This window comes from Nonomuraea sp. NPDC004186, assembly GCF_053603495.1.
Genome location: NZ_JBSGFQ010000001.1, coordinates 1 through 57,157 on the forward strand (window position 1 = coordinate 1; position 57,157 = coordinate 57,157).

At 70.6% G+C, this 57,157-nt stretch carries 49 protein-coding genes and 1 pseudogene (1 of these 50 cut by a window edge); 22 read left to right on the forward strand and 28 right to left on the reverse strand.

Annotated elements, in window-relative coordinates; all coding sequences use genetic code 11:
- From ACWEPL_RS00005 to ACWEPL_RS00030, 6 genes and pseudogenes are all read right to left on the reverse strand, one after another.
- Positions 1-1,057 (reverse strand): annotated as a pseudogene (locus ACWEPL_RS00005) (prolyl oligopeptidase family serine peptidase); the annotation flags it as partial.
- Complete coding sequence (locus ACWEPL_RS00010) at positions 1,054-2,763, reverse strand: ATP-binding cassette domain-containing protein (protein WP_452434381.1); 1,710 nt, start codon at positions 2,761-2,763, stop codon at positions 1,054-1,056. The gene ACWEPL_RS00010 and the pseudogene ACWEPL_RS00005, both read right to left, overlap by 4 nt.
- Positions 2,760-4,421, reverse strand: a complete 1,662-nt coding sequence (locus tag ACWEPL_RS00015; RefSeq protein WP_452434382.1) for an ABC transporter ATP-binding protein — start codon at positions 4,419-4,421, stop codon at positions 2,760-2,762. The genes ACWEPL_RS00010 and ACWEPL_RS00015 overlap by 4 nt, the downstream gene beginning before the upstream one ends.
- A gap of 76 nt (positions 4,422-4,497) precedes the next feature.
- The gene (locus ACWEPL_RS00020) at positions 4,498-4,629 is read right to left on the reverse strand and encodes a SapB/AmfS family lanthipeptide (RefSeq protein ID WP_103955008.1); all 132 of its coding nucleotides are present in this window, start codon (positions 4,627-4,629) and stop codon (positions 4,498-4,500) included.
- Positions 4,630-4,632: 3 nt separating this feature from the next.
- Entirely contained in the window at positions 4,633-7,146 is a 2,514-nt protein-coding gene (gene lanKC, locus ACWEPL_RS00025) for a class III lanthionine synthetase LanKC (protein WP_452434384.1), read from the reverse strand.
- A gap of 125 nt (positions 7,147-7,271) precedes the next feature.
- Positions 7,272-8,393, reverse strand: a complete 1,122-nt coding sequence (locus ACWEPL_RS00030) for a sensor histidine kinase (RefSeq protein WP_363965279.1) — start codon at positions 8,391-8,393, stop codon at positions 7,272-7,274.
- A 237-nt stretch (positions 8,394-8,630) separates the two neighbouring features.
- Here ACWEPL_RS00030 and ACWEPL_RS00035 point away from each other — a divergent pair, with 237 nt between their 5' ends.
- Complete coding sequence (locus ACWEPL_RS00035; protein ID WP_363965281.1) at positions 8,631-9,599, forward strand: aldo/keto reductase; 969 nt, start codon at positions 8,631-8,633, stop codon at positions 9,597-9,599.
- A 39-nt stretch (positions 9,600-9,638) separates the two neighbouring features.
- Complete coding sequence (polX, locus tag ACWEPL_RS00040) at positions 9,639-11,318, forward strand: DNA polymerase/3'-5' exonuclease PolX (protein ID WP_363965283.1); 1,680 nt, start codon at positions 9,639-9,641, stop codon at positions 11,316-11,318.
- Positions 11,319-11,569: 251 nt separating this feature from the next.
- On the opposite strand, the gene ACWEPL_RS00045 is transcribed toward polX, so the two are convergent.
- The 3 genes from ACWEPL_RS00045 to ACWEPL_RS00055 form a co-directional block, all read right to left on the reverse strand.
- The gene (locus ACWEPL_RS00045) at positions 11,570-12,610 is read right to left on the reverse strand and encodes a PP2C family protein-serine/threonine phosphatase (RefSeq protein WP_452434386.1); all 1,041 of its coding nucleotides are present in this window, start codon (positions 12,608-12,610) and stop codon (positions 11,570-11,572) included.
- A 230-nt stretch (positions 12,611-12,840) separates the two neighbouring features.
- Positions 12,841-13,461, reverse strand: coding sequence for an L-threonylcarbamoyladenylate synthase (locus tag ACWEPL_RS00050; protein WP_363965286.1), 621 nt, complete (start codon positions 13,459-13,461; stop codon positions 12,841-12,843).
- Between the two features lie 335 nt (positions 13,462-13,796).
- Positions 13,797-14,363, reverse strand: coding sequence for a nucleoside deaminase (locus tag ACWEPL_RS00055; RefSeq protein WP_452434387.1), 567 nt, complete (start codon positions 14,361-14,363; stop codon positions 13,797-13,799).
- A 150-nt stretch (positions 14,364-14,513) separates the two neighbouring features.
- On the opposite strand from ACWEPL_RS00055, the gene ACWEPL_RS00060 reads away from it, so the two are divergent.
- The 4 genes from ACWEPL_RS00060 (at position 14,514) to ACWEPL_RS00075 (ending at position 20,178) form a co-directional block, all read left to right on the forward strand.
- The gene (locus ACWEPL_RS00060) at positions 14,514-15,446 is read left to right on the forward strand and encodes an antibiotic biosynthesis monooxygenase (protein WP_452434388.1); all 933 of its coding nucleotides are present in this window, start codon (positions 14,514-14,516) and stop codon (positions 15,444-15,446) included.
- A gap of 114 nt (positions 15,447-15,560) precedes the next feature.
- Positions 15,561-16,673: a serine hydrolase domain-containing protein gene (locus ACWEPL_RS00065; protein ID WP_452434389.1), complete on the forward strand. Its 1,113-nt coding sequence runs from the start codon at positions 15,561-15,563 to the stop codon at positions 16,671-16,673.
- 716 nt (positions 16,674-17,389) lie between these two features.
- Entirely contained in the window at positions 17,390-18,436 is a 1,047-nt protein-coding gene (locus ACWEPL_RS00070; protein WP_452434390.1) for a sulfite oxidase, read from the forward strand.
- A 143-nt stretch (positions 18,437-18,579) separates the two neighbouring features.
- On the forward strand, positions 18,580-20,178 hold the full coding sequence (locus ACWEPL_RS00075) for a wax ester/triacylglycerol synthase domain-containing protein (protein ID WP_452434392.1): 1,599 nt from the start codon (positions 18,580-18,582) through the stop codon (positions 20,176-20,178).
- On the opposite strand, the gene ACWEPL_RS00080 is transcribed toward ACWEPL_RS00075, so the two are convergent.
- On the reverse strand, positions 20,116-20,661 hold the full coding sequence (locus ACWEPL_RS00080) for a TetR/AcrR family transcriptional regulator (RefSeq protein WP_350722143.1): 546 nt from the start codon (positions 20,659-20,661) through the stop codon (positions 20,116-20,118). The genes ACWEPL_RS00075 and ACWEPL_RS00080 overlap by 63 nt on opposite strands.
- A gap of 126 nt (positions 20,662-20,787) precedes the next feature.
- Between ACWEPL_RS00080 and ACWEPL_RS00085 the strand changes: the two genes are divergently transcribed.
- A complete protein-coding gene (locus ACWEPL_RS00085; protein WP_452434394.1) occupies positions 20,788-21,717 on the forward strand; it encodes an aldo/keto reductase in 930 nt (309 codons plus the stop codon).
- Between the two features lie 25 nt (positions 21,718-21,742).
- On the opposite strand, the gene ACWEPL_RS00090 is transcribed toward ACWEPL_RS00085, so the two are convergent.
- Positions 21,743-22,753 (reverse strand): polyprenyl synthetase family protein, encoded by a 1,011-nt coding sequence (locus tag ACWEPL_RS00090; RefSeq protein WP_452434396.1) that lies wholly within the window; start codon positions 22,751-22,753, stop codon positions 21,743-21,745.
- A gap of 297 nt (positions 22,754-23,050) precedes the next feature.
- Between ACWEPL_RS00090 and ACWEPL_RS00095 the strand changes: the two genes are divergently transcribed.
- Complete coding sequence (locus tag ACWEPL_RS00095; protein WP_452434398.1) at positions 23,051-24,412, forward strand: cytochrome P450; 1,362 nt, start codon at positions 23,051-23,053, stop codon at positions 24,410-24,412.
- 11 nt (positions 24,413-24,423) lie between these two features.
- Positions 24,424-25,947, forward strand: a complete 1,524-nt coding sequence (locus tag ACWEPL_RS00100) for a prenyltransferase/squalene oxidase repeat-containing protein (RefSeq protein ID WP_363965300.1) — start codon at positions 24,424-24,426, stop codon at positions 25,945-25,947.
- Positions 25,948-25,964: 17 nt separating this feature from the next.
- On the opposite strand, the gene ACWEPL_RS00105 is transcribed toward ACWEPL_RS00100, so the two are convergent.
- Complete coding sequence (locus ACWEPL_RS00105; RefSeq protein WP_452434400.1) at positions 25,965-26,846, reverse strand: terpene synthase family protein; 882 nt, start codon at positions 26,844-26,846, stop codon at positions 25,965-25,967.
- A gap of 560 nt (positions 26,847-27,406) precedes the next feature.
- Here ACWEPL_RS00105 and ACWEPL_RS00110 point away from each other — a divergent pair.
- Genes ACWEPL_RS00110 through ACWEPL_RS00125 form a run of 4 tightly spaced genes read left to right on the forward strand, consistent with a single transcriptional unit; the run spans position 27,407 to position 31,110 of the window.
- Positions 27,407-29,752: a nitrate- and nitrite sensing domain-containing protein gene (locus ACWEPL_RS00110; RefSeq protein WP_452434402.1), complete on the forward strand. Its 2,346-nt coding sequence runs from the start codon at positions 27,407-27,409 to the stop codon at positions 29,750-29,752.
- Complete coding sequence (locus ACWEPL_RS00115; RefSeq protein WP_185077532.1) at positions 29,749-30,168, forward strand: roadblock/LC7 domain-containing protein; 420 nt, start codon at positions 29,749-29,751, stop codon at positions 30,166-30,168. Before ACWEPL_RS00110 ends, ACWEPL_RS00115 begins: the two co-directional genes overlap by 4 nt.
- A complete protein-coding gene (locus ACWEPL_RS00120) occupies positions 30,165-30,542 on the forward strand; it encodes a DUF742 domain-containing protein (protein ID WP_185077533.1) in 378 nt (125 codons plus the stop codon). The genes ACWEPL_RS00115 and ACWEPL_RS00120 overlap by 4 nt, the downstream gene beginning before the upstream one ends.
- On the forward strand, positions 30,523-31,110 hold the full coding sequence (locus tag ACWEPL_RS00125; protein WP_350722156.1) for a GTP-binding protein: 588 nt from the start codon (positions 30,523-30,525) through the stop codon (positions 31,108-31,110). The genes ACWEPL_RS00120 and ACWEPL_RS00125 overlap by 20 nt, the downstream gene beginning before the upstream one ends.
- A 44-nt stretch (positions 31,111-31,154) precedes the next feature.
- On the opposite strand, the gene pip is transcribed toward ACWEPL_RS00125, so the two are convergent.
- Together pip and ACWEPL_RS00135 are read right to left on the reverse strand one after the other, a co-directional pair.
- Positions 31,155-32,087: a prolyl aminopeptidase gene (pip, locus tag ACWEPL_RS00130; protein WP_363965307.1), complete on the reverse strand. Its 933-nt coding sequence runs from the start codon at positions 32,085-32,087 to the stop codon at positions 31,155-31,157.
- A 50-nt stretch (positions 32,088-32,137) separates the two neighbouring features.
- Complete coding sequence (locus ACWEPL_RS00135) at positions 32,138-32,677, reverse strand: dihydrofolate reductase family protein (RefSeq protein WP_363965309.1); 540 nt, start codon at positions 32,675-32,677, stop codon at positions 32,138-32,140.
- Between the two features lie 132 nt (positions 32,678-32,809).
- Here ACWEPL_RS00135 and ACWEPL_RS00140 point away from each other — a divergent pair, with 132 nt between their 5' ends.
- Both ACWEPL_RS00140 and ACWEPL_RS00145 read left to right on the forward strand, forming a co-directional pair.
- Positions 32,810-32,968 carry a hypothetical protein gene (locus tag ACWEPL_RS00140; protein WP_363965311.1) on the forward strand — a complete coding sequence of 53 codons (159 nt, stop codon included), beginning with the start codon at positions 32,810-32,812 and terminating at the stop codon, positions 32,966-32,968.
- A gap of 37 nt (positions 32,969-33,005) precedes the next feature.
- Complete coding sequence (locus tag ACWEPL_RS00145; RefSeq protein WP_452434664.1) at positions 33,006-33,470, forward strand: hypothetical protein; 465 nt, start codon at positions 33,006-33,008, stop codon at positions 33,468-33,470.
- On the opposite strand, the gene ACWEPL_RS00150 is transcribed toward ACWEPL_RS00145, so the two are convergent.
- Together ACWEPL_RS00150 and ACWEPL_RS00155 are read right to left on the reverse strand one after the other, a co-directional pair.
- A complete protein-coding gene (locus ACWEPL_RS00150) occupies positions 33,471-33,962 on the reverse strand; it encodes a hypothetical protein (protein ID WP_452434403.1) in 492 nt (163 codons plus the stop codon).
- Positions 33,959-34,264 (reverse strand): hypothetical protein, encoded by a 306-nt coding sequence (locus tag ACWEPL_RS00155; protein WP_363965315.1) that lies wholly within the window; start codon positions 34,262-34,264, stop codon positions 33,959-33,961. The genes ACWEPL_RS00150 and ACWEPL_RS00155 overlap by 4 nt, the downstream gene beginning before the upstream one ends.
- A 146-nt stretch (positions 34,265-34,410) precedes the next feature.
- Between ACWEPL_RS00155 and ACWEPL_RS00160 the strand changes: the two genes are divergently transcribed.
- Complete coding sequence (locus ACWEPL_RS00160) at positions 34,411-35,841, forward strand: hypothetical protein (protein WP_452434404.1); 1,431 nt, start codon at positions 34,411-34,413, stop codon at positions 35,839-35,841.
- On the opposite strand, the gene ACWEPL_RS00165 is transcribed toward ACWEPL_RS00160, so the two are convergent.
- The 3 genes from ACWEPL_RS00165 to ACWEPL_RS00175 form a co-directional block, all read right to left on the reverse strand.
- Positions 35,736-36,203, reverse strand: a complete 468-nt coding sequence (locus ACWEPL_RS00165; RefSeq protein WP_452434406.1) for a PPA1309 family protein — start codon at positions 36,201-36,203, stop codon at positions 35,736-35,738. The genes ACWEPL_RS00160 and ACWEPL_RS00165 overlap by 106 nt on opposite strands.
- 152 nt (positions 36,204-36,355) lie before the next feature.
- Positions 36,356-38,905, reverse strand: a complete 2,550-nt coding sequence (locus ACWEPL_RS00170) for a polysaccharide lyase family 8 super-sandwich domain-containing protein (protein WP_452434408.1) — start codon at positions 38,903-38,905, stop codon at positions 36,356-36,358.
- Positions 38,906-38,964: 59 nt separating this feature from the next.
- On the reverse strand, positions 38,965-40,185 hold the full coding sequence (locus ACWEPL_RS00175; protein ID WP_452434409.1) for a cytochrome P450 family protein: 1,221 nt from the start codon (positions 40,183-40,185) through the stop codon (positions 38,965-38,967).
- A gap of 439 nt (positions 40,186-40,624) precedes the next feature.
- On the opposite strand from ACWEPL_RS00175, the gene ACWEPL_RS00180 reads away from it, so the two are divergent.
- Positions 40,625-40,924: a hypothetical protein gene (locus tag ACWEPL_RS00180; RefSeq protein WP_452434410.1), complete on the forward strand. Its 300-nt coding sequence runs from the start codon at positions 40,625-40,627 to the stop codon at positions 40,922-40,924.
- 2 nt (positions 40,925-40,926) lie between these two features.
- Here the strand turns inward: ACWEPL_RS00180 and ACWEPL_RS00185 are convergent, their stop codons facing one another.
- Entirely contained in the window at positions 40,927-41,631 is a 705-nt protein-coding gene (locus ACWEPL_RS00185) for a TetR/AcrR family transcriptional regulator (protein WP_363965325.1), read from the reverse strand.
- Positions 41,632-41,725: 94 nt separating this feature from the next.
- Here ACWEPL_RS00185 and ACWEPL_RS00190 point away from each other — a divergent pair, with 94 nt between their 5' ends.
- The 3 genes from ACWEPL_RS00190 to ACWEPL_RS00200 are packed head-to-tail and all read left to right on the forward strand — an operon-like array spanning position 41,726 to position 44,259.
- Positions 41,726-43,132 carry an MFS transporter gene (locus ACWEPL_RS00190; RefSeq protein WP_363965327.1) on the forward strand — a complete coding sequence of 469 codons (1,407 nt, stop codon included), beginning with the start codon at positions 41,726-41,728 and terminating at the stop codon, positions 43,130-43,132.
- Positions 43,129-43,476, forward strand: a complete 348-nt coding sequence (locus ACWEPL_RS00195; RefSeq protein WP_363965329.1) for a nuclear transport factor 2 family protein — start codon at positions 43,129-43,131, stop codon at positions 43,474-43,476. Before ACWEPL_RS00190 ends, ACWEPL_RS00195 begins: the two co-directional genes overlap by 4 nt.
- A 57-nt stretch (positions 43,477-43,533) precedes the next feature.
- Positions 43,534-44,259, forward strand: coding sequence for a DUF998 domain-containing protein (locus ACWEPL_RS00200; protein WP_363965331.1), 726 nt, complete (start codon positions 43,534-43,536; stop codon positions 44,257-44,259).
- Here the strand turns inward: ACWEPL_RS00200 and ACWEPL_RS00205 are convergent.
- Positions 44,201-45,190, reverse strand: coding sequence for a hypothetical protein (locus ACWEPL_RS00205; protein ID WP_452434413.1), 990 nt, complete (start codon positions 45,188-45,190; stop codon positions 44,201-44,203). The genes ACWEPL_RS00200 and ACWEPL_RS00205 overlap by 59 nt on opposite strands.
- A 149-nt stretch (positions 45,191-45,339) precedes the next feature.
- Between ACWEPL_RS00205 and ACWEPL_RS00210 the strand changes: the two genes are divergently transcribed.
- On the forward strand, positions 45,340-46,833 hold the full coding sequence (locus ACWEPL_RS00210; RefSeq protein WP_363965335.1) for an APC family permease: 1,494 nt from the start codon (positions 45,340-45,342) through the stop codon (positions 46,831-46,833).
- 99 nt (positions 46,834-46,932) lie between these two features.
- Here ACWEPL_RS00210 and ACWEPL_RS00215 read toward each other — a convergent pair whose 3' ends face one another.
- The 7 genes from ACWEPL_RS00215 to ACWEPL_RS00245 all read right to left on the reverse strand — a co-directional run bounded on the left by ACWEPL_RS00215 (position 46,933) and on the right by ACWEPL_RS00245 (position 56,180).
- A complete protein-coding gene (locus ACWEPL_RS00215) occupies positions 46,933-48,552 on the reverse strand; it encodes a solute symporter family protein (RefSeq protein ID WP_452434666.1) in 1,620 nt (539 codons plus the stop codon).
- Between the two features lie 17 nt (positions 48,553-48,569).
- A complete protein-coding gene (locus tag ACWEPL_RS00220) occupies positions 48,570-48,899 on the reverse strand; it encodes a DUF485 domain-containing protein (RefSeq protein WP_350722185.1) in 330 nt (109 codons plus the stop codon).
- Between the two features lie 165 nt (positions 48,900-49,064).
- Complete coding sequence (locus ACWEPL_RS00225; RefSeq protein WP_452434414.1) at positions 49,065-51,917, reverse strand: glycosyl hydrolase family 95 catalytic domain-containing protein; 2,853 nt, start codon at positions 51,915-51,917, stop codon at positions 49,065-49,067.
- A 94-nt stretch (positions 51,918-52,011) separates the two neighbouring features.
- A complete protein-coding gene (locus tag ACWEPL_RS00230; protein ID WP_363965343.1) occupies positions 52,012-52,836 on the reverse strand; it encodes a carbohydrate ABC transporter permease in 825 nt (274 codons plus the stop codon).
- Positions 52,833-53,717, reverse strand: coding sequence for a carbohydrate ABC transporter permease (locus ACWEPL_RS00235; protein ID WP_452434416.1), 885 nt, complete (start codon positions 53,715-53,717; stop codon positions 52,833-52,835). The genes ACWEPL_RS00230 and ACWEPL_RS00235 overlap by 4 nt, the downstream gene beginning before the upstream one ends.
- Positions 53,714-54,970, reverse strand: coding sequence for an ABC transporter substrate-binding protein (locus ACWEPL_RS00240; protein ID WP_363965346.1), 1,257 nt, complete (start codon positions 54,968-54,970; stop codon positions 53,714-53,716). The genes ACWEPL_RS00235 and ACWEPL_RS00240 overlap by 4 nt, the downstream gene beginning before the upstream one ends.
- A 46-nt stretch (positions 54,971-55,016) precedes the next feature.
- Positions 55,017-56,180: a trans-sulfuration enzyme family protein gene (locus ACWEPL_RS00245; RefSeq protein WP_452434417.1), complete on the reverse strand. Its 1,164-nt coding sequence runs from the start codon at positions 56,178-56,180 to the stop codon at positions 55,017-55,019.
- An 11-nt stretch (positions 56,181-56,191) separates the two neighbouring features.
- On the opposite strand from ACWEPL_RS00245, the gene ACWEPL_RS00250 reads away from it, so the two are divergent.
- Positions 56,192-57,157 carry the 5' portion of a LacI family DNA-binding transcriptional regulator gene (locus tag ACWEPL_RS00250; RefSeq protein WP_452434418.1) on the forward strand. 69 nt of this gene lie beyond the right edge of the window, so the window shows 966 of its 1,035 coding nt (coding positions 1-966); it begins with the start codon at positions 56,192-56,194; its stop codon lies off the right edge, out of view.

Below are 57,157 nucleotides of genomic sequence, written 5' to 3' on the forward strand. Positions count from 1 at the left end.
GCATCGTGCAGCTCGATCGGAGCGGAACGGTCTTCGACCGCATCACGGTCAGCTCCGGGGTCCTGAACGTCTCGACCCGGGAACCCGTCATCGACCCCGTGCGGGCGTGGTGGACGGCGATCTCCCCCACGGCGTGGCGGGTCCGGGCGACGAGCAGCCGGTCGCCGTCGAGCACGGTGAACGCGCCCAGCACCGCCTCCGGGTCCTCGGGGATCAGCTCCCGCCACGCGCCGGGCTCCGCCGGATCGGCCACGCAGAGCCTGCGCCGCGGCGCGTCCCGGTCGGTGACCAGGTAGAGGCGGCCGTCGCAGGCCACCGCGGCGGCCAGGGCGTCCGGTACGGGGCGGGGCTCGCCCCGGCCGCCCGGCTCGGCGAGCCAGAGCGAGCCGCCGGCCGAGATCGTCAGCCAGCGGCCGTCGGCGCTGATCTGCACGCCGTACCGGACCGGCCCCCGTGCGAAGACGGGGACGTCCGCCGCGTCACCGATCGTGTGCAGGTAGACGCCCTCGTGGAAGCGCACGTAGTAGAAGGCCGCGCCGCCCGGCAGCCAGGCGACCGCGGAGTAGCGGCAGCCGCCGATGGGCCCGTCCACGACGGCCCCGGTGTCGACGTCCCTGACGTACAGGTCCGCCTTCTCGTCGCCCCGGCGCGAGATCTGGTACGCCAGCAGGCGCCCTTCCAGGTCGGGCTGCCAGTCGTCCAGGGTCGTGAGGCCCGTGGGGTCGAGGTCCATGGGGTCGAGGACGACGCGGTCGCCGCAGTGGAGGACCGGGTATTCCTGGGAGGTGGTCTGGCGCAGGTGGAAGCTCCGGTCGCCGCGCCAGACCGGCGGGGTGACCAGGCCCGTCTCCCTGAGCTCGGTGAGCCGGGCGAGGAAGCGCTCGCGCTGGGGCAGCCGGGCGGCGCTGTCGTGCCACAGCCGGTCCTGCTCGGCCAGCCAGGCCTTGGTGGCGGGGTCGTCGGGGTCTTCGAGCCCGCGGTACGGGTCGTCGATCTCACCTGGCGTCGAGCTGCCGGGGAGGCGCTCGGCGCGCGGATACTTGTCCAGAAATTTCATGACACGGGCTCCGGGTGCCAGTGGCCGGCCAGGTCGGCGTAGAGCGGAGAGGTCCTGATCAGTTCGTCGTGGGTGCCGATGGTCACCCGGGTTCCGTCCATGAGGAGGATGCGGCGGGCGCGCAGCGCGGACGTGAGGCGGTGCGCGACGACGACGAGCGTGCCGCCGCGCCGCGCGAACGCGGTCTCCGCACGTGCTTCGGCGGCGGGGTCGAGGTGGCAGGTGGCCTCGTCGAGGATGACCAGGGGGGCGGGGGTGAGGTAGGCGCGCACGAGCGCGATGAGCTGGCGCTGCCCGGCCGACAGCGCCGCCGGGTCGAGGCGGGCCTCGTAGCCGCCCAGCTCGTCCACCAGCTCGCGGGCGCCGACGGCCGTGACGGCCTCGTCCAGCTTCCCGGCGAGATCGGGGGCGTCCGGCGTGCCGAGGGCGATGAGGTTCTCCATGAGGGTGCCGCGGAAGACGTACGCCTCCTGGGGGATCAGCACGCGGGCGGCGGGGTCGAGCCGGTCGGCGGGGACGCCGCCGACCAGCGCCTCGCCCGTATCGGGCTGGAGCATGCCGCTGACCAGGGCCGCGAGCGTGGACTTGCCGGCGCCGCTGGGCCCCACGACCGCGAGGTGGTCACCCTCGGGGATGGTGAGGTCCAGGCGGTCGACGACGGGGGCCGAGTGCGGGCCGTACGCGAAGGTGACGGCGGAGAGCCGCACGTCGCAGGCGCTGGGGCGGATCCGGGGCCGGGGCGGCCCGATGGGCGGGGCGGACGCGGCGATGCGGCCGAGCGTGGCGGCCAGCCGGATGCCGCTGACGCCGAGGCCCTGCACGAGGCCGCCGAGCGCGGGGGCCAGGGACTGCGTGACGTACGCGAGCGTGCCGGCGATCACGCCGGGGCCGAGGCCGCCGTCCAGCAGCCGTGGGGTGCCGGCCAGCACGAGAACGACCGGCAGCCAGCCGCCCACGGCCAGGGCCGCGGTGCGGGCGGCGGTCACCCGGGCGAGCGCGCGGGCGGCGGCGGCCTGCGCGCGGACCTGGCGATCCAGCCGCGCGGCCACGGGTTCGCGCAGGCCGCACGCCTCGATGTCGCGCAGGCCACCCGCCGTGGCCATCATCTCGTCGGCCAGCCGTTCGTCGGCCAGCAGGAACGCCCGCTGCCTGCGTGCGAGAGTGGGCAACGAGGCCAGGAACAGCCCGAGCCCGATCGCGAACGGCGGCAGCACGAGCGCGAGCGCCTGCGGGGCCAGCGTCGCCAGGCCCAGCACCACACCGGCCACCGTGAACACGAACCCCCTGACGGTCGTGACCACGGCCGCGAAGGCGTCCCTGGCCAGCTCGACCTGGAGCGTCGCCCTGGCCACCGCGGCGCTGTCGCGGCTCGCGCCCCGGTTCAGGGTCCCCTCGACGACGTGCGTCAGGAGGTCGTCCCTGAACGGCTCCGCCACCGCCGCGACCCCCAGCACGACCTGCCGCGCGGCCACCGCCCCGGCCAGCCACGCGACGCCGAGCGCGGCCAGCCACGCCAGCCCGGTCGCGGGTTCGGCCCTGGCGAACCCGTCCTCGATGGCGCGGGCGACGGCGTGCCCGATGAGGAACGCGGGCGCCGCCTCGAGCACGGACCAGAACCCGATCGCGGCCAGCCGCCGCGGCTCCCGCCCCAAGGCCCGCCAGAACGCACCCCGCGCCGCCTGCCGCCGTCGGACGAGCGCCTTCATGGGGTCGCTCCCTGGAAGACGGCCCGGTAGGCCGGGTCCCGCCACAGCACGTCGTGCGGCCCCCGGGCGCGCACCCTCCCGCCCTCCAGCCAGACGACCTGGTCGGCGCGGGCGGCCGTGGCGAGCCGGTGGGCCGCGATCAGCCGGGTACGGCCCCGCCGATCGGTGGTGAGCGCCCGGCCGACCTCGCGCTCCGTCACGGTGTCGAGGCTGGAGGTGGCGTCGTCGAGCACCAGCAGCCGCTCCCCCTGCGCGAACGCCCTGGCCAGGCCGATCCGCTGCCGCTCGCCACCGGACATCGGGGCCTCGCGCAGGGGTGTGCCGTAGCCGAGCGGCAGCCGCCGGACGAACGCGTCCGCGCACGCCGCCTTCGCCGCCTCGACGGCAGGGGGCCCGGCGGCCGCCGTGATGGCCTCCGCCACGGTCTCACCCACCAGGACCGGGCGTTCGAAGGCGTACCCGATGGCCCTGCGCAGCTCCTCCCGCGACAGCTCCCGCAGCGGGACCCCGTCGAGCAGGACCGTGCCCCGGTCCGGGTCGGTCAGGCGGCCCGCCAGGGCGGCCAGCAGGGACTTGCCCGCGCCGGACCGCCCGACGACGGCGGTCACCGAGCCCCCGGGCAGCGTGAGGTCGCCGACGGTCAGGCCGTCCACCGCCACGTCGCGGAACTCGACCGTGCCCCGACCGGGCGGGAGTGTCCGCGTGCCGTGCGCGACGGGGGCGAGTTCGAAGATCTCGGCCACCCGCCCGGCGGCCGCCCGGGCCCGGGCCAGCCCGCCGACGTAGCCCAGGGAGGTGCTCAGGGACGCCCCGAGCACGGCGTAGCGGGCGGCGGCGTACAGCTCTCCGACCGTGAGCCGGCCGGAGGCGAGCATGAACCCCCCGACGATCAGCACCGCCACCTCCAGCAGCGGCACCACGAGCCCCGACTGGACCGCGGCCCCGGCGTTGGCCCGCCACAGCGACATGCCGTGGGCCCGCAGCCGGGGCAGCGGCTCCAGGACGCGCCGCGCCTCCTGGGCGGCGGTCCCCGCCGCGGCGATCGTGCGCGCCCCCTCCATGGCGTCCACGAGCCGGGCGGCGATCTCCCCCTGCACCTCCTGGTACCCGCCCGAGATCACCGTCGTCGCGCGGAGGAAGGCGCGCAGCACGAGCAGGATGACGACGATGCCCACCCCGAGCGTCAGCGTCAGGACGGGCGCGATGAGCGTGAGCGCGACGAGCGCGCCCGCCGTGGGCACGAGCAGCGCGAGCGCGCCGGTCACCGTCTCCGGGGCCCGGCCCGCCTCCTCGGCGTTCAGTCCGGCCCGGGTGACCAGCTCGCCTTCCGGGAAACGCCGGGTGGCGGCCGGCCCGGCGCCGAGCACGTGGCGCAGGACGCCCAGCCGCAGCCTGGCCGCGGCGAACGCGCCGCAGGCGCCGCGGGCCCAGACGCCGAGGCTCTCGCAGAGCACGACGGCGGCGACAGCATAAGCAGAGAGCGCCAGCCAGGACGAGCCGTCCGGCCGGCGCAGGACGAAGGCGTCCACGGTGCGCCCGACGAGGTACGGGACCGCCAGCTCACCGGCCGCGCCCACGAGCGCCGTGACGGCCAGGACGGCGGGCCAGGGGCCGCTGCGCCGTACTGTCCCGATCACCAGCCGGTCACCCGCTAGCACCCGATGCCTCCTTGGTGTCGGCTTGAAGTCGGCGTCCCCGCGCCGTGTGACACGGCGCGGGGACCGATATAGCGGATCAGTGGCAAAGCGCGACACTGAGGTTGCTGGGCTTGCCAGAGTGACACGAGAGAACCGTCAGCGTGCTGCCACCACTGGCGACGTCGCTGGCCGCGGGCGCCTCGAGACCCTGCAGGTCGAGAAGAACCATCCGTTACACCTCCTTCCGTGACTCGTAGGGGGCGCGCCGCCCGGGAGCGGCCGCCAGGAACGGCAGGTGGCCAGGCTGGTCGCCCAGGGCCGTGCCGAGGGCGAAGAGCACGCCCGCCGTTCCGGTCGCGAAATCCATGGAGAGGCGCAGCAGCTGGTCGCCGGGGAACGCCAGTCCCCCGCCGTACGGCAGCGCGTGCCATCTCAAGCCCTTGATGTGCTCCCGCGGGTCGCCCGCGCGGGCCGCGAGCATGCCCGCCCGGCCGGTGAACAGCCCTGACTGGACGAAGAAGCCGGCGTGCCCGGCCAGCCGCAGCTCGGCCAGCGCCGTCGCGAGCTCCTCGTCGTGGCGGTGCTCGAGGTAGCGCTCCAGCACGAGGGCGATGCCGGCCGACCCCTCGTCCAGGTACGGCAGCACCCGCCAGCCCTGGTTCACCTGGAGCGAGCCGTCCGCGGCGTGCCGGCAGCGCCGCAGGTCCTGCCGGAGCGCGGTCGCCGCCAGGTCGAGCAGGGCCCGGTCGCCGGTGTGCTCGTACGCGTGCAGGAACAGCAGCGCGGGCCCCGACGAGCCGTACATGAGCCCGGCCCTCGGATGGGGGCCGCCGCTGAGCTCGGGGACGGGTTCGGCGAGCCGCTCGGCGCAGATGTCCACGGCGCGCAGGGCGAGGTCGGCGCGGCCGAAGTCGAGGAGGTTCAGCCCGATGCCGGACAGGCCGGAGAACAGCGCCGACTCCATCCGCTCCCATTTCTCGCGCAGGCAGACGTCGACCAGCTCGTGCGCGTGCTCGTGGTGTCCGAGCAGGCCCAGGACGTACGCGATGCCGTGCAGCCCGTCGTACAGGCCGAGCCCGGAGCCCTGGACGGGGCGCAGCGCCCGGTCGCGTAACCAGCGCTCGTACTCGGGGAACGGCCCGAGGCCGGCCCGGTGGAGCGCGAAGAGCACGCCGGCCGCGCCGTAGGCCAGGTTGAGCCCGCCGCCCGGCCGGAACTGGGCCACGTCGCCGGGGAAGAGCCGGTCGTCGCGCGCGGGCGTGGCGCCGGCCACGATGGCCCGGCACATCGCGTCCCGCAGCTCGGGCCAGGTGTCCGGCATGATCACGGGCTCGCCGTCTCCGCCGATGGCCGCGACGGCGGCGTCCACCGTCGCCTCCGGCACGGGGAACGTCTCCTTGACGATCTCTCCCAGCTGGGCCGCCTTCGCCCGGTGCAGCGGCAGCATGATCGTGCACTGCGGCGCGAACAGGCCGAGCCGCAGGCAGGCCAGCGCGTAGCGGTCCACGTCCACGCCCTGGCGGTCGGGGGGCGCGATGAAGGCGGGGTGGGCCAGCGCGGCGCGGGCCCCGTCCGCGACGAGGGTGGCGACCTCGTAGTCGATCAGCGCCACCCGGCCCTCGGCGGTCAGCAGGATGTTGTCCGGGTGCAGGTCGCCGAAGACGACCCCGCGCCCGTGCAGCGACTCGACGGCCCGCTCCACGCTCTCCAGCGTCTCGACCGCCCATGCCGTGTAGTCGGCCAGGTCCGGCTCGGTGCGGTCGGCGCGGGTCAGCGGGTAGCGCTGCACGAGCCGCCGCTGCAGCGGCGTCCCGTCCACGAACTCCTGCACGAGGAACTCGTGCTCGCCCAGGGCGAAGTAGCCGAGCAGCGCGGGCACGGCGGGCAGGCCGTCCAGGCGCCGGAGGATGTCGCGTTCGTGGCGGAGCCGGGTGAGGGCGTCGCGTCCGGCCGCGTCGAGCCCGGCGTGCGGCCTGGCCTCCTTGAGGACGACCCGCTCCTCCGTACGCGTGTCCCGCGCGAGGTAGACGCCGCCGCCGTTGGAGAAGTGCAGCACGCTCTCGACCCGGTACGGCAGCCCGGTCGTCGTCACGGCGTTGCGCGCGGCCAGATGCGGCTCCAGGAACCCGGGCAGCGTCGTCCACGGCGGCACCGAGAACGTCGCGCCGCGCACGTCGGGCACCAGCCGCCCGTCGCCGTCCTCGACGGCCAGCACGCGCTCGCCGGAGCCGGACAGGCAGTGCCGCTCGGCGAACCCGCCGTACCTGACGAACAGCGGGCCGGCGCCGTAGCGCAGGTCGCTGAGGATGTACGGGCCCTCGACGCCGCGCAGCAGCTCGTCGAGCTCCTTCAGGACGAGCTCCAGCTGGCCCTCGTCCCTCGGGTAGACGGTGATCAGCTTGCCGCTGGAGGCCCGGGAGGCGGCCTTGGAGTTGACCATGACGAGGACGGGGGTGCCGCGCAGGAACTTGAACGCGATCCGGCGCTGCAGGCAGTAGTCCCGCACGGCGGCGATGGCCTGCTCGGCGTCCTCCACGCGGGCGGACACGTGGATCTTCCAGCCTTGGGCGGGCAGGGGCGGCTCGTTGTCGGGGGCGTAATAGCACCACGTGTCGGTCAGGGCGGTGGACCAACCGTCGGGCAGGGGTTCACGCAGGATGGGAAAGTCGGCGTCTTCTGCCGTGCCGTGTTCGAGCGAGTCGTAGAAACGCGGATCCACCAGGCAGTACAGCTCGTACTTGTCCATCTGGCGCCGACCTCCAAGGCGTTGTCCCTTAGAGATTGCCGTTGGGGAGGCGATTCGGTCTAGTTACACGTAACAACAGCAAAATATGGTTATTGAAATTGCATTTGTGCGTTTTTCACAATTGGCTATTTCTTTCGTGGAACGTACGCGCTGAAGGTGAACTGCCCGGTCCGGGAGGAGGTGGCCTCGAGCCAGCCGCCGAGGCCGGAGACGCGTTCGGCCAGGTTGAGCAGGCCCTGTCCCGCGTCTTCCGGCCGGCGCGGCGGACGCACGCCGTCGTTCCTGATCGTCAGGCGGACGAGCTGGTCGCGTTCGAGGAGCTGGATCGAGCACTGCCGGGCCTCGGCATGTCTGAGGACGTTCGTCACACCTTCACGCAGCGCGTGTGTGAGCGCCTCCTCCACATCGCCCGGGAGGTCGGGGCAGGACATCTTGATCTGGCAGCGGACCCGTACCGACTCCAGGAGCGAGCGCGCCGAGCCGAGCTCCGCCGCCAGGGAGGAGCTGCGCAGGCCGTGGGCGACGGCCCGGACGTCGGCGGACAGGCTGCGCAGCAGCTCCAGCGTCTCGGACGACTCGTCCCGCGCCCGCCGGTCGCCCTCGGCCACGAGCCGCTCCAGGAGCTGCGCCTTCAGCACCAGGACGGTGAGCCGGTGGCCGACCAGGTCGTGCAGGTCACGGGTGAAGCGGCGGCGCTCCAGGGCGACGGCCTTGCGCATGACCTCGGTACGCGCCTTCGTCAGCCGCGTGACCCGCCTGCCCAGCGTCACCAGCGCGTACTCGACCAGGCCGAGCACCGGGCCGGCGAGCGCCCAGGCGGGATCGATCATCGCCCGCTCCGGCGCGGCCAGGATCACCGGGCCGCAGGCCAGGGCCAGCGCCACCAGCACGATCGAGCGGATCCGGGCCGCCATCACCAGCAGCGCGCCCGACAGCAGGGCGCACACCGGGGTCCACGCCGCGCCGAACACCGTCAGCGGCAGGTACGTCAGCCACGCCTGCACGGCCACGATCCACCACGAGCCCGCCCGCCGTACCGGGGTCTCCATGATGAATCTGACGTGCAGCGTCAGCAGGACGAACAGCGTCACCCCGCCCGCGATCCCCATCCCCGACCGCACCAGACCGAGCTGGACCGGCACCGTCACGCCGACCATCCCCGCCGCCAGCCCGAGGCCGCCCAGCCAGCCGGGGTTCTTCAGTTTGGAACGTGCCCACGACAGGAGCGCACGGTGCGTGGCTTCCACCTCACCCCCGGTATGCGGTTGGGCGCCGGATGCGGCCGTGTCGCGAGAGCCCGCCCGCCGTTGTCTCGCTTCTCCCTAATCGACCCGATCGGGCCCGCCCTGTAAAGGTCATTTCCGCTTTTGGCCACCCATGACTTCCCGTCGGACCGCCGGTTAACCAGACCAATCCGGCTCCTGCCCCTCGTCACCGTCCAGCCTGCCCGCAGACCACCACAATGCCGCCCCTATGGTGGGCCTATGGATTACACCCGACTTGGCAACACCGGCTTGAAAGTTTCGAGGATCTGCCTGGGCATGATGAGCTACGGCGACCCCGCCAGGCAGGAGTGGGCTCTGGCGCGCGACGAGGCCGAGCCGATCATCCGCAGGGCAGCCGACGCGGGCGTGACCTTTTTCGACACGGCGGACGTCTACAGCCAGGGCGCGAGCGAGACCGTGACCGGCGAGGCGCTGCGCGCGATCTTCCGCCGCCGCGAGGACTACGTGCTGGCCACCAAGGTCTACTTCCCCATGGGCAGGGGCGCCAACGACCAGGGCCTGTCGCGCAAGCACATCCACGCGGCCATTGACGCCTCGCTCGATCGGCTCGGCACCGACTACGTGGACCTGTACCAGATCCACCGGTGGGACGACGAGACGCCCATCGAGGAGACCATGGAGGCGCTGCACGACGTGGTCAAGGCGGGCAAGGCCCGCTACATCGGCGCGTCGAGCATGTGGGCCTGGCAGTTCTCCAAGGCGCAGCACGTGGCGGAGAAGAACGGCTGGACGAAGTTCGTCTCGATGCAGAACCACTACAACCTCCTCTACCGGGAGGAGGAGCGGGAGATGCTGCCGCTCTGCGCCGACCAGGGCGTGGGCGTGATCCCGTGGAGCCCGCTGGCGCGCGGCGTGCTGGCCAGGGCCGGCTCGTCCGCGACGACCGCGCGGACCGGGTCGGACGGGCGCATCGACTTCCTGTACGACCCGGAGAACGACAAGACGATCCTCGACCGGGTGGCGCACGTGGCCGGCGAGCGCGGCCTGCCGGCCGCCCAGGTGGCGCTGGCCTGGCTGCTCCACCAGCCGGCCGTGACCGCGCCCATCGTGGGGGCCACGAAGGACCGGCACGTGGACGACGCGGTGGCGGCCGCGTCGGTGTCGCTCTCGGAGGCGGAGCTGGCCCACCTCGGTGAGCCGTACCGCCCCCGTGAGGTGCGCTTCTGACGGTCCTGGATTGTCGGGGCCGACCTTTAGGGTTGTGCCATGCGGGCAAATGAGGAGGCGGCGTCGGCGCTGCAGGAGTACGCGGAGCTGTTCGCGCTCTGCGGCGGCGACGCCTTCCGGGTGCGGAGCTACCAGAAGGCGGCCAAGGCCATCGCGGGGTTCCCCGAGGACATCTCGGTGGTCGACGTGCGCAGCGTCCCCGGGGTGGGCGAGGCGATCGCCAAGAAGATGGAGGAGTTCCTGCAGCGCGGGAGCTTCCGGCAGCTCGACGACCTGCGCGGCCGGGTGCCCGACGGCGTGCGCGCGCTGACGCGGGTGCCGACGCTGGGGCCCAAGACGGCGATCATGCTGTTCGAGGACTACGGCATCGACTCCACGGTGGCCCTGCGCGAGGCGATCACCTCCGGCCGTCTCGACGGCGTCAAGGGCCTCGGCCCCAAGACGCTGGCAAACCTGCTCAAGGGCATCGAGCAGCTCGAGCAGTCCGGCCGCCGCGTCCACGTCGGGGTCGCCATGTCGCTGGCCGAGCAGGTGATGGCCTCGCTGGAGGCCGAGCGCATCGCGTACGCGGGCTCGCTGCGGCGGATGAAGGACACCATCGGCGACATCGACATCCTGGCGGTCGCGCCCGAGTCCATCATGACCGCCTTCCGCGCCCAGCCCTACGTCGCCGAGATCATCGCGGCGGGCGACAAGAAGACCTCGATCCGCACGACGTCCGGCATCCAGGTCGACCTGCGGGTGGTGCCCGCCGAGTCGTGGGGCGCGGCGATGCAGTACTTCACGGGCTCCAAGGAGCACAACGTCGCCATCCGGGAGATGGCGGTGAAGAAGGGCTGGAAGCTGTCGGAGTACGGGCTGTTCGAGGGCGAGCGGGTGATCGCCGCCGCCTCGGAGGAGGACATCTACGACGCGCTCGGCATGCAGTACGTGCCGCCGCCCATGCGCGAGGACGGCGGCGAGGTCAAGGCGGCCCTGCGCGGCGAGCTGCCGGAGCTGGTGGAGCTGGGCGACCTGAAGGGCGACCTGCACACCCACACCAACCTGACCGACGGCATCGCCTCGCTGGAGGACATGGTGGCGGCCGGGCACGCCCGCGGCTACGCCTACTACGCGGTCACCGACCACGCCCCCGACCTGGCGATGCAGCGGATGACGCTGGACAAGGCGCTGGAGCAGCGAGGGCAGGTGGCCGAGCTCCAACGGAAATATCCCGACATGCGGATCCTGCACGGCACGGAGCTCAACATCGCTCCCGACGGGTCGGTCGACTGGCCCGGGGAGGTGCTGGCCGGGTTCGACGTGTGCGTGGCGTCGGTGCACTCGCATTTCGGGATGTCGCGCGACGAGATGACCCGGCGTTTCATCGCCGCCTGCGAAAACCCGTACGTGGACATCATCGGGCACCCGACGACCCGCAAGATCGGCAAGCGTCCGCCCGTGGACGCCGACTGGGACGCGATCTTCCGGGTGGCCGCCCGCACCGGGACCGCCATGGAGATCGACTCCTTCCCCGACCGGTCCGATCTCCCGTCGGACCTGGTGCGGCTGGCCAAGCACCACGGGGTGAAGTTCTCGATCGACAGCGACTCGCACGCGATCCCGCACCTGGCCAACCAGCGGTTCGGGGTGGGGCTTGCGCAGCGGGCCTGGCTGACCACGGACGACGTCATCAACACCTGGCCCCTGGACCGGCTCCTGACATTCCTCGGCCGCTGACCGCCACGCCGCCCTCGGCCAAGCGGGGGCGGCGTTACGGCGCGGGCGACTTTCGGGCGGGGGCGGCCTCGCGGCGCGGACGGCTTTCCGGCGCGAGCGGCTTTCCGGCGCGGGCGGTGGAGGCACCGATGTGCTCGGGCCTCGGGAGGTTCTTCGTCGTCGGGGCTGACGTCTCCAGCTCGGCTGGCCGGGGCTCAAGCGCGGCCCGGATGCGGCGGGCCGGCTCGTACCGTACTGATGCCGGAGCGGATTCACGGGGCCGGTTCACCAGCACGCCGGGTGATCGCCAGAATCGCCATGTCGTCATCGCGCGGACCGCCGATCCAGCGCTCGACATCTCGTACCAGCACCTCGACCACCTCCTCCGGCCGCCGGAACGGGCCCCGGCCGGCGAGCCGGCTCACCGGGTCGTAGAACGTCCCGGAACGGCCTCGGGCCTCCGTCACCCCATCGGTGACGAGCAGGAGCGTGCTCCCGGTGGGGAAGGGCCAGTGGTCGGGTCGTGCCCGCGGTACGCCCAGGCGGCTCATGCCCAGGGGAAGACTCGGCTCCGCGGGATCCAGGCAGGACACCGTGTCACCCTGAAGGAGGAACGGCGAGGGGTGGCCGCAGTTCAGCAGCCGTACCCGGTCCGCGTCCGAGGTGATCTCGCCGAGCACCGCGGTGACGAACCCCTCCATCCGGACGTTCTCCTCGCGCGAGGAGGCTTCCCTGATCAGTGCGCGCTCCATGCGCTCGGCCAGCATCCCGAGGTCGGCTTCCTGGTCTGCCGCCTCTCGGAACGTGCCGAGCAGGACGGCCACCGTGCCGACCGCGTCCAGGCCCTTGCCTCGCACATCCGCGATCAGCAATCTGGTGCCGTACGGCGTGTCTTGGACGGCGTAGGCGTCTCCGCCGATCAAGGCCTCGATCTGCGCGGCCTTGTAGACCGCGGCGATGGCCAGCGGACCAACCCGCGCCGGTGGTGCGGGCAGCACGGCGCGCTGGACGGCCTCGGCGACGGAACGCACCACTTGCAGCCGGCGGCTGTGGCCGGCGACCACGCGGTTCACCCCGAGGCCTATGAGCGCGGTGAACACCGCGCTGATCAAGGAGAGTGTGCCGACGGCATGACCGAAGTAGCGATCCTTGATCAACAACACCAGCTGGACCAGGACAACGGCCGCCGCGACCGCGATCGTGTGCCGTCGCGACAGCAGCGCCCCTGCCACCACGACCGCGGCGCCCAGCAGGTAGTCGCCCCAGTAGTAGCGCGGGGACAGCAGGTTGAAGACGGAGCCGATGACGATCATGGCGGCCGGTATGAAGGAGACGTACCGGGGCAACCTCGTGGAGAGTGGGTTCATCCGCGCCCCGATCCCGCAGCCGATCGACCTGTGGGGGAAGGTCGCATGACGTCCTCTGGTGGTCCCTGCACGCCATTCCCTCAGGTGCCGGATCTGATCCTTTTCTAGTGAATGTCGAATCGCCTGTCGAGGCGACACTCCCAGGGCGCCCTGAGAGCCGGCCCCTCAGGCGTCGCCTATTCGAACAGGGACGTGTCTCCCGTGCCCCGGCGGAGAATCTCGGGTTCATCCTGCGAGAAGTCGACGACGGTCGTCGGAGTGGCGCCGCATTCGCCGGAGTCGATGACCGCGTCCACCACGTGGTCGAGCCGCTCCTTGATCTCCCAGCCCTGCGTCGAAGGTTCGGTCTCGTCGGGCAGCAGCAGGGTGCTGGACACCAGCGGCTCGCCGAGTTCGGCCAGCAGCGCCTGGGTGACGACGTGATCTGGGATGCGTACGCCGACCGTCTTCTTCCGGGGATGCAGCAGTCTCCGCGGCACCTCCTTGGTCGCGGGAAGGATGAACGTGTAACCGCCGGGAGTCGCCGCCTTGACCTGGCGGAACAGGGCATTGCTCAGGTGAACGAACTGGCCGAATTGGGCGAAGTCACGGCATACCAGGGTGAAGTGGTGGTCGCTGCCAAGGCCGCGGATCTCCCTGATCCGGTCGAGGCCCTCCTTGTTGCCCGGTCGGCATCCGAGGGCATAGCACGAGTCGGTGGGGTAGGCGATGAGCCCGTCCGCCCGCAGGATCTCGACGATCTGGCTGATCAGGCGAGGCTGGGGGTTGTCCGGATGAAGATCGAAGTATCTGGCCACGCCTCGGATCCTAGGGTCCGGCAAACCGTGGCATGACAGGCGACCCCAGGGCGGTACAGTCTCGCCGCCCGGCAGCCTCTCCTGATTCAGGTGGCTGACGTCGGCGAGGAGGGCCGGTCCCCCGGTTCCATGGGCCGTGCCGGGGGTCGGGGTGAAGGGTTCGAGGCTCATCTCATGCCGGGGAGCGGTAGGCCGATCAGCGGCCGGCTTGGCCAGACGCCCGGCTGGGGCCCGGTGAGCGTCACCTGGTCCGCGATGTCCTCGTCGCCGAGTTCCGCGAGCGCGCCACCGCCGCGCTCGCACATCTGGACGAGCCCGCCTGGGCGTCCTGCGGATCAGTACGGGTGGTGGTTCGGCTTGTTCGCCCAGGCGGCGTAGGCCTGGGCGCCGAGCTCGGGATAGATCTGCTCGATCCGGATCTTGCGCTGGTCGAGGGGCCGCTGGAAGTCCTCGTACTGGAAGGCGTCGTCGAAACCGATCTTCCTCGTCGCCTCGAGGTCGGAGCTGAAGTGGACCGCGTCGATCCGCGACCAGTAGATGGCGCTCATGCACATCGGGCACGGAGCCCCGCTCGAGTAGAGGGAGTATCCCATGAGTATCCGGGCCCGCTCGGGCAGGAGGTCGGGCGATCCTTCCGGGCGCGGCACGAGTTCGAGCGTCGAGGTGTTCAGGCGGTCCTCCGCAACGGAGGGCGCCTCCGGGTTCAGGATCTGGATGGCCTTGCGGATGGCCTCGATCTCGCCGTGCGCGGTCGGGTCGCCGGTGAGCAGGACGCGGTTCTGCCCGCGGGCGAGAATCTCCCCGTCCTTGGTGATGACCGCGCCGAACGGGCCGCCCCAGCCGTTCACAACGGACTCCGTGGCGAGTCGCACGGCTTCGGCCATGAATTCCTTCGGTCCCATCTCATAACCTCCGGCAGGTAAATTACGGCTGAAATTTCGTCATGATCGACTGCCGTGCCCGAGCCATTGCCGCCATGCTTCTCCGGGCGGCCGTGGACTATACTTTCCCAGGTGAAGCCTGGTTCGAACCGTGAGGCCTCTGATCGCGGCGTGACCGTGGTCATTTCGTCAAAGGTTCGAGAAGGCCGCGAGGATGATTATCGCCGCTGGCAGCAGAAAACAAATGAGAGCATGCGCTCATTTGCCGACTTCGAGGGGGCGGAGGCTTATCCGCCGATTCCCGGCGAGCAACCCTCCTGGGTGTCTGTTTTTCGTTTCTCGAGTATCGCCCGGCTGACCGGGTGGCTGAATTCGGAGTCGCGCAGGGCGCTGCTCGACGAGGTCCGGCCGCTGCTGGAGGAGCCGCCGGCGATGGAGGTCCTCGCGGGAAGGACGCCCGACAGCGAAGCGGTCACGGCGGTGATCTCCCACGACGTGCGGCCGGGCCGCGAGGACGACTACACGCGCTGGCAGGACAGGGTCCACAGGGCAGAGGAGAGGTTTCCCGGCTTCCTCGGATTCGAGGCGTTCGCGCCTGTGCCCGGCGTACAGCCGCACTGGGTGGTCATGACCCGGTTCGACACCCGCGAACACCTTGAGAGCTGGCTCGCGTCCGACACCCGCAGAAAGCTCCTGGACGAAGGTCGCGACTGCGTCATCGACTTCGACGTGCGCACCGTCAAGTCGGCGTTCGGCGGCTGGTTCCGGTTCGGCGGCGGAGCTGCCGGGGAGGGCGCTCCGCCCAACTGGAAGCAGGCCATGTGCGTGCTGCTGGCCCTCTATCCGACCGTGATGGCGCTGAACCTGACGGTGAGCCGGGTGCTGACCGGCGCGCGCCTGCCCCCCTACCTCGTCCTGTTCATCGGCAACGTGCTGAGCGTCGCCATCCTCACCTGGGTCCTGATGCCGCTCGTCAACAGGGCCTTCGCGGCATGGCTGCGCCCCGGTGTGCCCCGCTCGTTCCTCGCCGGCGCCGCCGGAGCGCTCGTGATCGTGCTGTGCTACGCGCTGTCCGTCGCCGTCTTCGCCGTGATCACCCGTTAGCGGCGACACACCACCCTGTACCGGCCGTGACCCCTCACCCTCCCCCGGCGGAAACGGTCAGGAAACACCCCCCGCCCTACAAAGGATCCCGCACATCACGAAGGGATCATCACCATGAATCACGCCATTACGGCACGCCTCGCCGGTCTGGCCTGCGCGATGCTGACGCTCGCCGCCGCCGCCACGCCCGCGACCGCCGCCACCCCCGAGGTAGCCAATGTGCAGCAGGCCCTGGACGCACTCGCCCGGACCAGCGGGGTGGTGGCGACGATCGGGGAGGTGTACGTGGACGGGAAGCGCGTCGGCCAGGGCTCGGCGGGTTCGCGGCTGCTCAACGGCAAGGGCGGGCGCATCCCCGCCGGCTCCCGCTACCGGATCGGGTCGCAGACCAAACTGCTGACGGGGACGGTGGCGCTCCAGCTGGTCAAGGAGGGCAGGCTGGGGCTGGAGGACAAGCTGAGCGATCTCCTGCCAGAGGTGGCGAGCCAGGACATCGTGGAGCGGGCCGACGAGATCACGGTACGGCAGCTCATCCGGCACACGTCCGGCATCCCGAACTGGTTCGCTCCCGATCTGGTCGACATATACGACTTCACCACCTATTACCCGCCAATCGACCTGGTGAAGAAGTCACGCAGCCAGCCGCGCACCGGGGAGCCTGGCGAGAAGTTCTCCTACTCCAACTCCAACTACACGCTGCTCGGCATGATCATCGAGAAGGTGACCGGCCGCTCGCTGGCCTCCGAGTTCGCCCGCCGGCTCTTCGTCCCGCTCGGGATGAGCCGTACGTACCTGGCGGTCAAGCCGCCGCAGGGCATCGAGGGCCCGCACGGGCACGGCTACAGCACCGACGACCAAGGCCAGGTGCACGACATGGACCGGCTCAACGCGAGCTACGGGAACGGCTCCGGAGGCGTGATCTCCACCTCGCGCGACATCAGCGCCTTCTACCGCGCCTTCGGCCAGGGCAAACTCCTCCCGCCGACGCTGCAGAAGCTGCTCACCGATCCGCCGGAGAACGCCCCTTCCCAGCCGCCCCTGTGCGGAGGCGAGCTGGAGTTGCGGGTCATCGCGGGCGGCACCGCCAGCTTCACCTCCGTCACCTTCAGCTCCCCTGACGGCCGCATCCAGTTCGCGACGTCCACCACGACGAACACCCAGGACCCGGCCGCCATCGGCCGAGCCATCAACCAGACGGCGAAGGCCGTCCTCTGCCCCGGCAAGTAGGACCGACCGCCTGCCTGCCACCCAGGTGAGCACACGCGCCCCCGCGAAGCGGGAGCCCACCGAGTCGGCGCCCACCCAGGCGACACCGCACCCCATCCACCCGAGCCGAATCCGGCCGGGCCCCATCCACCCGAGCCAAATCCGGCCGGGCCCGATCCAGCCGAGCCAAATCCGGCCGGGCCCGATCCAGCCGACGAGGAGGCGCGACTCGCCGCCTGTAGAGCGCAGCCAGCCAACACCCGTGCGACACCGGCCCGCCGCCCGTGCCTCTCGCACGTCGCCACCTCCGGCCCCAGCGAGCTGACCGGGCGCCGGACGGCCGGACGCGGAGCGATGAACGCGAGCCTGCGGACGCGGGACGGCCGGACGCGAGCTGACCGGACGCGAGCTGACCGAACGCGAGCTGAGCGGACGCGGGACGGCGCATGCGGGGCGGCCGGACGCGAGCCGGGCGGGTGCGGGGCGGCCGGATCCGAGCGGGCGGGCGCGGGCGGACGCGGGCGAAATGGACGCGTGCGAACGGGCGGGTGTGTGGGCTGGTGGGAGCGGCGCCGGGGCTCGTTGTGGGAGCGGCGGCTGAGGGTAAGGGGCGGGGTGGAGGAGTGGAACGTTCCCGTACCGGTCGGACAGAATTCGGCAACGAGGGGCGCCACAGGACAGCGTGAAGGGATTAAATGGTTTACAGGTAGGAAATAGCTCTTACGGAGGCGGTGTCCATGAAGCAAGCACTGGCGACGATCGTGAAGCCGCTGCCCGACCACCTGTTCAGGGTGCACGGTGCGAGCGCGGAGATGCGGTGGGAGGCCATGTCGGGGCATGGCTACCACACTCCGAACGACCGCTTCTTCGTACGGAACCACACCGCCACGCCGATCATCGACGTCACCACCTGGCGCCTCCTGGTGCACGGGGCGGGCGTTCGATGTCCGCGTGAGTTCGGCTACGACGAGCTGCGGGCCATGCCGTCCCGCACGCTCGACGTGGCCATCGAGTGCGCCGGGAACGGGCGGCGCTTCTACGGCACGCAGCAGCACGAGGCCGCGCCCGGCACGCAGTGGGGGCTCGGGGCGATCGGTGTCGCGCGGTGGCGCGGGGTGCCGCTGAAGTACCTGCTCAAGCAGGCCGGGGTGCTGCCGAGCGCAGTGGACGTGCTGCCCACGGGGCTGGACGCGCCGTTCGAGGGGTACGGGCACGTACGCCGGCCGCTGCCGATCGACAAGGCCATGGACGACGTCCTCGTCGCCTATGAAATGAACGGCGAGCGCCTGCCGCCGGACCACGGATTTCCGGTGCGGCTGGTGGTGCCGGGATGGGTGGGAATAGCATCGATCAAATGGCTGGGTGAAATAGAAGTTTCAACGAAAGAGCTCTTCACGCCATGGAACACGGTCTTTTACCCGGACGTCACGACGCAGCCGGTGAAGAGCGCGTTCGAACTCGCCTGGAATGCGCGCCTGCCCCGCTCCGGCCCGCACATCGTGCGCGGACGGTCATGGTCGGGACAGGGCAGGATCGTCCGGGTGGAGGTCAGCTTCGACGCCGGGCTGAGCTGGCGGCCGGCCGAGCACCACGGGCAGCACCTGGTCAGCGCCTGGCTGCCATGGCACATTTCATGGGCCCCCCGGCGCACGGGGGCGTACGTGCTCATGGCGCGCGCCACCGACGAGAGCGGGGCCACCCAACCCCTGGTCACGCCGCGTCATCCGTTCGGGTACCACTTCGACGCGGTCGTACGGCACCCCGTCGACGTGGTCAATGGATAGGTAATTGTCACCGACCGAGGCTGAGCTGGACATTCACTAAAAGCCGGCACGGCGCACCTGAATTCATCTGAAAGACTCGCGCGGAAACCTTCCAGAAATCCCATCGTGCGACGCTGCACAGATCACGGGAAAAAGGAGAGCAGATGCGCCAGCTGACCGCACTCGACGCCCAGTTCCTCAATGTCGAGACCGCGACCACCGCCGCTCACGTGGCCGGGCTGGCGATCCTCGACCCGGCCGACGGCGCGGTCAACAGGGCCGCGCTGGCCGAGCTCCTCCTCGAACGCCTGCACCTGTCGCCCGCGCTCAGCCTCCGGCTCGCCGCGGTGCCGCTCGGGCTGGACCATCCGTACTGGGCGGAGGACCCCGCGTTCGACCTCGGCAACCACCTGTTCGAGCTGACGCTGCCCGCTCCGGGGGACGACTGGCAGCTCGCGGACGCGGTGGCGGAGATCCACGCGCGGCGGCTGGACCGGGCGCACCCGCTCTGGGAGATGCACCTGATCAACGGGCTGGTGGACGGCCGGGTGGCCGTCTACACCAAGGTCCACCACGCCGCCATCGACGGCGTCTCGGGCGCGGAGACGCTCGCCACCCTGCTCGATCTCACCCCGGACGGCCACCTCAAGAGGCGCGACATCCCGACCGCGAGCGCCGACCGCCTCCGCCGCTCCGGCCCCCGTCCGACGCCCGCCGCCGTCCATGTCCAGGTCGCGAACGACACCCGCCCGGCACCCGCCCCCGTCCACGCCACGAACGGCACCCGCGCCCCCGAGGGCGTCCCAGGGCTGGCCGCGATGCTGGCCGGGGCGGCCATGCGGACGGCGACCCACCCCGTGCGGGCCGTCCAGTCGGTCGTCAGGGCGGCCGAGGACCTCGACGCCATCCCGCTGGCGGCGGGCATCCCGGGCGCGAAGCTGATCGCCAAGGCCGCGCGGCTGGTCGCCGGCGACCGGCACGACCGCCCCGAGCTGCCCAGCCTCACCGTCCCCCGCACCCCGTTCAACGGCCCGATCAGCGCCCGCCGCCACCTCTCGTTCGGCTCGCTGTCGCTCAAGGACGTCAAGAACGTCGCCAAGGCCCACGACATGAGCGTCAACGACATCGTCATGAGCCTGTGCACCTCGGCCCTGCGGTCATGGCTGCGCGAGCGCGACGCGCTGCCGGAGGCCCCGCTGATCGTCGCCGTGCCCGTGGCGATCCGTACGGCCGGGGCCAAGGACCTGGTCGGCAACCAGATCTCGGCCATGGTCGCCCCCATGCCCACGAACGTCCCCGACCCCAAGGAGCGGCTGCAGGCCGTCGGCTCCGTCATGGGCCGGGCCAAGCGGCGTTTCGCGCTGGCCCCGGCGACCTGGCTGAGCGAGCTGTGCTCGGTGCTTCCCGCCCCTCTCACCAGCCTGGCCACCCCGGCGATCTTCCGGCTGGCGGGCATGGCGTTCCCGCCCATCAACCTCATCATCAGCAACGTTCCGGGCCCGCAGTTCCCGCTGTATCTGTGCGGCGGGCGGGTGCTGTCGTACTACCCGCTGTCCGTGCTGACCGACGTGAGCGGCGGCCTCAACATCACCTGCTTCTCCTACGACGGCATGCTCGACTTCGGCATCGTGGCCTGCCCCGAGCGGATGGACGACGTGTGGGGCCTGCTCGGCCACCTGCGCACGGCGCTGGACGAGTTGCTAGACGAGCGAGTGGGCGATGAGTTCCGCGACGGCGTCGGGATCGATCTGGTGGCCCGTTAGCTGGCAGAGGTTTTCCTGGTAGAGCAGGACGGCGGCGAACGTGGCCGCCGCCACCTCCAGCCGGGCCAGGTCCCCGCGCGCCCCGGGCAGCGCCAGCTCCAGCGCGAACCTGGAGCGCCTGATCAGCTCGCCGTTCAGCCGCCCGAGCCGTTCCTTGACCGAGCCGTGCGTGTCGGCCTCCCTGAACAGGATGCGCCGCATCGCCGGCGAGGCCCGCAGCGGCAGGCCGCGGGCGAGCTTGGACAGGGTCCGCGCCGGATCGCCCGGCACGGCGTCGACCTCTCGCCCCTCCTCGACCAGCGTGCGCTCGTCGACCAGGGCCACCAGCACGTCGATCTTGCGCGGGAAGTAGTGGAAGATCAGCCCTTTGGGCACTTTCGCGAGCCGCGCGATGACCGCGGTCGGGGTGGCCTCATAGCCGCCGCCCGCGAACAGCTCCTCGGCCGCGTCCAGGATGCGCGTGCGCGCGTCACCGATCACCACAGCTCGCACCATAGCGTCACCCGCGACCGCCCCGCCATCCCGCGGAAGCGAGACACCCGTGTCCACCCGGCGCCGATCGAGGGGGTGCCATCGGGCCTGCTCAAGGGAGGTGCGGATAATGGCGGAATGAGATCGATAGGCACCACGGAGCTGTCCGTTTTCCCGATATCGCTCGGTACGAATGTCTTCGGCTGGACCGCCGACAAGGAGTCCTCTTTCGCCGTCCTGGACGCGTACGTCGAGGGCGGCGGCAACTTCATCGACACCGCCGACGTCTACCCGTACTGGGTGACCGGCGAGTCCACGTCAGAAATGATCATCGGCGAGTGGATGCACGTGCGCCGCAACCGTGACTCGCTCGTGCTCGCCACCAAGGTCGGCATGCTGGAGGGCCTGACCGGGCTGTCCCCCGCGACGATCCGGACGGCGGTCGAGGACTCGCTGCGCCGGCTGCGTACCGACTACATCGACCTCTACTGGGCACATGTGGACGACCACGACACGCCTCTGGTGGAGTCGCTGGCGACGTTCGACGCGCTGGTCCACGAGGGCAAGATCCGGTACGTCGGCGCGTCCAACTACGGCGCGGACCGGCTGGCCGAGGCCCTCAAGACCTCCAGTGACGAGGGGCTGACCCGGTATGTGGCGCTGCAGCAGCAGTACAACCTGGTCGAGCGCGGCTACGAGAGCGAGCTGCGGGACGTGGTGGCCCGGGAGGGGCTGTCCAGCACGCCGTACTTCGGGCTGGCGCGCGGCTTCCTGACCGGCAAGTACGCGCCCGGGGTGACCATCGACAGCCCGCGGGCCGGGATGGCGGCCGAGTACCTGCAGAAGGAGCACGGGCGCCGGGCGCTGGAGGCGCTGCTCAAGGTGGCGGCCGAGCAGGAGGTGGCCCCGGCCACGGTGGCGCTGGCCTGGCTCGCCGCCCAGCCGACGATCACGGCCCCGATCGCCAGCGCCCGGGACGTGACGCAGCTCCAGCCGCTGCTGGCGGCCGCCGAGCTGACCCTGACGGAGGAGGAGCTCGCCCTCCTGAACGAGGCCTCCCAAGCCTGACGCATCCGACGGGCCGTGCCTGCGGTCAGCGGGCGCGGTCCGCCAGGGAGACGCACAGGGCGCGCAGGTCGGCGGCGTCCGGCAGGTGGTCGTCCATCACCGCCACCGCCGCCGCGACGTACCGCTCCGCCTGGGCCTGCGCGGCGGCCCGGCCGCCGGCCTCCTCGACGAGGCGGGCGGCGTGGTGCACGGAGTCCTCGTCCGAGACCCCCTCCGCGAGGAGGTCGGAGAGCTCGCGGGCGGCGGGGTGGTCGGCGGCGAGGGCCGCGAGGACGGGGAACGTCTTCTTGTCGCGCCGCAGGTCGGAGTAGACGGGCTTGCCCGTGACGCGCGGCTCGCCCCAGATGCCCAGCATGTCGTCGACGATCTGGAACGCCACCCCCAGATCGCGCCCGGTCTTCCACATGAGGTCGCCCAGCTCGGGAGCGCCGCCCAGGGCCACCCCCGCCGCCGCGGCGGCCGCCAGCAGGCCGCCCGTCTTGCCCGCGACCATCTCCGTGTATTCGGCGATCGTGACCGCCTTGGGCCCGCGCCACGGCCGGTTCTCGAAGGCCATGTCCGCGGTCTGCCCGTTGACGAGCTCGATCAGCGCCCTCGACAGGTACGTCATCGCCTCGGGCCGTCCGGCGAGCTGGCCGACGGCCAGGGCCAGGAGGGCGTCGCCGGTCAGGAGCGCCGGCCCGACCCCGTAGGCCTTCCAGAGCGCCTCCCGGTGCCGCCGCCGCTCGTCGTGGTCGATGATGTCGTCGTGCGCCAGCGAGAAGGCGTGCACCAGTTCCACCGCCACCGCCGCCGGGAGGGCCGACTCGGCGGTGCCGCCCACGGCCTCGGCGCTGAGCATCGCGATGGCGGGCCGCACACCCTTGCCACCGTCGCCTTGGTGCGGCCTCCCGTCGGCATCCGACCAGCCCAGCGCGAACGCGGCCATCCGGGCGCCCCCCGGGTGCAGGACCGAGACAGCCTCGCGGAGAGCCGGTTCGAGCAGACCCCGGCAGCGGGCCACAGCGCCGCCGCCCAAGGGATGGCTGAGATTCAAACGGTGCTCCTACCCCGGTACGATCTTGAATCTACATGCACAAGCATGTGATACTCCACCCATCGATTGACATTTGTCAGGAAATGTCCACGGCGTGAGACGGACACGGTACGCGATGGAGGAAGCACTCGTGGCGATGGAGGCCGCCCCGCGCGACAGGCAAACCGCCACCCCCTCCCAAATAACGACAAATCGGACAATTTATTATAAATCACTTTTTTCGCGATAAATGTCCGCCTTGCAGAGATCGCATCCTAGATCCGGGAGCGCAGCCATGCCGCACGCCAAGGAACGTCCGTGACCAAGCCCGAAGTCGTTCCCTTTTACCGGGCCATCCCCCGGCTGGTGAGGAACCCCGCCATCGAACTGGCCCGGATGGGCACCGACGCCGCCGGGCGGGTCGTCCGGCTCGACCTCGGCCCCTTCCGCCCTTACCTGATCTCGCATCCGGACCACGTCCAGCAGGTGTTCAAGACGGACTGGACCAACTTCGTGCGCGCGGGCATGTTCTGGCAGCCGCTCCAGCGCCTGATCGGTCAGAGCATCATGGGCGAGGGTGAAGCCTGGGCATCCGCCAGGAAGATCCTCCAGCCGCTCTTCACCGCGCGCTACACGGCCGTACTGGCCGAGGACATGGCCGACATCATCGCCGAGCGCATCGTCGAGCTCGACGACTACGCGCTGACGGGCCGCCCGATCGACGTCGAGCACCAGATGACCTCGATCGTCAACCAGGCCGTCATCAACCTGCTGTTCGGCGGCCGGATCACCCGTGACACCGCCGAACGGCTGGCTCCCGAGTTCGCCACGTGCGCCAGCTCGATCGGCTTCCGCATGCTCTTCCCCTCCGCGCCGTACTCGATCAGGGTCCCGGGCGACCGCGCCTTCCTGCGATCCACGAGGAAGATCCACGAGATCATCAACCCCCTCATCGAGCGGGCGCAGCGCGAGGACACTGCGGGCAAGGAGAGCAAGGAGGTCGTCTCGGCGCTGCTCGCGGCCAGGCTCGAGAAGGAGGGCAAGGCCGACCTGCGGCAGATCCGCGACGACCTGGTGAACGTCTACGGCGCCGCTTCGGAGAACACGGCGATGTCGCTGATGTGGCTGTGGGCCGTGCTGGACGACCACCCGGACGTGAACGCCCGGCTGCAGGAGGAGATCGACCGGGTGATCGGCGGCGGCCCGGTGCGGCCGTCGCACGTCGCCGAGATGCCGTATCTCCGCATGGTCCTCCAGGAGCTCGTGCGGGTCTACCCGAGCGCCTGGGTCGTCCCCCGTCAGACCGTGGCGGACACGGAGATCGGCGGCGTCCGGATCAAGGCCGGCTCGCAGGTGCTGGTCAGCCCGTACGCCACCCACCGGCTGGAGGAGTTCTGGCCCCGGCCGACGGAGTTCGACCCCGAGCGCTGGGACAACGAGAGGTCCGAACGCCGGCACCGCTACTCGTTCATCCCCTTCGGCGCGGGGCCGCACGTCTGCCTCGGCCAGCACCTGTTCTATATCGAGGCATCTCTGTTGATCGCCAACCTGTTCACCAGGTACCGGCCGGCGCTGCCCTACCCGCAGAAGCTGACGCCCCTGGTGGGGGGAGCCACCTTGCGGCCCAAGGAGAAGCTCTTCCTCCAGTTGCACCCGGTCGAACGGAATCGTGCGGCGTGAGCATCGGCGAAATGGCGGACAGCACCGCGGCAGCGGAAGAACTCGTCCAGAGCCTCATGCTCAGGCCGTGGGGGCAGGTTTCGCCCTCGGTCTACGAAACCGGCCGGCTGGTCTCGCTCGCCCCCTGGCTGACCGGCCACCTGGAACGCATCGAGTACCTGATCGACACCCAGCGGCAGGACGGCGCCTGGGGCGCACCCGACGGGTACGGCGTGGTGCCGACCTTGAGCGCCACCGAGGGGATTCTCTCCGCTTTGACGCGCGGGGACCTGGACACGGACGGCGAGCGCCTGGCGGGTGCGGCGGACCGTGGCCTGCGGGTGCTCGCCACCTGGCTGAGCGGCCCGCTCGAGCTGCCCGACATGCCGGCGATCGAGCACATCGTCCCCTCCCTCGTCGACCGCATCAACCAGCACGTCGAGGGCTTACCGGGCCGGGCGCCGATTCCGTTGCCCGAGGCCATGAGCTACGACACGCTCCACGCCGTCAGATCCTGGGTCAAGTCCGGCATGGAGGTGCCGCAGAAGCTGCTCCACGCCCTGGAGATCGCGGCCGACGAGGCCGCCGGAGCGCCCGGCATCCGGCCCACGCCCATCGGCAGTGTCGGCGCCTCGCCCGCGGCGACCGCCGCCTGGCTGGGCGAGGGCGGGGGACCCGACGCGCACGAGCCGGCCCGCGGACACCTGGAGGCGGTGGTCCGGTTGTACGGCGGCCCCGTGCCCGTCGGGCTGCCCATCACCGTGTTCGAGCGAGGCTGGGTGCTGAGCTGGCTGCTCCGGGCGGGCGTGCCCGTCGAGGTGCCGCCGGAGATGGTGGCCGACATCAGAGCGGCCATAGGTCCGGCCGGCACGCCCGCGGGATCCGGGCTGCCCGCCGACGCCGACACGACGTCCGTGGCTCTGTACGCGCTGGCGCTGCTTGGCGCGCCGCACGAACCGGACAGCCTGTGGGGGTTCCGCTCCGGCACCCACTTCTCCACCTGGCCCGGCGAGCAGGGCGTCTCGGTCAGCGTCAACGCGCACGTGCTGGACGCCTTCGGCGAGTACGTCCGCCGCAGGCCCGCCGCCGCACCGCGCTACGACGAGACCATCGCCGAGCTGGCCGCCTGGATCCGGGATTGCCAGGGTCCGGACGGAAACTGGACGGACCGGTGGCACGCGTCGCCGTACTACGCCACCGTCAGCTGCGCGCTGGCGCTCGACGCCTTCGGCGGGGAGGTCTCGCGGGAGGCGGTGCGCGCGGCCGCCGAGTGGACGCTGGAGACTCAGCGGCCGGACGGCTCCTGGGGCCGCTGGGAGGGCACGGCGGAGGAGACCGCGTACGCGATGCAGATCCTGCTGCTGACCCGAGGACGTACGGATCCGCGGCATATCCGTGCGGCGGATCGGGGTCACGAATACCTGTCACGCTCGACCGGCGACGACCACCCCCCGCTCTGGCACGACAAGGACCTGTACGTCCCCCGCGCCGTGACCCGCGCCGCGGTGATCGCGTCGTCGCACCTCAGCCGTCAGGCCCGGGCGCAGGCGGTCTAGCTCCGATGAGCTCCGGCTCAGACGGTCCAAAAATCACCGCCGTCGAAGTAGAAGCCCCAGGTGATCATCATCTGGCGGCGAAGATCTTCTGCCACGCCCGGACAGGACTGCGCGAGCCGGTCCAGCGCCGGGTCACATGCCTTGCGTTCTTCGGCGATCAGTTCCCGCAGAGCGTGCTCGTCGAGCCCGAGCATCTGTGCGTTCAGGTCCGCCCATTGGCGGTCGCGGTTGACGGTGCGCAGGTCGTTGACCAGGCGCATGACCCGTTGAGTCGCGTTGGCGGCGTCGATGATCGCCGGCAGGTGCTCGCGAGCGGCTTCCGGTTCGTCGGTGCTGATCAAACGGGAGACCCCGACACAGGTGGAGCCGAAGTTCGCCGCATTACCCAGGTACTCCTGCACGGTGGGTGCGGCGCCGGTCTGCCGGGCCGCGGTCTTCCAATCCCATTCCCGCGCCATCGCATCGAGCATCGCGGCCAACTCGGTGCGCCACACCGGTCCCAGCCGACCGAACGCGGGCGCGTGAGCCAGGTCGTCGCGGATGTGAGCGAGCAGCCGGGCCAGGGGCGTACGCGGGTCGTCGCCGGCGATGACGTCCTTGCATTCCTCGACGATGGCCTGCACCTGGGATCGCTCTGTCGCATCACGGTCGATGGCCGCGTCGAGCGGGAAAATCCAGAACGCCAGCCGGGAGGGACCCCGCAGCACGCCCGGGTCATGGCGCGGGGTGCCATAGACCATCATGTTCGCGATCTGACCAGGGGTGTCGGCGAACTCACCGGTGTCGAAGAGCTCGGGGTAGCACGCGGCGGTGCTGCGAAGGTCCCGGGCACATTCCGCCGCGCGGGCGGACAGGGCATCGGACGAAAGCTCGTCAGGGAGGGACGGCGAGGGGCTCATGACGGCTCCTGTCAGGTACTCCCAGCCAAAAGGGATACCAGGGTTGGAAACTGCGCATTGTTCGGAATCGGTTAATGATCACACCGCGACTGAGATGACACAACGCGGGCGGCGCCCACGGCACACTCCGACCCGCCGCTCCGCGCCCCGAGGCACCCGATCGCGGAGGACGGGAGCCAGGCCGGCGCATCGGGGCTCGGTCGGCGATGACGGCGGCGTCGCGGGCATCGGTCTTGCCCTCGCCGCGGAGGTGTAGGGGCGCGGCCCAGCCGTGGCGAGCCCGCCGGCCGCTGTGATTGGCCAAGAAGACGGCCTGCGAGGTTGTTACGAATGCCGAAATGACTGCAGGTAGGACTGGTCACTTGCGGTGCATACCGACACTCCACATCTTTGGGTGAAAAATTGACTAATAGGCTGTCAGAACCTGACATCTGTGATTAATGTTTCTTGAGAGGCGCTTTGCGAGTGCGCTAGAGTTCCTTGATCGATACTGTATGTAACCTCGCCGCACGTAAGGTGTCCGGCAGACCAGATATGACTTGCACAGGGTGGGTATGATAATGCGCTTCCGCAAGACGGGGCTGCGGACCAAGATCACGGCTCTGCTGCTCTCCCTGGCGGCCTTGTGGGTCTTCGCTGCGTGGGTCACCCTCCGTGAGGGAGTCAACCTCCTGTGGGTCTCCCAACTCGACTCCGCCATTGCGACCCCCAGCGACCCGGTGCTCTTCGGCCTGCAAAAAGAGCGCCGGCTTTCGGTCGTGAGGCTGAGCGAGAAGACCCCCCAAACCCGCAAAGAGCTCGAAACACAGCGTAAGCAGAACGACCGCGTCATCGCCGCTTTCCAGGAGTCGGTCAACGCCGGTCTGGTGAGCTTGGCGTTGGACGAGCAGGGCGAGAAGCGGCTCGCCGACCTGCTCAAGCAGCTCGAATCGGTCAAGGAGATACGCAAGGCCATCGACGCGGGCAAGCTTGACCGCGTACAGGTGATGACCGAGTACAACGACGTCATCGACCCCATCGACCGTCTCTACGGGTCGATGGCGACGCTCGACGACAAGGAGGTCGCCAAGGACGTCCGTACCCTCATCACTCTGAGCCGCGCCAGCGAGCTCCTCACCCGGGAGGACGCGCTGCTTGCCGGCGCGCTCGCCGAGGGGCGGCTGACTCCCGCCGACCAGGCACAGTTCAGCCAGGCCGTGGGCGCCTGGCGGATCGTCGCCGGACAGGCCGCATCCGAACTGCCCGATTCCGAAAGGGCCGCCTACGACAGGCTGACCAAGAGCCGGCCGTTCGTCCAGCTCCAGACCATGGAAACGCAGGTCATGGAGCATGACCCGGCCGCTCTGAACCTGCCGTTCACCGGTGACGAGTGGAAGTCGGCGACCGAACGCTTCCTGACCGACTTCAACGGCATGGTGCTCGGCGCGGGCGACCGCATGGTGGACCGGATCGTGCCCGTCGCCGTCAACGTGATCGTCCGGCTGGTCCTGGCGGGTGGTCTCGGGCTCATCGCCGTCATCGCCTCGATCATCCTGTCCATCACCACGGCCCGCGACCTGCTCGCCCAGCTGCAGAAGCTGCGCGACGCCGCGCACGAGCTGTCCGACGACCGGCTGCCCGGAGTCGTCGAGCGCATCGGCCGCGGCGAGGACGTCGACCTGGCCAAGGAGGTGCCCGCGCTGGACTTCGGTGACGACGAGATCGGCCAGGTGGGCCAGGCGTTCAACACCGTGCAGCACACCGCCGTCAGCGTCGCCGCCGAGCAGGCCGAGCTGCGCCGCAGTATCCGCGACATCCTGCTGAGCCTGGCCCGCAGGACGCAGGGCCTGGTCCACCGGCAGCTCACCGTGCTCGACGTCATGGAGCGCCGCGAGACCGACCCCGAGGAGCTGAAGGAGCTCTTCCGGCTCGACCACCTCGCCATCCGCATGCGCCGCAACGCGGAGAACCTGATCGTCCTGTCCGGCTCGGCCCCCGCCCGTACGTGGCGCCGCTCGGTCCCCATGGTGGACGTCGTCCGCGGCGCGCTGGCCGAGGTCGAGGACTACACCCGCGTCACGCTCATGCCCATGGGCGACGTGGTGCTCGTCGGCCGCGCCGTCGGTGACGTCATCCACCTGCTCGCCGAGCTGATCGAGAACGCCGTGTCGTTCTCGCCCCCTTACACGAACGTGCAGGTCAGCGGCCAGCTCGTGGCCAACGGGTACGTGATCGAGATCGAGGACCGGGGCCTGGGCATGAAGCCCGAGGACCTGGACGCCGCGAACGAGCGCATCGCGGACCCGCCCGAGTTCCGCATCACCGGCACCGCCCGGCTGGGCCTGTACGTGGTCAGCCAGCTGGCCAAGCGCCACGAGATCCAGGTGGTGCTCAAGGCGTCGCCGTACGGCGGGACGACGGTCGTGGTCCTGCTGCCGCAGGAGCTCGTACAGCTCGATCCCACGCCCGAACCGCAGGACGGCGGGCGGCGGGAGCGGCTGCCGCGCCGGACGACGGCGGTGGCCGCGGCGGCCACCGGGGCGGCCACCGCGTCGCGGCCGGTCACCGGGGAGAACGTGCGGACGCTCAAGCCCGCACGCCCGATGCCGGTCCCGGCGCCGACGCCGGTCCCCCAGCCTGCCCGCCCGATCACCGCTGTGGAGACACAACCCGAAACGCCAGCCGAACCGGAGCAGAAGCCTGTGACCGAGTTCACGTCGAACGGGCTGCCCCTCCGGGTGCCCCAGGCCAACCTGGCGCCAGCGCTGCGGGACGACACGCCCACGCAGCCCGACTTCGAGGAGGACGATGACGAGCGCTCGCCGGAGGAGATCCGCGCGATGATGGGATCTCTGCAGTCAGGCACCCGTCTTGGCCGCACCGAAGCCGCCAAGATGCTGGATGAGCAGTCTGGAGATGAGGCATGACCCCTACCTCCGGCACCGACCTGAACTGGCTGCTCGACGACCTCGTCGGCCGTGTCAAGGAGGTCGAGCACGCCATCGTGCTGTCGTCCGACGGCTTGCTGATGGCCTCCTCCGCCGCGTTGCAGCGGACCGACGGCGAGCACCTGTCCGCCGTCGCCTCCGGCCTGCAGAGCCTGGCGAAAGGCGTCTCGGACCACATTTCCGGCGGCTCCGTGCGGCAGACGGTCGTGGAGTGGAAGAACCAGTTCCTCATCGTGACCACGGCGGGCGAGCGCGCCTGCCTGGCCGTCCTGTGCGCGCAGAACGCCGACATCGGGCTGGTCGCGTACGAGATGGCGATGATGGTGGCCCGCGTCGGCCAGTACCTCACCTCGGGCGCCCGCAACGCCGAGGCCGTCGCCAGGAGCGACCGGTGAGAGGCGCGGACGAACCGACGGATGAGCACTGGGTGGATCCGGAGATCATCCGGCCCTACGTGGTCACCCGTGGCCGTACGCAGCCCGTGCACGGCCGGTTCGACCTGATCTCCATGGCCCTCGCGGTGGGCCCGCCGCCGGGCCCCGACGCCGGGCTCGACCCGGAGCACCTGCGCATCATCCAGCTCTGCCGCGAACCGAAGTCGGTCGCCGAGATCGCGGCATACCTCGACCTGCCGGCCGGCACGATCCGGGTGCTGCTCGGCGACCTGTTCGACCGCGAACTCGTCTCTGCCCAGGAACCACAATCCGAGGTGGACATGCACGACATGAAGATGTACAGGGCGGTGCTCGATGGTCTTCGCTCGCTCTGAGCGTCCGCGCCTGCCGACGGCGATCAAGATCCTGATCGCGGGCGGCTTCGGCGCGGGCAAGACGACGATGGTGGGCGCTGTCTCCGAGACCCGGCCGCTGCGCACCGAGGAGGTCCTGACCGACCGCGGGATAGGCGTGGACGACATCTCCTCGGTGGAGGCCAAGCGCACGACCACCGTGGCGATGGACTTCGGCCGGATCACGCTGGGCAACGACTACGTCCTGTACCTGTTCGGCACACCCGGCCAGGAGCGTTTCTGGTTCGTGTGGGACGAGCTGGCGGAGGGGTCGCTGGGGGCCGTCATCCTGGCGGACACGCGGCGCCTGGCCGACTGCTTCCCGTCGGTCGACTATTTCGAGCGGCGCGGGACGCCGTTCGTGGTGGCCGTCAACTGCTTCGAGGGATCGCCGTCGTTCGAGCTGGACGAGGTACGGCTGGCGCTCCAGCTCAGCCCTTCCGTCCCCATCATCATGTGCGACGCCCGCAAGAAGGACTCGAGCCGCGAGGTCCTGATCGCCCTGGTCAAACACTCGGCCCGGCTCCGCGCCGAACCGGTCGGCAGCTAGCCCCCGGGAGGCGCCCGTTCATCAGGGGCGCCTCCCGGGGTTTTTCAGCGGAAACGGTCCGTCGCGGCGACCACCTCCGCCACCATGTCCCTCCCGCCGTGTCCCTCGCCGCAGACCACGAGCTCGCTGCCCGGCCAGCTCTTGTGGAGCTCCCAAGCGGTCTCGAGCGGCCCGCTCACGTCGAGCCTGCCGTGGACCAGCACCCCCGGGATCCCCTTCAGCAGGTGAGCCTGCTCCACCAGGTCGCCCTTCTCCGGCAGGAAGCAGTCATTGCCCCAGTAGTGGGTCACCAGCCGCGCGAACGTCATCCGGAAGACGGGATCCTGGAAGCGCGGGTTCGGCTGGTACTGCGGGTCGAGGCTCACGTGGGTGTCCTCCCAGTCGCACCAGTCGCGGGCGGCCTTCTCGCAGGTGCTCGGGTCGGCCAGGAGCCTGGCGTAGGCCGCGGCCAGGTTCCCGTCACGGTCCTGTTCCGGCACTGCGTCGCGGAAGCGCTCCCACTCCTGGGGGAAGACCCGTCCCACGTCCCGGGTGATCCACTCGATCTCCTTGCGGCGGCTCGCGGTGACCGCCATCAGGATCACCTCGCTCACCCGTTCCGGGTGCCGCTGCGCGTAGGCCAGGCTCAGGGTCGAGCCCCACGAGGCCCCGACCAGCTGCCACTTCTCGATGCCCAGGTGCGCCCGCAGGAGCTCCATGTCGGCGATGAGGTGCTGAGTGGTGTTGACCGACAGGTCGGTCTCCGGCAGCCCGGCGTTCGGCGTGCTGCGCCCGCACCCCCGCTGGTGGAACAGGACGATCCGGTACACCTCGGGGTCGTGGAAGCGCCGCCAGTTGGCCGAGAACTCGCCCCCGGGGCCGCCGTGCACGATCAACACCGGCTTGCCCGCCGGGTTGCCGCTCACCTCCCAGTAGACCTGGTTGCGGTCGCCCACGTCGAGCATGCCCTGGTCGTACGCTTCGATCGGAGAATACATAGGCGCCAAGGTAATGCCCGCCGGGCTTGGGGACGGCGCCGTGACCGTCCTCAAGGCGCTTCGTAGCGCAGGTTGAGCACGCCGGTCTCGAACGTCTCGGACGTGACCAGCTTCAGCGCGTGGGTCGGGCCGTCCTCGAACAGCCGCTGCCCGTGGCCGACGGCGATCGGGTGGACGAGCAGGTTGAGCTCGTCGAGCAGCCCGTTGGCCAGCAGCCACCGCACGGTCGTCGCGGAGCCGGACATCTGGATGTCGCCGTCGACCCGCTCCTTGAGCTCGCGCAACCTGGCGGCGACGTCGCCGTTGACGACGGTGGTGTTCTCCCAGTCCGCCTTCTCCATGGTGCTCGACACGACGTACTTGGGAAGGGCGTTGAAGGTCGCGGCGATCTCCTTGTCGCTCTCCGCCGACGTCCAGTACGCGGACCACTCGTCGTACAGCTTGCGGCCCATCAGCATCGCCGCCGCGCTCTGCATGCCCGCCTCGACGACGGCGCCCATCTCGTCGTTCCAGTACGGGAAGTGCCACTGGTCGGGCGACTCGACCACGCCGTCGAGGGAGATGAAGAAGCTCGAAATGATCTTAGCCATGGTTCCGTTCCTTGCGTCTTGGAGGGTGTTCGCCCCGTTCGGCGTGCTCAGAGCATAGGCAGCGAGGAACGCGCGCATCTTGTACAGAAGCGACAGCGCCTCCGCCGGATCCCCGCTGGCACCATGGATCCCGTGACCATCGAGCTTGTGGAGCACTACACGAAGGCGACCTCCGAGAGCACACGCCTCACGAGATCGCCGCACGGCATGCTGGAGTACCGGCGTACCCAAGAGCTGCTGAGGCGCACGCTGACGCGGCCTCCCTGCCCGGCGTCACCGCGACGCCCGTGAGCTCCGTGCCCCGGATCAGAGCGCGGACGTCGTCCTGCTGCTCGGCCCTCTCTACCACTTGACCGAAGCGGCCGACCGCTCCCAGGCGCTCGCCGAAGCCCGGCGGGTGCTGCGTCCGGGAGGCCTCGTGGTGGCCGCCGCCATCAGCCGCTACCTGTCGCTCCTGGAGACCGGCACGACAGGACGGCTCACCACGGAGATGGCGCCCGCGGTGAGGCAGGTCATCGCCACCGGGGACTACGACGGGCACGTGGGCTTCATGCCCACCCATTTCCACACCGCGGACGAGCTGAGAGCCGAACTGGAGAGCACGGGGCTGAAGGACGTGCACGTGTACGGAGTCGAAGGGCCTGCCTGGCCTGCTCTGGACGTCGCCGGGGAACGCGAACTCGATCAGCTTGTGGACGCGGCGCTCCAGTGCGCCCGCGTCGCCGAGCAGGACCCTCTGATGATCAACGTCAGTGCCCACCTTCTCGCCGTGGCCGCCGTACCGCCGCGCTGATCAGCCCAAGGGCCTCTTCCGGGCCAGCAGCACTTCGAGGCGCACCGGTTCGAGGAACCGGCCGGTGGGGTCGGCTGCGAGCAGGGCCTCGGCGATCGCCCGCTCGAAGGCGGGCCGCCGATCACCGAGCAGCCGCCGCAGCGGCAGCGACGTCGAATACAGGTAGCCAATGATCCGCTCCGCTGTCCACGACCGCTCGAATTCATGGGCCTCCCGGGCGACGTGGGCAAACGGCGAATCAGCCAGCACCGCCGCATGCGACCTGGCCGGCGTCCCGGCACCTGTCTCGGGGAGCGGGCCCAGGAACCGGTGCTGCACCTCTTCGATGGCGTGCTGCCAGGCGGTGATCGGCCGCGCCAGGCAACCGTCATTGGCGATCACCACACCGCCGTCGTCCTCCACCATGCCGGCCAGCGCCTCCAGCACCCGCTCCCGCTCCATCCACCGGCTCAGGGTCGACGCCGTCCCAGCGAACAGCCCCTGCGGGATCATCCGAAGTTGTTGGTCTGTTCGTTGTGGTCACCGATCTGCACGCCCTTCCCCTCCTGGATGTGCACCACGGCCCCGGAGCCGGGCGGCGTCCGCGCCTCGCGCTCACCGTTCCCGGGTGCCTGCCGCTGCCGGATCCAGCCGGTGACGGCGAGCGTGAGGGCGGCCAGCTCGCAGAACGCGGCGATCACCCCGGCCGGTCCCGCCGCCTTGTCCATCCCGGCCACCGCGACGTACGCGCCCAGCCCCGCCGCGACGACCGCCCCGGCCGCCACGGCGGTCCACATCAGCACCCGCCACTTCATATCTCGCATCATTCGCCCGGACCATGATCGATGCCTATACGGGGCTGGTTGTTAAGACCTTTCCGATACGTGGTGGCCAGGGTTATCGCCTTGACGGCGGGCGGCGCGCGAGAGAAATGTGGAGCAGGCCAGGGGGGCGAGTCGGCGTGGGCGCGTACAGGGGACATTCCAGGAGACCGGCGGCACGCTCGGAGGAGCGGGCCCAGCCGGCGGCTCAGTCGCTGTCCGCGCAGGCCCGGCCGGACCCGGCGCCGCTCGGCGTGACGGCGAACGAGCAGGCGGCACGACGCCTCGAGGAGCGGCGCAAGCAGATCGCCGCGGAGCTCGACCGGCTCACGGCGGCCGTGCGCGGGCTGGAGGAGCGCGCGCCGTCGCCGAGCCGGTCCGCTCGGGCACGGAAGCTCCTGACCGAGATCAAGAGCCTGGAGGCGGAGCTGCGGCGGCAGCCCGCGCGGCACCCGTTGGCGGCCGTCCTCCTGCGGGAGGACACGCCTTCGGCGAAGGCGTCGCGCCTGAGAAGACGGGTGGAGACGGTCATCGCCCAGGTGCCGGGCTCGCGGCCGGAGCGTGAGCGGCAGCCGGTACGAGGCGAGACCACGCTACCGACGGGCGCCGAGTCGCCGGCCTCGCTGGAGACCGAGCTACCGAAAGGCCCCGAATCGCCGGCCGCGGCGGAGACCGAGCTACCGAAGAGCGCCGCGTCGCCGGCCGCGGCGGAGAACGTGCTGACCGTCGGGCGGCAGTCCGCGGACGGCGTCACCGTCAAGGAGACCTTGCTGGGCGAGCGGACCCGCAGGGTGGACATCAGCGGCTCCTGCGGCGTGGTGGTCGGTTCGGGCAACCGGCAGCACAACCACTTCCACTACCGGCTCGCCGACCGCCCGATCTCCCTGGCGGAGGTCCTCACCGCGACACCCGCCCACGAACGCGCCCTGGCCAACCTCGTCGAGAACCCCGCCAGCGCCCGCGCCAACCGCGCCATGCGCTCCCTCCTCGGCAAGGAGGCGACCAGGGTCATGGCCCGCGACGACGCCGTCACCGCGAGGTCGGTGCCGAAGCGCGTCCGCCTGTCGGGCGTCCTCGGTCCCGGCGGCGAGATCGTGGTACGCCGCTCCGAGGGCGTCGTGGTCGGCCGGGGCAACGTCCAGAACAACCACTTCCACTACCGCCTCGAACGCCCCGACGCGCTGCTCGCACGAGCCCTGGCCGAGAACGACGGCGCCATGCGGGCGATCGGCCAGATGTACCGGGACCCCGCGGGCCGGATGACCGACCGGGACCTGGGCGCGATGTTGACGCGGCTCGTCACGGCGAAGAGGCCGGCGGCCGACGCCGTCCAGGGCCACGGCGGCCGGACCGAGCGCGTACCGGACGGCCGCGGCGTCATGATCGGCTCGGACAACGTCCGGATCGACGAGGTCCACTCCCCCGGCCGTTCCGGATGGCGCGTGATCCTCAGGAGCGCGGCCGATCAGAACGTCCCGGCCAAGGCCGTCACCAGGCCGTCGGTCGACAGCGAATCGGGGCAGACGCGCCACTCGTCCTCGTCCCGCAACCTGAGCAGGGACAGGTGGTAGCCGTCGCGTAACACGCCGACCGCGAGCCGCGCCCGGCGTACGCCGAAGCTCTTGCCGCGCCGCCGTCTGCCGAGGCGGGTCACGACGGTCACCTCGGTCACCAGCACGCATCCGTGCACGTCGTCCGGCCAGGTCACCTTGGCCAGCTCCGTCCCGAGATCGCCCGGGCCGAGCGGGGTGAGGGAGATGGCCAGGAGGGCGTCCGGCGGCACCTCATCCAGCGGGTCCAGGGGGTAGGCGACCCCGAGATAGGTGTCGCGGTCGGTCAGGGCGTACATGCGGTGCGCCCCGTCCCATCCCTCACCGGCGGCGTCGCGCCCGGCCGCGATCACCGCGGCCGTCAACGCGTCGCGACCAGCCACGAAGGCATCATCCCCCTCGGGGGACGAGAGGAAAAGCGCGGCCCGTTTCGAGCACTACGCCCGCCGCCTACCGGCGCTCCTTCGGCCGCCGTGATCACCATAAGGGGCTGGTGGGCAGCCCCTGACGAAGTCCGATCCGCGACAGAGGAGCGTCAGCGCAGGGTGGCGGTGAAGGTGCGGCCGTGGGAGTGGCGGGTCGTCGCCTGGACGAGGGTGCCGCCCGGCACGCGCCGTACCGTCACCCCCTCGTCGGCCGCCTCCAGCCTGAGGGGCGCGCCGGTCAGGACGACGCTGACGCGGTCGCGTTTCATCGTGGGGTCCGACAGGGCGACGACCGTGCGCTCGCCGGACTTGACGATGACCGAGGCGGGGCCGTCGACGATCAGGTGCCCGGCGTGGCGGGGGCCGTCGGAGAAGACGTTGGCGGCGACGATCCCGAGCGCCTTGTGCCTGACGGCCTGCACGTGCCGGTCGTTGGCCAGGACGGTCAGCGGGCCGTCCGCGTAGCGGCGCAGGCGGGCCTCGGTCGCGTTCGGGACCAGGGCGTAGGCGAGTCCGGGGACGGCGCCGGTGGCGGGGTGGGCGATCGAGGCGGTGAAGACGTTCTTGGTCACGCCGGTGTCGGGGTTGGACGTGCGCACGACTCGGCGGCTGCGGGTCACCGTCTCCAGCCCGGCCGCGACGGTCTGCCGGGTGAGGAAGGCGTACCCGATCGCGGTGGCGCGGGTGCCGTTGGCGTAGCGCAGCCAGCGCGGCGGCGTGGTGTCGCCCGGCTGCCAGGCCCGGCCGCCCCAGCTCTCGCCGGTGAGCGCGACCGCGTCGCCCGGGGCGGCGATGCGGCTGTCCACGGTGGTCACCGCGGCCCGGCCGCCCTCACCGGAGACGCCCGCGGCCAGCACCACGATCTCGTCGTCGAGCATGAACCAGGACTTGGTCGCGCGGGCGTTGCGGTAGGCGACGAAGTCGTCGGGCAGGATGCCCGCCTGTTTGGCGGTGTAGGCGGCGTCGTCGGACTGGACCATCCCTGCCGCGCCGTACGCGCCGAGCGTCGCGCCGCCGGAGAAGACGTTCCCGGCCTTGGGGAAGTACACGTAGGTGTTCTGGGACTCCGAGGAGGAGGTGAAGTTCAGCGGGTGGCCCGGGTTCTCGTACCAGAGCCGGCCGTACAGCTCGGGCACCGTGCGCCGCTCCTCCACCGGCGCGGTGATCCCGGCCAGCCGGTACGGCGAGACGGCCGTGTAGTAGTCGACGCCGAACACCTCGCGCTGGTCCTCCCCCGCGAGGTAGAGGTAGTACGCGCCGTCACCCTGGAACCAGGGCATGAGATTCTCGCCGCTCATGTACTCGTATTTGCTGATCCGCTCGGAGCTGCGCGCCAGGGCGAAGGCGTAGCCGGGCCGCCGGTGAACGGTCCTGTCCATGGAGTTGAACGCCACGCAGCGCGCGGACGGATTGAGGTCGGCGGCCGGGATGGCGGAGTCGGCCCGGATGGCCGCGTACCGGGCGACGCTGACCGGGGAGACGAAGGCGGCCGTGTCGGCGGCCGGCAGGAACCTGACGTACTTCTTCAGCGCGAGGGCCTCGGCGCCCTCGACGTGGTCGGCCAGGTCGGCGACGGCCTCCACGACCACCCCGACGTCGGCGTAGCCGGTGGTGGTGCGCGAGGCCGCCCGCCCCTTGACGATCTCCATCATCCAGCCTTCGAAGATCAGCGGGGCGAAGCCGTCGGCGACCCAGCGGTACACCACGCCGGCCAGATCCTCGGAGGTGCCGCCGCTCGTGGCGCCCTCCAGGGTCTTGAGGGTCTGGACGACGCGGGTGAGCAGGGCTTTCCCGTAGGAACCGGTGTAGGCGACCGAGTGGTGCTGGATGAAGGAGCCGTCGCGGTAGTAGCCGTCGGTGTTGCCGTGCTGGAGGTTGTACGGGTCGATCGTGGCGAAGACGGTGGCCTGGTCGGAGATGGCCTTGCCGACGCGGGCGTCGTCGCCGGTGAGCGCGCCCTGCACGATCCGGTTGGCGGTGATGTCGGCCAGGTTCGCCCCGGTGTGGAAGCGCGAGTCGAGGTCGACGTCGCCGTTCTTGCCGTTGCGCAGGTAGGCGTCCATCGAGGCGATGTACGTCGCCGTCAGGTCGGGCCGGTCCTCCCGTACGCGGTCGGCCAGCAGGGCCAGGGTCCTGCTCACATGGGTGGAGATGCCGATCTCCCAGTTGTGCCAGTTGCCGTAGTAGCCCGCCGGCTGATCGCCGTAGTAGCGCTCGTGCAACCACTGCAGACCGTCGAGGACCCGCCGCTGGACGGCGGTGTCACCGTCGAGCTGCCCGGCCGGCGTGCGGGTCGCGAGCGCGATCTCGAACAGGTACTGGTACGCCAGCCGCAGGTTGGCGTCGTCGGTGCCGAGCCTCAGTCCGGCGAACAGCTCCCCGGTGCCCGCCTGGTCCATGGCGGTCAGCCGCTGCCGGGCGGTCGCGGTGATCGACGCGAGCTTGCCGGCGACCTCGGGCCGGGCGTTGACCTCCGGGGTGCCCGCGAAGATTGCCACGGTGTTGGCGAGCAGCCGCGCGTGGTCGATCCCCGCGGCGGCGCGTACGGGGCCGGCCGCGGCGAGCAGACCGGCGGCGGGGAGCAGGGAGAGAACCTGGCGGCGGGACATGTGCGGCACGGCGAGCTCCAGGCCGTTGGGGGGATATGCCGGGCTCACCATACATGATCCCTTTCGCCGGGCCAGGGAGGCGAAATCCATGCTCCCAGCCCGGCGGCACGTCAGGGCTGAGCGACACCGAGGTTGACCGGCAGCGACAGCGGGCCGATCGTGAAGAACGACGGGGAGTACGGGATGTCGTCGGGGTCGATCGCGAGGCTGAGCCCCGGCAGCCGCCGGTACAGCGTGGCGAGCGCCAGCCGGCTCTCCAGCCGGGCCAGGGGCGCCCCGATGCAGTAGCGCGGGCCGTGGCCGAAGCCGAGGTTCCCGGTCTGCTCGCGGGTGATGTCGAACGCGTTCGCGCTCTCCCCGTACTCCACCGGATCGACGCCGCTCGCCTGGTAGACCACGCCCACGGCCTGGCCCTTGGGGATGTGCACCCCGGCGACGGTCACGTCCTCCGCCGTGAAACGGAAGCTGGTCATCATCACCGAGTGGCGGTAGCGCACGGTCTCCTCGACCACGTCGGCCCACCGCTCCCCCGCCTTGGCCAGCGCGAGCTGATCGGGATTCCGGGCCAGCGCCACGATGGCGTACCCGAGCAGGTGGACGGTGGTCTCGTGGCCGGCGACGAGCATGATCCACAGTACGCCGACCAGTTCGTCGGTGGTGAGCTTGTCGCCCTCGTCGCGCGCCTGGACCAGGCCGGAGGTGAGGTCGTCGCCCGGCTCCCGCTGCTTGCGCTCCACCAGTTCGTGCAGGAAGGCCTGGAGGTCGTTCTGCGTCGCGAACGCCACCTCCGGCGGGGTGGTGTGGGCGAGCAGCGTGGAGGTCCAGTTCCGCAGGCGGAGCCGGTCCTCGGCGGGGATGCCGAACAACTCGCAGATCACCCACATCGGCAGCGCCTCGGTGAAGGCGGGCACCAGGTCGACGCCGTCGTCGGCGGCCACCACCTCGTCGAGCAGCTCATCGATGATCTGCTGGATCCGCGGCTCCAGCGCCTGCACCCGGGACGGCGTGAACGCGCTGCTGATCAGACCGCGCAGGCGCCTGTGGTCGTCGCCGTCCATGGTGGACAGGTGACCGCCCTGGATGATGGCGCGCAGCGGCCAGTCCTCGGGGATCGATCCGTCGTGCAGGGCGGGCCAGTGCCGGGGATCCCTGAGGAAGGTCCTGTTGTCGCCGGCGAGGATCTCCCGTACGGCCTTGTGGGTCAGGGCCAGGTAGGCGGGCACACCCCCTGGGAACTCCACCTCGACCACGGGAGCGATCTCCCGGAACCGGATGCAGGTGTCGAGCGGGTTCTCGTCCACGGCGGGGAACGAGGGGAGGTTCGTTGTCATTTGCCGCCCTTAGGGAGTAAGTCGGTAAGTGACCAGCCGTCCCATCAAATATCCGCAGTGATCAAGAAACAACAGGGGCCGGTGTTCAGTGACGTGATGGTTACCTTGCGTTCGACCGTGCTGGTCGGACGTTCAGAACGACGGGCTCTCGGCCGCCCGGCGGGCGCGGGTGAGGGGATGGTCTGCGCCTGAGGCCCACTCGCGGACCGGGAGCAGGACGGCAGGGTCTCGGGGGGCCGTTGCGGCGACTGCGGAGCGCGAGCAGCGCGGCGCGGCCACGTCACGGGCGCTGGTCGCCGTATCGACATTGGCGGTGGTGCTGTGCGGCGGCTCGAGCGCCCGGATCGACGAGAACGGCCGGCTCGTCAGCTGGTCCAGATAGCGGGCCGGGCAACAGCAAATGCTCCGCTGGGACGCGTCGTCGAGGCGAATCAACAGATTGCCGCTGCCCGCCTCGCCGAACGTCACGGCCGTTCTGGCGGACGCCTTCGGCCCGACGGGCGATCCCGTGGAGCACGGTTATCGAAAGGTCGATGACCACTCCTACGAAATCGAAGAAGGGCTCGGCGTCTTTCGTCTCAGCTTTCCCGACGACCTCGACCGGCGTACTTTCGAGGCCGTCGACCCGGTCGACGGGCAGGTGAAGAGCCGCATCGACGCGATCCGGCTCGGGGACGGCCCGGTGATCACGCCGGAGGTCCTGGAGATGACGGCCGCGGTCCCCACCGACGCCCGTTGAGGTCAGGCGGGCGGGGTCAGGCCGAGGGACGTGATCAGGGCGATCATCTCGTCGCGGTAGATCGCGGCCGGATCGCGCGTGAGCGTGCGCAGGTGGCCGTAGATCTCCAGCGCGACCAGGCCGTGCATGCGGCCCCACACCCGTAGCGTGAGCGCCACCGCGTCCGGCGGCAGGTCCGGGAACGTGGCCCGGATGTCCGCCGCCAGGCCGGGGTCGAAGTCGGACCAGGTGTAGGAGCCCGGGCCCGGCCCGGTCCAGGCCGCCGCGACCAGGCCCGTGAGCCCCCGGCATGCCCGGTGCTCGGCCTCGTTCGCCGGGCTGTCCTCCGGGGGCTGGTAGCCGGGGACCGGGTCGCCGTAGATGAGACGGAAGCCCTGCGGGTTGGCCAGGGCCCACTCGCGTACGGTCTGCGCCCAGGCCAGGACGCGGCCGCCCGGGTCGGCGGCGGGAACGGCGTCGCGGGCGGACTCCGCCCGGTCCACCAGGGCCGTGTAGAGGTCGGCGATGAGCGTGGTGACCAGGTCGTCGCGGGTGGCGAAGTAGCTGTAGATCGCGCCGGCCGTCATGCCCATGTCGCGGGCGATAGCGCGCAGCGAGATGGCGTCGGGGCCGCCGGCCGCCATGAGCTTGAGCGCGATCTCCTTGATCTCCGCCGTGGTCTCCGCGCGCAGCCGCTCGCGCCTGGTCATCGTCGTCTGATCACCCACGCTTGACAGTCTACAGCGTTGGGCTACTGTTCCCCGTGTACGAATTGAACGGCGTGTAGAAAGTTCGCGCCGTGTAAAGAGAGGGGATTCCCGAGTGACGCTTGCCACCTCTCGTGCGCCGACCGGCGTGGGCCGTTCCGGGCCCAGGCTGGCGCTCCTGGCGTTCACCCAGCTCATCGTGGCTCTCGACTACAACATCGTTTACGTGGCGCTGCCCGACATCGGGACGGCGCTGGGCTTCAGCGCGCGATCCGTGCAGTGGGTGGTGAGCGCGTACGCCATCGGGCTCGGCGGGCTGCTGCTGCTCGGCGGCCGGGCCGTGGACAAGCTCGGCGCCCGGCGCACGTTCATGCTCGGACTGGCGCTGTACGGCGTGGCCTCCCTGGCCGGCGGGCTGGCCCCCGGCTCCGGCGTGCTGATCGCCGCCCGCGCCGTCCAGGGCGTCGGCGGGGCGCTGCTCACCCCGGCCACGCTCGCGCTGATCTACCGGGGGTTCGAGGAGGGGCCCGCGCGCAACCGGGCGCTGGGCGCCTGGGGCATGGCCGGCAGCGCCGGGCTGGCCGCCGGGTCGCTGCTGGGCGGCGTGCTCACCAGCGCCCTGGGCTGGGAGTGGGTGTTCTTCGTGAACGTCCCCCTGGCCGTCGGCGCCGTCCTCGCCGCGCCCCGGCTGCTCCCCTCCGACGGCCGTCCCGCGTCCGGACTGCGCGGGTTCGACGTGCCGGGCGCGCTGCTGGCGACGGCGGGGTCGACGCTGGTGGTGTTCGGCCTGGCGAGCGGGCCGGAGGCCGGATGGGGGTCGGTGCGCGGCGCCGGGTCGCTGGTCGCGGGCCTGGCGCTGCTGGGGCTGCTGGTCCTGGTCGAGGCGCGTGGCCGGGATCCGCTGATCCCGCTGCGGCTGGTCCGGCGGCGCGGCCCGGCCACCACGATGGTGGTGATCGCCGTGTTCCAGGGCACGCTGGGCGGCGCCTACTACGTGCTCACCACGTACCTGCAGCCGGTCCTCGGCTACAGCGCCCTGGAGGCGGGGCTGACGTTCCTGCCGCTCACCCTCGTCTGCATGGCCGCCGCGCTGAAGGCCGCCCCGGTGATGCTCGGCAGGTGGGGGATCCGTACGACGCTCAGCGCCGGCATGCTCGGCGCCGCAGCCGGGATCGCCCTGCTGACCGCGGGCATGCCCGCGGGCGGCGGCTTCTGGACGCTGATGCCGGGCAGCCTCGTCTGGGGATTCTTCGGCGGCGTCGCCTTCGTCGCCCTGTTCGCGGCGGCCGGCGCCGGGGTGGCACCGGAGGCGCAGGGCGTCGCGTCGGGCCTGGCCAGCACGGCCAAGGAGGTCGGCGGCGCGATGGGGCTGGCCGTCTTCGTCGCCGTCGCCACCGCCTCCTCCGACCTGCTCGGCGGGCTGCACGCGGCCGGCTGGGCCGCCGCGGCCGCCACCGCCCTGGGCGGCCTCGCCGCCCTGGCACTCGAACCGAACCGAACCACGGAAGGAATCACGTCATGATCGACGACCTCATCGGCAAGTACCTGGACGTCTGGAACGAGCGCGACGCCGCCGCCCGGGACCTCCTGATCAAGACCGTGCTCACCGACGACTCCGTCTACTCCGATCCCGACTACGCCGGGCTGCGCGGGCACGCGGAGTTGTCCGAGGCGATCGGCCGGGCCCAGGAGAACTTCGGCGACCTGGTGTTCACCCTCGGCACGCTGGTCGGCGCCCATCACGACACGGCGCTGTTCACCTGGCGGCTCGGCGCGCCGGGCTCGGAGACGCCGGTGGCGACCGGCTACGACGTCGTGGAGTTCGCGGGCGACCGCATCAGCCGCGTGGTCGGTTTCTTCGAATGAGATCTCCTTGTCAGGCTGGATTGACAGCGGCTCGCTTGTCAGTCTAGCTTGACAAGCATGCGAACTCTCACACCTGCGGGCCCCGCCCCCATCGCAGGGCCCGGCGACCCGACGCCCAGCCGGCTGCTGCTGTGCGGGGTGGTCGCCGGGCCGCTGTTCGTCGTCGCGTTCCTCGTCGAGGGCGCCCTCCGTGCCCACTACGACCCGCTGCGCCACCCGGTCAGCTCGCTCGCGCTCGGGCCGGGCGGCTGGGTGCAGGCGGTCAACTTCGTCGTGGCCGGCCTCTTGATGCTCGCCTTCGCCGCCGGGCTGCGGCGGGCGCTCCACAAGGTCTGGGGCCCGGCCCTGGTGGGGGTCTGGGGCGCCGGCCTGATCGGCGCCGGGGTGTTCACCACCGACCCGGTGAGCGGTTACCCGCAGGGCACCCCCGACCTGCTGGCCGAGCACGGCAGCACGCACGCGGCGCTGCACGACTACCTCTCGCTGGCGGGATTCGCAGCGCTGATCGCGGCCTGCCTGGTCTTCGCGGTCGGGTTCGCGCGGGACCGGAAGCTCGGGTGGGCGGCGTACTCGGCCGCCAGCGGGGCCGGGTTCACGGTCGCGATGGCGCTGGCCACGATCGCCTTCAGCCAGAACCCGGCGCTGGTCGCCCACGGCGGGCTCTTCCAGCGCGTCGCGGTCACCATTGGCTGGGCCTGGCTGACCCTGCTGGCGCTCCGGCTGCTCAGGCGGCGACCCGCCGGGCCGCGAACACCAGCAGGACGACCGCGGCGACCGTCATGATCGCGTTGCTGGCCAGGTCGGCCGCCGGGCTCGCGGGCACGATCACCTTCCACGGGAACGAGTGCCACGCGTACGTGAGCATGGCCCCCGCCGCGAGCGCCAGCCGGTGCGCGTCCGACCAGCCGGACCCGTGCGACCAGCGTCTCACCAGGACGCCGACCCCGGCGAACAACGCCAGATAGAGCAGCACGCCCAGCCACGCCGGGACTGACAGCCCGGCCAGCCAGGGCGACAGGCCGGTGGGGTCGCACGCGTAGAGGAGCACGAAGAACGCGCCGGCCGCCAGGGCGAACACGAACACCACCCACGGGCTCGGCGCCCGCCCCGCGACGGAGGGGGCGGTGCGGGGCAGGCGCAGGCCGAGCACGATGGACGCGACGACCAGTACCCCGGCGCCGGCGTACTGGATCGGGGTGGCGAACCAGCCGCCGAGCGCGCCCGTGGCGAAGGCTCCGAGGACGAAGTAGATCGCGAAGAACACGGCCACGGCCCAGAAACCGCGCTTCTTCAGCCACGGCTCGGTGCGGCGCGGACCGGCCAGCGTCTCCATGACCGCGATCGGGACGCTGATGCTCCAGATCGTGTGCACGCCGACCATGAACAGCAGCCAGGGGACCCCGATCCCCAGCGCGGGAACGTAGCCGTAGTCGAGGATGCGCACGCCGTACCAGTGCTGGTTCCACAACGTCTGGGTGAAGAACGCCTCCTCGAACATCCCGTATGCCAGCCCGAACGCCAGCATGGCCGGCCAGCCGCGCCCGGTCCGCCGGACCGCCTCGCGGATGAGCAGGGCGGCGGTCCCGTAGAGGGGAACGGTGCCGACCAGCACCCCGACATTGGTGATCGCCATGTTCCCCATCAGGAACTCGGCGGTCAGCGGCGCCAGGAAGAAGAGCCCGATCGCGGGCGCCACGCGAGCGAGTAAGGGCATCTGGTGAGTCGTTGTCACGACCTCCAGATAACACCACTTCGAGTAAAGTTACAACTGATGTAAAGATATTCGTGATGTAATCACCTGCCGGGCGCACGTGCTTGACGACGGCCGTGGCCCGGCGGATCTTTGCAGGTAGGAGGTCGCCCATGACCGAGAACGAGCTGCTGTCCGAGCGGGTGGCCGGCGGGATCCTGCCGCGGGTGCTGACCACCTTCGACATGGTGGCGATCTTCGTATCGATCGTCCTGTTCATCACGAACGCCGCCGTCATCCAGTCCGCGGGCCCGGCCGCGTTCGGGTGGTGGATCATCGCGTTCGCGCTGTTCCTCGTCCCGTGCGCGATCGTCACGGGCCAGCTCGGCGCCATGTTCCCCGGCGAGGGCTCCATCTACCTCTGGACGACCAAGGCGTTCGGGCCGTTCTGGGGATTCTTCGCCGGGTTCTGCGCCTGGTGGCCGGGTGTGCTGGTGATGGTGGCGACCGGGACGCTGACGATCTCGTTCCTCGGCTACGTCTTCCCCGCGCTCGGGGAGCTGTCCGTGGCGGCACAGGGCGGGCTGATCGTGGCGATCCTGCTGCTCGCGGCCGTGCTGGCGGTCCTGCGCTTCCGGCTGACGCAGAACGTGGTGAACGTCGTCTTCCTGGCGTACGGGCTGGCGATCCTGCTGATGTTCGCGGCCGGGATCGCGCACCTGGCCCAGGGGCACCCGGCGGCCACGAACCCGTGGGACTTCGCGGCCTGGAGCCCGTCGGCCGAGCACGGGCTCAACTTCGCGAGCTGGAGCTTCTTCGGCCTGGCCGTGCTGGCGCTGCTGGGCGTCGAGGTGCCGCTGAACATGGGGGTGGAGATCAGGCAGGAGCGGGCCGTGACCCGGTACCTGCTGTGGGGGTCGCTGGCCGTCATGGTCGCCTACCTGGTCGCCACCTGGGGCGTGATGGTGTCGGTGCCCGCCGGGGAGGCGGCGAACATCACGGCCGTGGCCGAGGCCGTGGGGATCGGGCTGGGCGGCTGGGCGGGCAAGCTGGTCGCGCTCGTGCTGGCCGCCATGTTCTTCATCATCACCGTCGTCTACAACTACTCCTTCGCCCGGCTGATCTTCGTGTCCGGGCTGGACCGGCGGCTGCCGAAGGCGGTCAGCCACGTCAACGCGCAGAAGGTGCCGGACGTGGCGGTCTGGATCCAGACCGTGCTGGCCGGGGTCTTCACGGTGGCGGCGTTCGTGGTGGTGCCCTTCGCCGCCACGAACACCGCCACCAGGCCCGCCGACGCGCAGACCGAGGTCTACAATGTCCTGCAGGCCGCGGTCACCGTGATCTGGTGCCTGTCGATCGTGGTGCTGTTCGTGGACGTGCTGATCATCCTGCGGCGCTACCGCGAGCAGTTCGAGGCGCGGCGGCTGGCCTCGCCCGCGGTGTTCTGGGTGGCCTCCGTCGTGGGGGCGCTGGCCTCGCTCGTGGGCGTGGTGGCCACGCTCTCCGGGTCGTGGACGCCGCTGATCTCCAACGACGCGGGCAAGGTCACGCTGCTCGGCGCCGAGATCGCGTACGGGATGTGGTTCTGGCTGGTCGGCGGGATCGCGCTGGCGTCGCTGCTGGTGGGCGCCCTGCTGTACCTGGTCGGGCGCCGGGTGGCCGCCTGAGGCCGGGCGGCACGGCGAAGGGCCCGGCCTCCTGGGAGGCCGGGCCCTCGGGTGCAGGCGCCTTCGGAGGGGAGGGGTGAGGCGCCTTCAGGGGGAACGTCAGTGCTGGGTCGCCTTCTCCGCGCCGACGCCGGTGAGGGAGCGGACCTCCATCTCGGCGTACTTCGCCGCGTTGTACTCCTTGCTGAGGATCGTGCCGAGCCACCCGCACAGGAAGCCGATCGGGATCGACAGGATGCCGGGGTTGCTCAGCGGGAACCAGTGGAAGTCCACGCCGACGATCAGCGCGCTCGGCTTGACGCCGGCCGGGGGCGGCGGCGCCGAGACCACCGGCGAGAAGATGACCAGGACCAGGGCCGAGATCAGGCCGCCGTAGATGGCCGAGACCGCGCCCGTCGTGTTGAACCGCTTCCAGAACAGGCTGTAGAGGATCGCGGGCAGGTTGGCCGAGGCCGCGACGGCGAAGGCCAGGGCGACCAGGAAGGCCACGTTCTGGCCCTGAGCCAGGATGCCCAGGCCGATCGCGATGGCGCCGATGACCAGGGCGGAGATGCGCGCCACCACGACCTCCTGGCGCTCGCTGGCCTGGCCGCGCTTGAAGACGTGCGCGTACAGGTCGTGCGAGAAGCTGGAGGAGGAGGCCAGCGTGAGGCCCGCCACGACGGCGAGGATCGTGGCGAAGGCGACGGCGCCGATGAGCGCCAGCAGGATCGTGCCGCCGACCGAGCCGAAGATCTCCTGGCCGATGCGTTCGGCCAGCATCGGCGCGGCCGTGTTGCCCGCCGCGTCACCGGCGACGATCGCGGTCTTGCCGACCAGGGCCGCGGCGCCGAAGCCGAGGACGAGGGTCAGCAGGTAGAACACGCCGATGATGCCGATGCCCCACAGGACCGACTTGCGGGCGTCCTTGGCGGTGGGGACGGTGTAGAAGCGGATGAGGATGTGCGGCAGGCCCGCGGTGCCGAGCACCAGCGCCAGGCCAAGGCTGATGAGGTCGATCTTGCCGGCCAGCCCCTGGGCCTCGGTGCCGTACTTCAGCCCGGGGATCAGGAAGTTGCCCGGGTTCGCCTTGGGGCCGCTGGTGGTGGCGGCCTGGCCGAGCAGGGCCGACAGGTTGAAGCCGAACTTGCCCAGCACCAGCACCGTCACCAGCGCGGCGCCGCTCATCAGCAGCACGGCCTTGACGATCTGCACCCAGGTGGTGCCCTTCATGCCGCCGAAGACCACGTAGACGATCATCAGCGCGCCCACGCCGACGATGGTCCACGCCTTGCCCGCCGGGGAGGTGATGCCGAGCAGCAGGCCGACCAGCGCGCCCGCGCCGACCATCTGGGCCAGCAGGTAGAAGATGCTGACCACGATGGTGGACACGCCCGCCGCCGTGCGCACGGGACGCGGGCTCATCCGGAAGGCCAGCACGTCGGCCATGGTGAACTTGCCCGAGTTCCGCATCAGCTCGGCGACCAGCAGCAGCGCGACCAGCCACGCCACCAGGAACCCGATCGAGTACAGGAACCCGTCGTAGCCGGACAGCGCGATGATGCCGGCGATGCCGAGGAAGGAGGCGGCCGACATGTAGTCGCCGCCGATGGCCAGCCCGTTCTGCACGCCGGTGAACGACCGCCCGCCGGCGTAGTAGTCGGCGGCCGTCTTGGTCTGCCGGCTCGCCCAGAACGTGATCCCCAGCGTGGCGGCGACGAAGGTGAGGAAGAGGATCATCCCCAGGGTGTGGGAGCTCACTTGGTCTTCTCCTCAACCTCGTGGCGGAGCTTGTCGGCGATCGGGTCGAGCTTCTTCTCGGCGTGCCTGGCGTACGCCCACGCGATGAGGAACGTGGAGACGAACTGGAGCAAACCGAAGACGAGGCCGACGTTGATCTCACCGAGCAGCTTGATCCCCATGAAGCCGCGCGCCCAGCCGGACAGCACCACGTAGAGCAGGTACCACGCGAGGAACGCCACGGTCATCGGGAACGTCCAGGCGCGGAATCGCCGTTTCAGATCCTGGAATTCACTGCTCTCCTGAACTTCCTCATAGACCGATGCGTCATGTTCTTTAGTAGTCACGAGACCTCCACTGTGATGCGGATCACGCCCAACGTAAGAGCGCAACCTACCCGTCGTGGAGGCCCCTGGTGACGTTGTTCGACGAGTCGCTGGGGTCCGGCGATTAGTTGGGGATGGCTTGCGGTGAAAGGTCTGTTACGCGCGACGAGCGGTTGGTCGCTCGTTTCATCGGGGCGCTTCCACGGAGAGCGCGAACAGGTGGAGCTGAGGCCGGGTGAGCGCGGGCAGGGTGAGCGAGCGCAGCTCCCTGGCCGGGTCGAGCGCCGCCTGCACCTCGAACAGCCCGACCCGTAGCGAATTGGCGCCCGTGCGGCCGTGGCGGTGGGTGCAGCGGAGCACCTCGGAGGCCCCCGCCCCGGGCTGGCCGCCCCAGTCGGGCAGGACGAACGGCACCTGGGCGGTGGTCCCGTCGGCGTACGTGGCGGTCAGCGTGGAGGTGACGGCCCCGGAACTGGCCGCGCCCAGCAGCCGGACCTTGGCGTACTTCCCGGACGGCACGGTGATCGTCTGTCCCTGGCCGGCGACGTTGTTCCCGGCCCCGTCCCCGTACGCGGGGAAGACGAAGCTCAGGCCCTCGTGGACGAGCGGCCCGGCGGGCGGCAGCTCCTCGGCCGGATAGGTGTAGCCGGACCCGTCGAAGTCGCCGTCCGCCATCGCCTCGTGCGTGGAGACGCCGTCGTTGCCGAAGTACGGCGACAGGTCCACCGGCGTGGTGGGCCCGGGAGGCGGGATCGGCGGCAGCCCCCAGGCGTCCCCCGGCCTGCTCACCGGCACAGGTCCGATGACCGGGTCGGGCCGCGCGCCCGTGTGGACGAGCACCTCGCTCCCCTTGCCCAGGGCGATCTCCACGACGCCCTCCCCCAGGTCCTTCACCCGAGCGGGACGGCCGTCGGACAGCACGGCGGTGACCGGCCCGTCGAGCCCGTGCCTGAGCCTGAGCGGCGCCCCCGCCACGCTCCTGATGCGGATGAACGAGGTGCGGCCGCCCTTGCGCACGGCCGAGACCAGGAACGCGCCCTGCGTCCGGAAGTCGTGGATCGTGACGTCCGCCCACGAGGCGGGCACGGCCGGGAAGACGCGGACGATCCCGCCCCAGCTCTGGCAGAGCATGTCGTGAAGGGACTGGGCGGCCGACAGCGGCGTCTCGATGACCGGCCCGGCCTCGGCGTAGTGGGTGTTGGCCGTGCACGGGTAGCGGGCGGCCGGGTCGAAGAACCGGTCCAGATAGGACAGCGCGGTGTCGCCACGGCCCATCATGGCGTAGAGCGAGGCCGCGCCGGTGTAGCTGTAGCCGCGGTGCGCGCCCGTCAGCGACTGCCAGTGGGCGACCGACTTCTCGATCAGCTCGCGCTGCTCCGGCTGGTCCCAGTTGACCAGGTAGAGGGGGTAGATCATGAGGAGGTGGGAGTAGTGGCGGTGCGACTGCGCGTACGGCGTGCTCGCGCCGATCATGAAGCCGTCGGCGTCGGCCGGGTAGTCGACGAGCGTGTCCAGCACCTCCCGCCACTTCGCCGCGAGCGGGTCGTCGATCCCGAGCCGCTCGGCCGACTCGATCAGGGTCCGGCAGCCCCACCGGATCAGCGCCAGGTCGTAGTTGGTGTCCTGGGGCGGGGTGACCGGGTATTCCGGTGAGAGCGTGCTGGGCAGGTGCAACCTGCCGTCCGCGCCGGCGGCCAGGAAGTGCAGGTAGTAGTTGATCGCCCGCCGCAGCAGCGGGAAGACCGTGTCACGCAGCAGCCTGTCGTCCATGGTGTGCCGGTAGGTCAGCCACACGTTGTGCAGCGCCCACGTGAGGTCGCCCACCTCGGCGCCCGTGCCGGGCGTGCCGACGCTCCGGTTGCAGAACATGTCGGAGCTGCGTCCCAGCCCGGCCGAGTCGGCGCGGTAGGCGGCGGGCACGTTGGCGACGAGCTGGTCGCGGTTGCGGTCGAGCGTGCTGGTGAGCGAGTCGAGCTCCAGGTGGTTGGAGCCGTGGATGAGCCAGTACTCGAGCTGCACGTTGAGGTTCCACCACACCGCCGGCCACGGGGTGGACTCCAGCCAGGGGCCGGTGGTGGCCATGACCGGGCCGCCCGTCCGGCCGGCGGAGGCGACCTTGTAGAGCTGGATCCAGTAGAAGCTCTGCAGCCGCTGGTCGGGCAGGGAGACGAAGCTCTTGCCGTAGAAGTCGTGCCACCAGTTACGGTGCCGCTTCCGCGTGATCCCGTACGACGGCGCGTTCCGGATCCTGGCGAGCGCGCTCTCCTGGGCCTCGGTCGCGGACGGGAAGCTGTGGCCCACGGTGACCAGGAGCGTCCCGTCCTTGACGCGGTAGGCGGTGGCGGTCTGGCCGCCCCCGGTGAGCGGCTGGAGCACCTGCTCGACGTCGCCCGCGGTCGCGGTGGTCCAGGGCGGGTTGGGCGTGTAGCCGCTGGGCGGGGCCTCGGAGACGGATCGGGGGCTGACGGCCTCCTCGGGGTGGAAGGTCCAGCGCACCTGCTCCTCACCGCCGGCCTCCGCCTTGGCGACGAGGACTTCGTCGTGGATGAACGCGGAGAAGGACAGCTTGCCCTTGTCCGTGGTGACGGTGCCGGTGACCTCGGCGTCCCACAGGCTGAGCCGCAGGTCGACGGCCGTGATCGTGCCGACCGGGTCGAGGGTGACGTGGCCGACGGGCAGGCGGCAGGTGCCCCAGCCGCTGCCGAACTGGGGCCGGTGGTCCTGGACGCGGCCGTGCTGGACGGTGAAGCGGATCTTGTTCTGGCCGGGCTCCTGGTAGACCATGCTGCCCAGCAGGCCGTCGCCGAGAAACGGGCCCTCGGACCAGGTCCTGGGCATCCTGCCCCAGAGCAGGTCCTGGCCCTTCATGAACTCGGCCCAGGGCACACGCTGCCGGAGCTGCCAGCCCAGGGCCGCCCCAGTGGGCTCGGCGGGCTCGGCGGGCTCGGTTTCCGCGAGAGCCGGGGCGGCGGGGACGAGGGCGAGGCCTAAGCCGCCGAGCACGGCACGGCGGGTGGGGTCGTGAGAGGGGGGTGTCATGCGGGACCTCACAGACGAGACATCGGGTCTTTCGTCTGTATGACACGCAAGATGACCTTAGTCAAGGGTAGTCAACCGAAATTCATCGGATGCATCACCCCTTAACAGCGCCCGCGGTGAGCCCTTCGACGATGTAGCGGCGGATGGCGGCGAACAGCACGAGGGTCGGCAGCACCGAGATCACGGTGGCCGCGGCCATGGAACCCCAGTCGATGTCGTACTGGGTGATGAAGGAGTTCATGGCGACCGGGATGGTCTTGGCGTCCTCGCTGTCGATGAACGTGATCGCCAGGAACAGCTCGTTCCAGCACTGCACGAACGCGAAGATGAACGTGGCCGCGATGCCCGGCAGCATGACCGGAATGACCACCCGCACCATGGCCACCAGCCGCGAGGCGCCGTCCACCTGCGCGGCCTCCTCCAGCGCGACCGGCACCCGCTCGTAGAAGCCGCGCATGATGATCGTGGCGAACGGCACCAGCATGGCCACGTACACCAGCATCAGCCCGGCGAGCCGGTTGAGCAGGTCGAGGTCGGACATCAGCAGGTAGAGCGGGCCCAGCGCGATGAACAGCGGGATCATCTGCGTCACCAGGAACGCCAGCATCAGCGCGCCCCGGCCGGGGAAGGCGAAGCGGGCGAGGGTGTAGCCGCCCAGCACGCCGATCGCGGTCACCACGCCGGCCGCGACGAGCGAGACGAGCAGGCTGTTCAGCAGGTAGGCGCCGAAGTCCGCGAACGAGAACAGCTCCTCGTAGTGCTCGAACGTCAGGTTGCCCGGCCAGTACCTGAGCGGCATCGAGAAGATCTCGGACTTGGGCTTGAGCGAGGTGACGACGATCCAGTAGAGGGGGAAGAGGGTGATCAGCAGCCAGGCGCCCAGCACGACGACCTTCGCTGCGGTCGCGACACGTCTCATCTGGATTTCTCGAATCTCGTCGCGTTCAGGTAGAAGACGCTGAAGGACAGCAGCAGGCCCAGGATGAGCAGGCCCACCGCGCCCGCCCGGCCGTAGTCGCCGCCGATGACCTGCTGGATGAGGAAGGTCGTGATGATGTCGGTGCCGCCGGCCGGGCCGCCGCCGGTCATCGAGTAGATGAGGTCGGGGAAGTTGAGGATCCAGATGATCCGCAGCAGCACGATGAGAGCGAGCGTGGGCCGGATGTGCGGCAGCGTCACGTGCCAGAACTGCCGCAGCCGCGACGCGCCGTCCACGGCCGCCGCCTCGTACAGCTCCTTCGGCACCGACTGCAGGGCGGCCATGATCATGATGGCGAAGAACGTGACGCCGTACCAGATGTTGGCCACGATCACCGAGGTCATCGCCCACCCGGGGGTGGCCAGGAAGCCGATGCGCTGGTCGATGAGGCCGGTCTTGAGCAGCAGGTCGTTGATCACGCCGAACTGCCCGTTGAACATCCACCGCCACAGCAGCCCGATCAGGAACCCCGACATGGCCCACGGGAAGAACACCCACGCCTGGTAGAGGCCCCGGCCGCGGAAGTGCCGGCGCAGCAGCAGCGCCAGCCCGAAGCCGAGGAAGAACTGGAAGAACAGCGAGACGACCACCCACGTGCCGGTGTTCCGCAGCGCCGTCCAGAACCGGTCCTCGACCAAGACGGCCCGGAAGTTCTCCAGGCCGACGAAGGGCGTCGAGGTGATGTCGAACAGGTTGTAGCGCTGGAAGGCGATGACCGTGCCGCGGATCATCGGGTAGTACGTGAACAGGGTCACGAAGACCACGCCGGGCAGCAGGCACAGGGCGATGAACCTGGCCCGGCGGGCGGTGAAGAGCCTCATGAGACCTTCTTGGCCTGGTCCGTCCAGAAGGCGTCCCACGACTTGAGCACCTCGGCCGTGGTCTTCTTGCCGGTGATCAGGGCCTGGACGTCACGGTCGGAGTCGACGAGGAACTGGCTCCAGCCCGGGTAGTCGACGGGCCTGATCGTGATCACCTGCTTGGGGTCCTGCTGGGCCTGCAGGTACGCCTTCCACGCGCCCTGCGAGAACTGCGGGTCGCTCTGGGCCTGCTTGGAGATCGGGATGAGCGAGTTGCCCTTGGCGAAGGCGATGCTCTGCTTGGCCTCCGAGAGGAACTGGACCAGCTTGACCGCCTCCTTCGGGTGCGTGGTGAAGGAGGTGGCGCCCCATCCGGCGTAGCCGACGGGCTGGAAGGCGTATCCGGACGGGCCCTTGGGGATGGGGGCCGTCGACCAGGCCGTCATGCCGCTCTCCTGGACCGTCTTGATCACTTCGGGGTCCTGGATGAGCATGCCGGTGACGCCCGAGGTGAACCCCTGGACCATCTCCGGGTAGCCCCAGGAGACGGAGTCGGGCGGCGACGCCTCCTTGAAGATCTTCACGTAGAGGTCCATGGCCTGGGCGGCCTCGGGGGTGGAGAAGATCGTCCGCTTGTCCTTGAGATAGAACGATTTTTCGGGATTCAGGGCTTCGCCGTTGTACGCGCTGACCATCATGACCGCGTAGTCGGCCCCGCCCTTGCCGCCCCGGAACGAGTAGCCGAACCGATCGCCCGAGGTCATCTTCTTGCCGGCCTCGTAGAGCTCCTGCCAGGTGGCCGGCGGCTGCGTCATGCCCCGGTCCGTACGGTAGAAGATCGTGCGCTCGTAGAAGCCGTACGGGATCAGGTACGCCTTGCCGCCGACCTCGACGGCCTTCTTCTGGGCCAGCTCGGTCAGGTCCGACCAGCCGGGCCACTCCGTGGTGGGCAGCTCGGCCAGCCAGCCGTTGTTGGAGAAGGACTTGGCCGTGTGGTCGCGCACTTCCAGCACGTCCAGGTCCTTCTTCGTCTGCAGGATCTGGGTGATCTTCTGGTCGGCGCTGTCGAGCGGCGGCGAGATCAGCTCCACCTTGATGCCCGGGTTGGCCTTCTCGAAGTCCTTCAGCAGCGTTTTGATGAGCTTCGTGCGTTCGGGACTGGTCAGGCTCTCGATCATGCGGAGCCGTACCTCGCCGGGGGACGACGAGCCGGAGCCGCAGCCCGCGAGCAAGAGCGTGGCGGCGACCGCGGCCGCCAGGAGGGGGGTTCTCATGCTGAGCCTCCAGCTTCAGACAGCGCTGTCAGTCACGCGCTGCCAGTCACGCTAGGCGACCGACCCCCTCCAGCGCTAGACCGAGATCCTTGATCAACGTGTCCGCGGGCTCCAGGCCGACCGAGAGCCGCACGAGGCCGACGGGGATGCCCATGGTGGCCCGCACGCTCTCCTCGGTGGACAGGGCGGGGGCGTTCACCAGGCTCTCAAAACCCCCCCAAGACACACCAATCCTGAAATGTCGCAACTTGTCGAGGAAGAGTCCGACCTCCTGGCGCGATTCCGTGTCCAGCACGAGGCTGAACAGGCTGGAGAACCCCGACATCTGCCGCTTCGCGAGGTCGTGCCCCGGATGGGACGGCAGCCCGGGGTGGTTCACCGCCCGCACGGCCGGATGCTCCGCCAGGAACTCGGCCACGGCCAGCCCCCGCTCCTGGTGCGCGGGCATCCGCACGGGCAGCGTGCGCAGCCCCTTGATCACCTTGGCCGCGTCGTGCGGCGACATGGCGGCCCCGTACAGCTGGTACTCGGTCAGCGCCAGCGGCCTGATCAGCCGGGACGGGCCCACCACGACGCCGCCCACGAGGTCGCTGTGCCCGCCGATGTACTTCGACAGCGAGTGCACGACGAGATCGACGCCCATGGTCAGCGGCTTCTGGAAGATCGGCGTGGACCAGGTGTTGTCCATCACGCTCACCAGCCCGCGCTCCCGCGCCCACGCGGTGACTTCGGCGATGTCGACCACGGCGTAGGCCATGTAGGAGGGGGACTCGAAGTAGAGTAGACGGGTGGTCGCCCTGATAGCGCTGTCACACTCCGCGAGGTCGTTCACGTGCGTATGCGTGACCCCGAACTTCTCCAGGTAGCGCAGGAACTGGGTGGTCGGCCCGTACACTGCGCCCAGCACCAGCACGTGATCCCCGGCCTTGACGAGCGAGGAGATGGTCGCCGAGATGGCCCCCATTCCCGACCCGAAACACTTGGCACGCTCTCCCCGCTCGAGCGCGGCGAGCTTACGCTGAGCGAGATCGACCGTCGGGTTGGTCCCCCGCCAGTAGACGTACCTCTCGTCCTCGTTCCTGATCGCCTCGCCGAGCTCCTGCGCGCTCCCGAACGTGAACAGCGAGTTCTCGAACACCGGTGGGTTGACCGCGCCCAACGCCCAGGGCTCGTCCTCGCCCAACCGGCCACAGATCCATTCGTCATCCATGGGGGCAGACTATGACAGCCAGGGATCTGGGTGACCGGGCGGCCTCCCAGGGTGAAACCACTCGCAAGCCGACCATGGCCGACGTGGCCCGCCACGCGGGTGTGAGCCTCAAGACCGTCTCCCGGGTGGTCAACCAGGAGCCGCACGTCCGGGCCTCGCTGCAGGAGCGCGTGCAGGCGGCCATCAGCGCGCTCGGCTACCGCCGCAACGAGGCCGCCGCCCGCCTGGCCAGGGGCGCGACCATGCTGACGCTCGGGCTGGTGATGGAGAACATCTCCAACGAGTTCTACTCCCGCCTGGCCGCCGCCGTGGAGTCCGCCGCGGCCCGGTACGAGGCGCTGGTGGTGTTCGGCTCGTACGAGGAGAGCGCCGACAAGGAGCGCATGCTCATCGAGTCCATGTACGCCCGGGGCGTGGACGCCCTGATCGTCGTCCCCTCGGCGGCCGATCACTCGTGGCTGGCCGAGCACGCCTCGCTCACCACGGTGTTCGTGGACCGCGTGCCCCCGGGCCTGGAGTCGGCGGACGTGGTGCTGCTGGACGACGTGCGGGGCGGCCGGGCCGCGACCGAGCACCTGCTGGCGCGCGGCCACCGCCGGATCGCGCTGGTCTCGGACGACGAGGGCATCAGCTCGGTGCACGACCGCGCGACCGGCTACCGCGCGGCCCTGCGCGCGGCCGGGCTGACGGCCGACGACGCGCTGACGGTCCGCGGGCTCTTCGACCCGTGGCGGGTCTCCCACGAGGTGAGCCGCCTCCTGGACCTGCCCGACCCGCCGACGGCCTTCTTCGCCACCAACAACCGCGCCGCGATCGGCATCCTGCAGGCGCTGCGGGAACGTCCGGAGCGGCCCGCGTACGTGAGCTTCGACGACTTCGCCCTGGCCGATGTGTTCAACCCCGGGGTGACGGTGGTCCGCTACGACACGGCCCGCCTGGCCCGCAGCGCGGTGGACCTCCTGCTGAACCCGTCGCCG

Coding starts and splice junctions, on each gene's coding strand:
- ACWEPL_RS00170 (WP_452434408.1), bottom strand. CDS start 38,905: ATGGTGAGCCCGGCATATCCCCCCAACGGCCTGGAGCTCGCCGTGCCG.
- ACWEPL_RS00055 (WP_452434387.1), bottom strand. CDS start 14,363: ATGGGACCGAAGGAATTCATGGCCGAAGCCGTGCGACTCGCCACGGAG.
- ACWEPL_RS00210 (WP_363965335.1), top strand. CDS start 45,340: ATGACCGAGAACGAGCTGCTGTCCGAGCGGGTGGCCGGCGGGATCCTG.
- ACWEPL_RS00125 (WP_350722156.1), top strand. CDS start 30,523: ATGGTCTTCGCTCGCTCTGAGCGTCCGCGCCTGCCGACGGCGATCAAG.
- ACWEPL_RS00240 (WP_363965346.1), bottom strand. CDS start 54,970: ATGAGAACCCCCCTCCTGGCGGCCGCGGTCGCCGCCACGCTCTTGCTC.
- lanKC (WP_452434384.1), bottom strand. CDS start 7,146: ATGGACAAGTACGAGCTGTACTGCCTGGTGGATCCGCGTTTCTACGAC.
- ACWEPL_RS00225 (WP_452434414.1), bottom strand. CDS start 51,917: ATGACACCCCCCTCTCACGACCCCACCCGCCGTGCCGTGCTCGGCGGC.
- ACWEPL_RS00230 (WP_363965343.1), bottom strand. CDS start 52,836: ATGAGACGTGTCGCGACCGCAGCGAAGGTCGTCGTGCTGGGCGCCTGG.
- ACWEPL_RS00065 (WP_452434389.1), top strand. CDS start 15,561: ATGAATCACGCCATTACGGCACGCCTCGCCGGTCTGGCCTGCGCGATG.
- ACWEPL_RS00135 (WP_363965309.1), bottom strand. CDS start 32,677: ATGGCTAAGATCATTTCGAGCTTCTTCATCTCCCTCGACGGCGTGGTC.
- pip (WP_363965307.1), bottom strand. CDS start 32,087: ATGTATTCTCCGATCGAAGCGTACGACCAGGGCATGCTCGACGTGGGC.
- ACWEPL_RS00115 (WP_185077532.1), top strand. CDS start 29,749: ATGACCCCTACCTCCGGCACCGACCTGAACTGGCTGCTCGACGACCTC.
- ACWEPL_RS00200 (WP_363965331.1), top strand. CDS start 43,534: ATGCGAACTCTCACACCTGCGGGCCCCGCCCCCATCGCAGGGCCCGGC.
- ACWEPL_RS00010 (WP_452434381.1), bottom strand. CDS start 2,763: ATGAAGGCGCTCGTCCGACGGCGGCAGGCGGCGCGGGGTGCGTTCTGG.
- ACWEPL_RS00045 (WP_452434386.1), bottom strand. CDS start 12,610: ATGATCGTCATCGGCTCCGTCTTCAACCTGCTGTCCCCGCGCTACTAC.
- ACWEPL_RS00150 (WP_452434403.1), bottom strand. CDS start 33,962: ATGATCCCGCAGGGGCTGTTCGCTGGGACGGCGTCGACCCTGAGCCGG.
- ACWEPL_RS00105 (WP_452434400.1), bottom strand. CDS start 26,846: ATGAGCCCCTCGCCGTCCCTCCCTGACGAGCTTTCGTCCGATGCCCTG.
- ACWEPL_RS00035 (WP_363965281.1), top strand. CDS start 8,631: ATGGATTACACCCGACTTGGCAACACCGGCTTGAAAGTTTCGAGGATC.
- ACWEPL_RS00175 (WP_452434409.1), bottom strand. CDS start 40,185: ATGACAACGAACCTCCCCTCGTTCCCCGCCGTGGACGAGAACCCGCTC.
- ACWEPL_RS00100 (WP_363965300.1), top strand. CDS start 24,424: ATGGCGGACAGCACCGCGGCAGCGGAAGAACTCGTCCAGAGCCTCATG.
- ACWEPL_RS00245 (WP_452434417.1), bottom strand. CDS start 56,180: ATGGATGACGAATGGATCTGTGGCCGGTTGGGCGAGGACGAGCCCTGG.
- ACWEPL_RS00110 (WP_452434402.1), top strand. CDS start 27,407: ATGCGCTTCCGCAAGACGGGGCTGCGGACCAAGATCACGGCTCTGCTG.
- ACWEPL_RS00020 (WP_103955008.1), bottom strand. CDS start 4,629: ATGGTTCTTCTCGACCTGCAGGGTCTCGAGGCGCCCGCGGCCAGCGAC.
- ACWEPL_RS00070 (WP_452434390.1), top strand. CDS start 17,390: ATGAAGCAAGCACTGGCGACGATCGTGAAGCCGCTGCCCGACCACCTG.
- ACWEPL_RS00155 (WP_363965315.1), bottom strand. CDS start 34,264: ATGAAGTGGCGGGTGCTGATGTGGACCGCCGTGGCGGCCGGGGCGGTC.
- ACWEPL_RS00235 (WP_452434416.1), bottom strand. CDS start 53,717: ATGAGGCTCTTCACCGCCCGCCGGGCCAGGTTCATCGCCCTGTGCCTG.
- polX (WP_363965283.1), top strand. CDS start 9,639: ATGCGGGCAAATGAGGAGGCGGCGTCGGCGCTGCAGGAGTACGCGGAG.
- ACWEPL_RS00075 (WP_452434392.1), top strand. CDS start 18,580: ATGCGCCAGCTGACCGCACTCGACGCCCAGTTCCTCAATGTCGAGACC.
- ACWEPL_RS00205 (WP_452434413.1), bottom strand. CDS start 45,190: ATGCCCTTACTCGCTCGCGTGGCGCCCGCGATCGGGCTCTTCTTCCTG.
- ACWEPL_RS00195 (WP_363965329.1), top strand. CDS start 43,129: ATGATCGACGACCTCATCGGCAAGTACCTGGACGTCTGGAACGAGCGC.
- ACWEPL_RS00215 (WP_452434666.1), bottom strand. CDS start 48,552: ATGATCCTCTTCCTCACCTTCGTCGCCGCCACGCTGGGGATCACGTTC.
- ACWEPL_RS00085 (WP_452434394.1), top strand. CDS start 20,788: ATGAGATCGATAGGCACCACGGAGCTGTCCGTTTTCCCGATATCGCTC.